General features: G+C 51.6%; 55 protein-coding genes and 4 pseudogenes (2 of these 59 running past the window's edge). 25 read left to right on the top strand and 34 right to left on the bottom strand.

The genetic code is table 11. From position 1 onward, the window contains the following. The 5 genes from OGV80_RS01520 to OGV80_RS01500 all read right to left on the bottom strand — a co-directional run. Positions 1-77 carry the start of a tlde1 domain-containing protein gene (locus OGV80_RS01520; RefSeq protein ID WP_087857426.1) on the bottom strand. It extends 286 nt beyond the left edge of the window, so 77 of the gene's 363 nt are visible here — the first part of the coding sequence; it begins with the start codon at positions 75-77; the stop codon falls past the left edge of the window. Positions 78-354: 277 nt separating this feature from the next. After that, positions 355-1,419, bottom strand: coding sequence for a DUF2955 domain-containing protein (locus OGV80_RS01515; protein WP_038636934.1), 1,065 nt, complete (start codon positions 1,417-1,419; stop codon positions 355-357). After that, entirely contained in the window at positions 1,409-2,476 is a 1,068-nt protein-coding gene (locus OGV80_RS01510) for an HlyD family secretion protein (protein WP_087052221.1), read from the bottom strand. The genes OGV80_RS01515 and OGV80_RS01510 overlap by 11 nt, the downstream gene beginning before the upstream one ends. A gap of 6 nt (positions 2,477-2,482) precedes the next feature. Next, positions 2,483-2,947 carry a MarR family winged helix-turn-helix transcriptional regulator gene (locus tag OGV80_RS01505; protein ID WP_043018307.1) on the bottom strand — a complete coding sequence of 155 codons (465 nt, stop codon included), beginning with the start codon at positions 2,945-2,947 and terminating at the stop codon, positions 2,483-2,485. Between the two features lie 145 nt (positions 2,948-3,092). Beyond that, positions 3,093-3,257 carry a DUF1127 domain-containing protein gene (locus OGV80_RS01500; RefSeq protein ID WP_008786105.1) on the bottom strand — a complete coding sequence of 55 codons (165 nt, stop codon included), beginning with the start codon at positions 3,255-3,257 and terminating at the stop codon, positions 3,093-3,095. 177 nt (positions 3,258-3,434) lie between these two features. Between OGV80_RS01500 and OGV80_RS01495 the strand changes: the two genes are divergently transcribed. After that, the gene (locus OGV80_RS01495) at positions 3,435-4,847 is read left to right on the top strand and encodes an aminotransferase-like domain-containing protein (RefSeq protein ID WP_080625766.1); all 1,413 of its coding nucleotides are present in this window, start codon (positions 3,435-3,437) and stop codon (positions 4,845-4,847) included. A gap of 51 nt (positions 4,848-4,898) precedes the next feature. Here the strand turns inward: OGV80_RS01495 and OGV80_RS01490 are convergent. Continuing rightward, positions 4,899-5,288 (bottom strand): annotated as a pseudogene (locus tag OGV80_RS01490) (Rpn/YhgA-type helix-turn-helix domain-containing protein); the annotation flags it as partial. Positions 5,289-5,473: 185 nt separating this feature from the next. Between OGV80_RS01490 and OGV80_RS01485 the strand changes: the two are divergent. The 3 genes from OGV80_RS01485 to mdtM all read left to right on the top strand — a co-directional run bounded on the left by OGV80_RS01485 (position 5,474) and on the right by mdtM (position 8,554). After that, a complete protein-coding gene (locus OGV80_RS01485) occupies positions 5,474-6,289 on the top strand; it encodes an AraC family transcriptional regulator (RefSeq protein ID WP_080625768.1) in 816 nt (271 codons plus the stop codon). A gap of 48 nt (positions 6,290-6,337) precedes the next feature. Further along, positions 6,338-6,988 carry a LysE family translocator gene (locus OGV80_RS01480; protein ID WP_080625769.1) on the top strand — a complete coding sequence of 217 codons (651 nt, stop codon included), beginning with the start codon at positions 6,338-6,340 and terminating at the stop codon, positions 6,986-6,988. 324 nt (positions 6,989-7,312) lie between these two features. Then, positions 7,313-8,554 (top strand): multidrug efflux MFS transporter MdtM, encoded by a 1,242-nt coding sequence (mdtM, locus tag OGV80_RS01475; RefSeq protein WP_100193921.1) that lies wholly within the window; start codon positions 7,313-7,315, stop codon positions 8,552-8,554. Between the two features lie 80 nt (positions 8,555-8,634). Here the strand turns inward: mdtM and metC are convergent, their stop codons facing one another. After that, a complete protein-coding gene (gene metC / locus OGV80_RS01470; RefSeq protein ID WP_043018301.1) occupies positions 8,635-9,825 on the bottom strand; it encodes a cystathionine beta-lyase in 1,191 nt (396 codons plus the stop codon). Between the two features lie 30 nt (positions 9,826-9,855). Beyond that, the gene (locus OGV80_RS01465) at positions 9,856-11,088 is read right to left on the bottom strand and encodes a dicarboxylate/amino acid:cation symporter (protein ID WP_043018300.1); all 1,233 of its coding nucleotides are present in this window, start codon (positions 11,086-11,088) and stop codon (positions 9,856-9,858) included. A gap of 219 nt (positions 11,089-11,307) precedes the next feature. Between OGV80_RS01465 and OGV80_RS01460 the strand changes: the two genes are divergently transcribed. From OGV80_RS01460 to OGV80_RS01425, 8 genes are all read left to right on the top strand, one after another. Further along, positions 11,308-12,234: a LysR family transcriptional regulator gene (locus OGV80_RS01460; protein ID WP_003830068.1), complete on the top strand. Its 927-nt coding sequence runs from the start codon at positions 11,308-11,310 to the stop codon at positions 12,232-12,234. Between the two features lie 75 nt (positions 12,235-12,309). After that, positions 12,310-13,590 (top strand): DUF445 domain-containing protein, encoded by a 1,281-nt coding sequence (locus tag OGV80_RS01455; RefSeq protein ID WP_043018299.1) that lies wholly within the window; start codon positions 12,310-12,312, stop codon positions 13,588-13,590. Between the two features lie 13 nt (positions 13,591-13,603). Beyond that, the gene (locus OGV80_RS01450) at positions 13,604-14,068 is read left to right on the top strand and encodes a GNAT family N-acetyltransferase (RefSeq protein ID WP_043018298.1); all 465 of its coding nucleotides are present in this window, start codon (positions 13,604-13,606) and stop codon (positions 14,066-14,068) included. 94 nt (positions 14,069-14,162) lie between these two features. Further along, complete coding sequence (locus OGV80_RS01445; RefSeq protein WP_080625773.1) at positions 14,163-15,314, top strand: double-cubane-cluster-containing anaerobic reductase; 1,152 nt, start codon at positions 14,163-14,165, stop codon at positions 15,312-15,314. 9 nt (positions 15,315-15,323) lie between these two features. After that, positions 15,324-16,091 carry a putative 2-hydroxyacyl-CoA dehydratase activator YjiL gene (yjiL, locus tag OGV80_RS01440; protein ID WP_043018296.1) on the top strand — a complete coding sequence of 256 codons (768 nt, stop codon included), beginning with the start codon at positions 15,324-15,326 and terminating at the stop codon, positions 16,089-16,091. Continuing rightward, positions 16,088-16,339 (top strand): putative Se/S carrier protein, encoded by a 252-nt coding sequence (locus OGV80_RS01435; RefSeq protein WP_047406431.1) that lies wholly within the window; start codon positions 16,088-16,090, stop codon positions 16,337-16,339. Before yjiL ends, OGV80_RS01435 begins: the two co-directional genes overlap by 4 nt. 94 nt (positions 16,340-16,433) lie before the next feature. Further along, positions 16,434-17,621 carry an MFS transporter gene (locus OGV80_RS01430; RefSeq protein WP_220771574.1) on the top strand — a complete coding sequence of 396 codons (1,188 nt, stop codon included), beginning with the start codon at positions 16,434-16,436 and terminating at the stop codon, positions 17,619-17,621. Positions 17,622-17,810: 189 nt separating this feature from the next. Beyond that, positions 17,811-18,212, top strand: a complete 402-nt coding sequence (locus tag OGV80_RS01425) for a hypothetical protein (RefSeq protein ID WP_043018293.1) — start codon at positions 17,811-17,813, stop codon at positions 18,210-18,212. Between the two features lie 63 nt (positions 18,213-18,275). Here OGV80_RS01425 and OGV80_RS01420 read toward each other — a convergent pair whose 3' ends face one another. From OGV80_RS01420 to uxuA, 5 genes are all read right to left on the bottom strand, one after another. Beyond that, positions 18,276-19,283 (bottom strand): porin, encoded by a 1,008-nt coding sequence (locus tag OGV80_RS01420; protein WP_043018292.1) that lies wholly within the window; start codon positions 19,281-19,283, stop codon positions 18,276-18,278. A gap of 178 nt (positions 19,284-19,461) precedes the next feature. Next, positions 19,462-19,671 carry a hypothetical protein gene (locus OGV80_RS01415; protein WP_043018291.1) on the bottom strand — a complete coding sequence of 70 codons (210 nt, stop codon included), beginning with the start codon at positions 19,669-19,671 and terminating at the stop codon, positions 19,462-19,464. Between the two features lie 648 nt (positions 19,672-20,319). After that, the gene (gene uxuR / locus OGV80_RS01410; protein ID WP_043018290.1) at positions 20,320-21,093 is read right to left on the bottom strand and encodes a Uxu operon transcriptional regulator; all 774 of its coding nucleotides are present in this window, start codon (positions 21,091-21,093) and stop codon (positions 20,320-20,322) included. 133 nt (positions 21,094-21,226) lie between these two features. Next, the gene (locus OGV80_RS01405; RefSeq protein WP_087050965.1) at positions 21,227-22,702 is read right to left on the bottom strand and encodes a fructuronate reductase; all 1,476 of its coding nucleotides are present in this window, start codon (positions 22,700-22,702) and stop codon (positions 21,227-21,229) included. Positions 22,703-22,781: 79 nt separating this feature from the next. Further along, positions 22,782-23,966 (bottom strand): mannonate dehydratase, encoded by a 1,185-nt coding sequence (uxuA, locus tag OGV80_RS01400; protein WP_043018288.1) that lies wholly within the window; start codon positions 23,964-23,966, stop codon positions 22,782-22,784. 261 nt (positions 23,967-24,227) lie between these two features. Here uxuA and gntP point away from each other — a divergent pair, with 261 nt between their 5' ends. Further along, entirely contained in the window at positions 24,228-25,571 is a 1,344-nt protein-coding gene (gntP, locus tag OGV80_RS01395) for a gluconate permease GntP (RefSeq protein WP_193145946.1), read from the top strand. A 49-nt stretch (positions 25,572-25,620) separates the two neighbouring features. Here the strand turns inward: gntP and OGV80_RS01390 are convergent, their stop codons facing one another. The 3 genes from OGV80_RS01390 to OGV80_RS01380 are packed head-to-tail and all read right to left on the bottom strand — an operon-like array spanning position 25,621 to position 28,466. Next, positions 25,621-26,316 carry a LutC/YkgG family protein gene (locus OGV80_RS01390; RefSeq protein ID WP_087050964.1) on the bottom strand — a complete coding sequence of 232 codons (696 nt, stop codon included), beginning with the start codon at positions 26,314-26,316 and terminating at the stop codon, positions 25,621-25,623. Continuing rightward, on the bottom strand, positions 26,309-27,736 hold the full coding sequence (locus OGV80_RS01385) for a LutB/LldF family L-lactate oxidation iron-sulfur protein (protein WP_043018286.1): 1,428 nt from the start codon (positions 27,734-27,736) through the stop codon (positions 26,309-26,311). The genes OGV80_RS01390 and OGV80_RS01385 overlap by 8 nt, the downstream gene beginning before the upstream one ends. 10 nt (positions 27,737-27,746) lie before the next feature. Beyond that, positions 27,747-28,466 (bottom strand): (Fe-S)-binding protein, encoded by a 720-nt coding sequence (locus OGV80_RS01380; protein WP_043018285.1) that lies wholly within the window; start codon positions 28,464-28,466, stop codon positions 27,747-27,749. Positions 28,467-29,046: 580 nt separating this feature from the next. Here OGV80_RS01380 and OGV80_RS01375 point away from each other — a divergent pair. After that, entirely contained in the window at positions 29,047-30,600 is a 1,554-nt protein-coding gene (locus OGV80_RS01375; RefSeq protein ID WP_043018284.1) for an L-lactate permease, read from the top strand. Positions 30,601-31,097: 497 nt separating this feature from the next. On the opposite strand, the gene pdxY is transcribed toward OGV80_RS01375, so the two are convergent. The 3 genes from pdxY to OGV80_RS01360 all read right to left on the bottom strand — a co-directional run bounded on the left by pdxY (position 31,098) and on the right by OGV80_RS01360 (position 34,792). Next, positions 31,098-31,955 (bottom strand): pyridoxal kinase PdxY, encoded by an 858-nt coding sequence (pdxY, locus tag OGV80_RS01370; RefSeq protein ID WP_286513356.1) that lies wholly within the window; start codon positions 31,953-31,955, stop codon positions 31,098-31,100. An 11-nt stretch (positions 31,956-31,966) separates the two neighbouring features. Then, on the bottom strand, positions 31,967-33,232 hold the full coding sequence (locus OGV80_RS01365; protein ID WP_043018282.1) for an aromatic amino acid transporter: 1,266 nt from the start codon (positions 33,230-33,232) through the stop codon (positions 31,967-31,969). Positions 33,233-33,421: 189 nt separating this feature from the next. Further along, positions 33,422-34,792 carry a tyrosine phenol-lyase gene (locus OGV80_RS01360; RefSeq protein WP_003837154.1) on the bottom strand — a complete coding sequence of 457 codons (1,371 nt, stop codon included), beginning with the start codon at positions 34,790-34,792 and terminating at the stop codon, positions 33,422-33,424. 777 nt (positions 34,793-35,569) lie between these two features. Here OGV80_RS01360 and symE point away from each other — a divergent pair. Then, complete coding sequence (gene symE / locus OGV80_RS01355) at positions 35,570-35,932, top strand: endoribonuclease SymE (RefSeq protein ID WP_286513350.1); 363 nt, start codon at positions 35,570-35,572, stop codon at positions 35,930-35,932. Between the two features lie 45 nt (positions 35,933-35,977). Here symE and OGV80_RS01350 read toward each other — a convergent pair. Beyond that, positions 35,978-36,613, bottom strand: a pseudogene (locus OGV80_RS01350) (HNH endonuclease). Between the two features lie 140 nt (positions 36,614-36,753). On the opposite strand from OGV80_RS01350, the gene OGV80_RS01345 reads away from it, so the two are divergent. After that, positions 36,754-37,626, top strand: coding sequence for a phosphorothioated DNA-binding restriction endonuclease (locus OGV80_RS01345; protein WP_286513349.1), 873 nt, complete (start codon positions 36,754-36,756; stop codon positions 37,624-37,626). Positions 37,627-37,806: 180 nt separating this feature from the next. On the opposite strand, the gene OGV80_RS01340 is transcribed toward OGV80_RS01345, so the two are convergent. The 11 genes and pseudogenes from OGV80_RS01340 to OGV80_RS01290 form a co-directional block, all read right to left on the bottom strand. Further along, positions 37,807-38,796 carry a restriction endonuclease gene (locus OGV80_RS01340; protein WP_502873986.1) on the bottom strand — a complete coding sequence of 330 codons (990 nt, stop codon included), beginning with the start codon at positions 38,794-38,796 and terminating at the stop codon, positions 37,807-37,809. Between the two features lie 272 nt (positions 38,797-39,068). Beyond that, positions 39,069-39,410 carry a TA system toxin CbtA family protein gene (locus OGV80_RS01335; RefSeq protein WP_286513338.1) on the bottom strand — a complete coding sequence of 114 codons (342 nt, stop codon included), beginning with the start codon at positions 39,408-39,410 and terminating at the stop codon, positions 39,069-39,071. Between the two features lie 20 nt (positions 39,411-39,430). Next, the gene (locus OGV80_RS01330; RefSeq protein WP_053274373.1) at positions 39,431-39,772 is read right to left on the bottom strand and encodes a type IV toxin-antitoxin system YeeU family antitoxin; all 342 of its coding nucleotides are present in this window, start codon (positions 39,770-39,772) and stop codon (positions 39,431-39,433) included. A 10-nt stretch (positions 39,773-39,782) separates the two neighbouring features. Continuing rightward, positions 39,783-40,321, bottom strand: a pseudogene (gene radC, locus OGV80_RS01325) (RadC family protein). Between the two features lie 12 nt (positions 40,322-40,333). Continuing rightward, positions 40,334-40,774: an antirestriction protein gene (locus tag OGV80_RS01320; RefSeq protein ID WP_001616563.1), complete on the bottom strand. Its 441-nt coding sequence runs from the start codon at positions 40,772-40,774 to the stop codon at positions 40,334-40,336. Between the two features lie 30 nt (positions 40,775-40,804). Next, a complete protein-coding gene (locus OGV80_RS01315) occupies positions 40,805-41,626 on the bottom strand; it encodes a DUF932 domain-containing protein (RefSeq protein WP_265824448.1) in 822 nt (273 codons plus the stop codon). A gap of 120 nt (positions 41,627-41,746) precedes the next feature. Continuing rightward, positions 41,747-42,220 carry a YfjT/YkfB family phage-associated protein gene (locus OGV80_RS01310; protein ID WP_176489195.1) on the bottom strand — a complete coding sequence of 158 codons (474 nt, stop codon included), beginning with the start codon at positions 42,218-42,220 and terminating at the stop codon, positions 41,747-41,749. 101 nt (positions 42,221-42,321) lie between these two features. Next, positions 42,322-42,786: a hypothetical protein gene (locus OGV80_RS01305; protein ID WP_286513326.1), complete on the bottom strand. Its 465-nt coding sequence runs from the start codon at positions 42,784-42,786 to the stop codon at positions 42,322-42,324. 309 nt (positions 42,787-43,095) lie between these two features. After that, entirely contained in the window at positions 43,096-43,971 is an 876-nt protein-coding gene (locus OGV80_RS01300; protein WP_286513323.1) for a GTPase family protein, read from the bottom strand. Positions 43,972-44,250: 279 nt separating this feature from the next. Beyond that, the gene (locus tag OGV80_RS01295; RefSeq protein WP_286513319.1) at positions 44,251-46,374 is read right to left on the bottom strand and encodes a hypothetical protein; all 2,124 of its coding nucleotides are present in this window, start codon (positions 46,372-46,374) and stop codon (positions 44,251-44,253) included. A 503-nt stretch (positions 46,375-46,877) separates the two neighbouring features. After that, complete coding sequence (locus OGV80_RS01290; protein WP_286513317.1) at positions 46,878-47,795, bottom strand: hypothetical protein; 918 nt, start codon at positions 47,793-47,795, stop codon at positions 46,878-46,880. Positions 47,796-48,209: 414 nt separating this feature from the next. On the opposite strand from OGV80_RS01290, the gene OGV80_RS01285 reads away from it, so the two are divergent. Further along, on the top strand, positions 48,210-48,788 hold the full coding sequence (locus OGV80_RS01285) for a YagK/YfjJ domain-containing protein (protein WP_353654544.1): 579 nt from the start codon (positions 48,210-48,212) through the stop codon (positions 48,786-48,788). A gap of 107 nt (positions 48,789-48,895) precedes the next feature. Next, a complete protein-coding gene (locus OGV80_RS01280) occupies positions 48,896-49,102 on the top strand; it encodes a helix-turn-helix transcriptional regulator (RefSeq protein ID WP_286513410.1) in 207 nt (68 codons plus the stop codon). Here OGV80_RS01280 and OGV80_RS01275 read toward each other — a convergent pair. After that, on the bottom strand, positions 49,073-49,600 hold the full coding sequence (locus OGV80_RS01275) for a YbaK/EbsC family protein (protein WP_252029444.1): 528 nt from the start codon (positions 49,598-49,600) through the stop codon (positions 49,073-49,075). The two genes, OGV80_RS01280 and OGV80_RS01275, sit on opposite strands and share 30 nt — an antisense overlap. Before the next feature lie 136 nt (positions 49,601-49,736). Further along, positions 49,737-50,345: a DUF1062 domain-containing protein gene (locus OGV80_RS01270; protein WP_286513312.1), complete on the bottom strand. Its 609-nt coding sequence runs from the start codon at positions 50,343-50,345 to the stop codon at positions 49,737-49,739. Positions 50,346-50,913: 568 nt separating this feature from the next. On the opposite strand from OGV80_RS01270, the gene OGV80_RS01265 reads away from it, so the two are divergent. The 6 genes and pseudogenes from OGV80_RS01265 (at position 50,914) to OGV80_RS01240 (ending at position 54,987) form a co-directional block, all read left to right on the top strand. Next, positions 50,914-51,306, top strand: coding sequence for a VOC family protein (locus tag OGV80_RS01265; protein WP_000493336.1), 393 nt, complete (start codon positions 50,914-50,916; stop codon positions 51,304-51,306). A 144-nt stretch (positions 51,307-51,450) separates the two neighbouring features. Then, positions 51,451-51,927 carry a GNAT family N-acetyltransferase gene (locus OGV80_RS01260; protein WP_286513310.1) on the top strand — a complete coding sequence of 159 codons (477 nt, stop codon included), beginning with the start codon at positions 51,451-51,453 and terminating at the stop codon, positions 51,925-51,927. Between the two features lie 339 nt (positions 51,928-52,266). Continuing rightward, entirely contained in the window at positions 52,267-52,524 is a 258-nt protein-coding gene (locus OGV80_RS01255) for a YjhX family toxin (RefSeq protein WP_004131894.1), read from the top strand. Positions 52,525-52,531: 7 nt separating this feature from the next. Next, the gene (locus OGV80_RS01250) at positions 52,532-54,172 is read left to right on the top strand and encodes a class I SAM-dependent methyltransferase (protein WP_286513307.1); all 1,641 of its coding nucleotides are present in this window, start codon (positions 52,532-52,534) and stop codon (positions 54,170-54,172) included. 127 nt (positions 54,173-54,299) lie between these two features. After that, positions 54,300-54,551, top strand: a complete 252-nt coding sequence (locus tag OGV80_RS01245; RefSeq protein WP_000077643.1) for a zinc ribbon domain-containing protein — start codon at positions 54,300-54,302, stop codon at positions 54,549-54,551. A 64-nt stretch (positions 54,552-54,615) separates the two neighbouring features. Beyond that, a pseudogene (locus OGV80_RS01240) lies at positions 54,616-54,987 on the top strand (VOC family protein). 279 nt (positions 54,988-55,266) lie between these two features. Here the strand turns inward: OGV80_RS01240 and OGV80_RS01235 are convergent. Next, complete coding sequence (locus OGV80_RS01235; RefSeq protein ID WP_096927839.1) at positions 55,267-56,274, bottom strand: DUF4917 family protein; 1,008 nt, start codon at positions 56,272-56,274, stop codon at positions 55,267-55,269. Between the two features lie 278 nt (positions 56,275-56,552). Between OGV80_RS01235 and OGV80_RS01230 the strand changes: the two genes are divergently transcribed. After that, a protein-coding gene (locus OGV80_RS01230) for a DNA cytosine methyltransferase (RefSeq protein WP_096927840.1) crosses the window boundary here: on the top strand, positions 56,553-57,671 show its 5' portion. The gene runs 99 nt beyond the window's last position; only the first 1,119 of its 1,218 coding nucleotides appear in the window; it begins with the start codon at positions 56,553-56,555; its stop codon lies beyond the right edge, outside the window.

Genomic DNA, 57,671 nt, shown 5'->3' with positions numbered 1-57,671 from the left:
GCACCACTGTAGCAATAAGCAATTAACTCACCGTTATGGCTCAGTATACCTGTCGATACTTTATATTCCCATGTCATTTGATTTTACACCCTTTAAAATATAATAATCACACTTATCATATTTAATCGTAAAATTAAGTTTATTCATAAGGTCACAATTATTAAAATTCAGAATATTTATAATTTATATTTTTTCATTCCTCGAACAAATAAACCATATTCTGAATAATTAGATAAAGGTGAAGCAGCAGGCAATCCGAAAAACGCCCGGTGGCGCTACCGCTTACCGGGCCTGGAAATTCTGCTTTCCGTAGGCCGGATAAGGCTTAGCCGCCATTCGGCACTGACTCCCCACTCACTCAGTAATCACAAACCGCGTCGCGGCAAAGCAGTTCAACACCCGGTGCACCAGAAACACCATGGTTAACGTTGCCACCAGCGCGACGGTGACGGAGGTGATGCGGTACAGATCGCTGAACACCAGGTCCTGATCCGGGTGCAGGTTCTGGCCAAACATAATGCCGATGGTGGTGATACTGGCAAACCCCACGCCCGCGCCGACTTTTTCCATTACGTGCAAGCGGGCGCTGAATGCCAGCCCAAGGCCAATCAGCGGCATCATCAGCACCATATGATTGCTGAAATCATAGATAAGCAACTGCACCAGCAGAATATACAGACAGGCCAGCACCACGCCGACCACACGCCAGATCGAGCTGATCACCGCGCCGCGATAGTGCATCGGAAACAGGATCAAAATGCCTGCCATCAGCGCCGACAGCGAATCACTCAAATCGCAGATCTGGAAGACCACAAAAATCATCGTCGCCACCGTGCCGGAAAGCAGCGATTCATGGCGCACCCGGGCGGCATCTTTCTCAATGCGCGGCGGTGGCTGGCGGGGTTCCACGTCCGGAATCAGATAATGCAGCAGCGCGCTCAGCGCCACCGCCATGACGCAGGCTTCCATATTGGAGAACATCAGCGTATGCCAGTTGGTGGTGGGATAGCTCATAAAGTTGAGCATCGTACTCTGGCATACCACGCCCATCGAACCGAGCAGAAACAGCGGGCCTTTGCTCATAAAACGAAAACGCATCACGTACAGGCCGAATACCACCAGCGTCATGATCAGCGGCCACTGTGAGAGATAACCAACGATTAGCACCATTTCGACACAGTTCACCGCTGCGCTGAACACGAACTGTGTTGCCACATGGCGGTTGAACACCGGCACCAGCGACAGCAGCATCAGCGGATAAACCACAAAAAATACGCCGTACTGCACGTTGTAGAATGTCGAGATACTCAGTGCGATTGTCCCGGCCACGGAGATACGCAGGGTCTGGCGAAAATCATTGGCGGTATAGACAATATTCCCGTGCGGCGTAAAGACGTGGGCCAGCGTGTTAATAGACATAATGCAGCCAACTGACGAGGTGGATCTGCGCCCCGGCAAAGGTGCGGGCGAACATCCCCTCGCTGTTATACAGCTGTACCGTGGCGCGCGCCCCGGTCGGTAACGGCGTGTCGAGCGGTTCGTTCAGCGCGACGTGAATGCGCATACGCTGGGCATCGCGCACCCAGCGGGTAGACTGTTCCGGTTGCGACAACTGGCCGTTCACCTGCTCCTGGCCCGCCAGAATACCGGCATCGCTGCTGGTAACGCGGGCAGAGAAAACCTTGCCCGGCATGGCGTCGAACACCACGGCGGCATCGGTATTTACCCGAGTGTGGCGCAGGCTTTTCTCGCGAAAGTCGGCCACGATATCGGTCTGGTGGCTGACCAGCGCCAGTAGCGGCGTGGCGGCGGTGGCGTAAAGTCCGGGGCTAAGCTGGAGATTGCTCACCGTACCGTCTGTCTGGGCATACACTTTGCTCCAGCCGAGGTTCAACTGCGCCTCTTCCAGCGCGTTACGGTATTTTTGCAGCGTCACGTTACGCTTGTCATCGCGCTCACCGCGCTGGATCAGCAGGTTCTGAATACTGGCATTGAGCGCCGCCACCGACTGCTCGCTGGTCTGCCAGGCGGTACGCACCTTGTCGAGATCGGATTGCGACACGTTCTGCATGGCACCCAGGCGCTGATAGCGATCAAGGGTGGTCTTATCGTTATGGGCGTTGAATTGCGCGGTGCGCAGGTTGGCGCGCGCGGAAGCTATCTGCGCATCCAGCTGTTGGTTGCTCAGCTTCGCCTGCTCAAGGGCGATTTGCGCAGCCTCGACCTTATTGATAAACGGCGTCGGATCCAGTTCGTACAGCAAATCGCCCTTCTTCACCTGGCTATTATTGTGTACATGCACCTGCGAGACGTAGCCGGAAACGCGTGAGGAAACAGGCGTTACCACGCGCATCACCGTGGAGTCCGGCGTCAGCGGGATCCAGATATCGGCAACGATAAACCAGGCGAATATTACCAGGAAAGCGGCAATACTCACCCTTACCCAACGGGCAAATTTTTGTTCTGGGGTCATCATAGTTTTTTAGTGTTGATTGTCTTCTTCGCGGATTGTCCGCAAATTGCAGGCGAGTTGATTTAAGGTCGCGCTGAAGGAGGCAAGCTCCGCTTCAGGAATGGTGCAGGTGACGCGATGTTGGTATGTCTCAATCACCCGGTTAAGTTCTTCAAGCCTTAAGCGGCCTTGCGCGGTTAGCGTTAGCAGGCGGATGCGTTTGTCATAAGGCGATGTGGAACGCAGCAGATACCCCTGCTTTTCCAGCTGTGAGAGGGTGCGCATCAGCGGCGGCAATTCAATGCCCTGCATTTGTGCCAGTTCGCTGACCGAGACGTTGTCTCCCAGTTGATACAGCTGCATCAGTACCGTCCAGCTGGACTGCGTCAGGCCAGTATCGGTGATGGCAGCATCAATAATGGCCCGCCACTGGCGCACCACCATTGCCATGCGCATTCCCATTGGTCGGCGGGCAAACAGTTCATCTTCAGTCATCTTACTTTCCCCTCATCGCTGAAAAGAAAATAATACTTATCAGGATAAGTATCAAGGAACAGGCTATCCAGAAGCATGAATTGATAAATACGGTGAATATAAAAAGGCCAGGAGATAACCCCCAGCCTCTGTCGATAAAAGAAAATCACTCCACCTGATCGCGTCGTAGCCCGACATCCCGCAGCCGCTCATCACTCATCTGTTGCAATACGCGCCGCGTTTGCGCCCGCAGCCGCCACGCCTTGTATGCCCGCCAGATCAATACAAACCCAATAAACGGCTGTTTTGCTTTATTCTCGTGAAATTCCATACCTTGCCTCCCCGCCTTGCCAGAGGCTTTATCTTCACGGATTTAGCCCAAAACAATACAGACTCACAAAGTACTTTTATTTAACATACAGATTGGTTAAAAAGAGTTCTGCATCGCTTTTTACACGCTAATCTGTACTGGTTTTTTAATCTGTATGGTACCCATGAGGGATACAGCATGACGCGTTACCAACATCTGGCCAATTTGCTGGCCGAACGCATTGAGCAGGGGCTGTATCGCCATGGCGAAAAACTGCCCTCGGTTCGCAGCCTGAGCCAGGAGCACGGGGTGAGCATCAGCACCGTCCAGCAGGCGTATCAGACGCTGGAACAGCGCCAGCTGATCACACCGCAGCCGCGTTCCGGTTATTTTGTCGCGCCACAAAAAGCGCAGCCGCCCGTGCCGCCGATGTCGCGCCCGGTGCAGCGTCCGGTCGAAATAACGCAATGGGATCAGGTGCTGGATATGCTAAAGGGCAACGCGGACAAATCGATAATCCCGTTTAGCAGCGGCGTGCCCGACATTGATCAACCCAGCCTGAAGCCGCTGTGGCGTGAACTCAGCCGCGTGGCGCAGCACAACCTGCGCGCGATACTTGGCTACGATGAAATCTCCGGATGCCGTGAACTACGTCAGCAGATTGCGCGACTGATGCTGGATGGCGGTTCGGTGGTCAATGCAGATGATATTGTGATCACCAGCGGCAGTCAGAGCGGAATGTCGCTGGCGCTGCTGACGGTCTGCCAGCCCGGAGACATTGTCGCCGTTGAATCGCCTGCCTATTACGGCACGATGCAGCTGCTGCGTGGCCTTGGGATCAAGGTGATTGAGATCCCAACCGATCCGGATACCGGGATCAGCATTGAAGCGCTGGAGCTGGCGCTGGATCAGTGGCCGATCAAAGGTGTGCTGCTGGTTCCCAACTGCAACAACCCTCTCGGATTCATTATGCCGGATGCGCGTAAGCGGGCAGTGCTCGCCCTCGCCCAGCGCCACGACATCGTTATTTTTGAAGACGATGTGTATGGCGAGCTGGCAACGGAGTACCCACGCCCGCGCACGATCCACTCCTGGGACAGCGACGGTCGGGTAATACTCTGCAGTTCGTTTACCAAATCCGTCGCCCCCGGACTGCGCGTGGGTTGGGTGGTGCCCGGTCGCTATTACAACAAGCTGCTGCACATGAAGTACGCCGTCATTGGCACTAACGTTCCTGCCACGCAACTGGCAGCGGCTTCCTTTGTGCGCGAAGGTCATTATCATCGGCATATCCGGCGTATGCGCCAGATTTATCAGCGCAATATGGAAATCTATACCTGCTGGGTACGGGAATACTTCCCCTGCGGGATCTGCGTCACCCGCCCGAAAGGCGGCTTTATGCTGTGGGTCGAACTGCCGCTCCAGGTCGATATGGTCTGCGTCGCTAAGCAGCTCTGTCGCCTGAAAATCCAGGTTGCGCCGGGTTCGCTGTTCTCCGCATCCGGAAAGTATCGCAACTGCGTGCGCATCAATTGTGCATTGCCGCCAAACGAGAAGCATCGGGAAGTGATGCAAAAGCTCGGCGAGGCGGTAAAAACGGCGATAGAGTAAACCGAAGCGCCCGGTGCTTCCGGGCAGGCGATTAGGCGGTTTAAGTCATCTCTAATGGCTTAAGCCCTGAATATCTTCAGCGGATAGCCGGGTAATTTTTTGTACCGTGCTGATATCAATGCCATCTGCCAGCATGGTGCGGGCAATACGCAGCGCCTCATCACGTCGTCCCTTTATCAGCCCTTCTTGTTTGCCTTCCTGTTTACCTTCCTGCTTGCCTTCAAGCCATCCTTTTTGAAATCCGGCCTCATGCAATCTGTCCGCAATCGTCATCAAATGCTCCTTATGTTGCGGTGAACGTTCGGCAACCCCACGAATAAACTCACTGAATCGAGGTGCATCGCCAGTTCGTAAAATATAATTAAACAGCGTCTTTATCTGGCTGTCATTAGTCAGTCCAGTAAGTAGCAGGGAAACAATTTGTTCAACCAATCCCATAAGAAAACCACATCCTCATCTGCAACTTTATCTCTTTGCGAGGCGATTTCCGGGATAAATACGTCCTTATGTAAAATCTGCATTTGTCTGGAACGCGTCCCGCAGAATCGCAACGCCAATGCACATTCCCACTTTTTCACCACTCGGCCTGTGCTATAACAAATCATCACTTTCATGGAGGACACGGTGTGATGCATACCCGGGATATTCCACAATCGTTCTGGCGTGATGAGCAGTTGCCGTGGCTGGAGCTGCGCAGCACCTGGCAAAGCCAGCAGGCCTATAAGCGTCATCACCACTCTCAGCTCTCGATTGGGGCAATTCTCGAGGGGGAAACGTGCTGTCTGTGCGATGGCGAAGAATACCATCTGCAGGTGGGCGATCTGATTGTGATCCCGCCGCTGGTGCCTCACAGCTGTAATCCCGTCAACGGGCAGTTTCGCAGCTACCACATGCTTTACCTTGATGCCCGGTGGTGTCTGGCTAATCTGGCTGTGCAGAACAACAATCAACTGCTTTGCACGCGTGCTCCCGTTATCCGCGATGCGCAAATATTCCAGCGTTATATGCACCTTGTGGCACTCGTGCCGCAACGGCAAACGACGCTAATAACAGATGCTGCACGAAAATTGCTGCACTCGCTGCCATTGCAGTCGGTAACACCAGAAAACCTAAGCGCCACCAGCCAGTATCTGCGCGAGCGCTTGCAGTCCAGCCTGCTCGCTCCGCCCTCACTCGATGAGCTGGCACATGAGTGTCACATACGTAAAGAGACGCTGATCCGTACTTTTAAGCAGGACACCGGGCTGACGCCGGGAAGTTATCTGAACATTCTGCGGATTGACTATGCCCGCCAGCGTCTGCGGGCTGGAGACGAGATTGCCGATGTCGGCTACCAGAGCGGGTTTGCCGACCAGAGCCATTTCCATCGAACTTTTGTTCGCTACACCGCAGCCACACCGCGCCAGTACGCGTTGGGACGATCAATATCAGACAATAATTAGCGCTGCGCCAGACGTACGGTGATCTCAGATTCATTCTCTGAGGTCGCTATGTCGTTGCTTACTGAACTTTTTCCTTCTGCTTTCCCCGCGCTGGCGCTGGCGCATTTTGTCGCATTGCTCAGCCCCGGACCGGACTTCTTTTTACTGGTCGGTTATGCCGTACGTTACCGGATGCGCGGCAGCGCCGGGCTGTGCGTGGGGATCGCTTTCGGCAACGGGCTGTATATCCTGCTGGCGATTATCGGTTGGGGGATCCTGCGCCAGCTTCCCCTGTTGTTTACGGTTATTGAACTGCTGGGTGCGCTCTATTTGTTGTGGATTGGCAGCCTGCTGATACGCAGCCGCCCGCAAACGCTGACCGGAGCGGACGCCCGGTCTACCTGTCCGGGATTTGGCAAACAGCTGCTGCTGGGATTGGGTTCATCATTGCTCAATCCCAAAAATGCACTGTTTTATCTGGCGCTGATGACCGCCCTGCTCGGCCCGTCGGTGACGCTGCTGCAACAAACCATGAGCGGGATCTGGATGACCAGCGTGGTCCTGTTTTGGGATCTGCTGATCGTGATGTTCATCGGTTTGCCGCAGATCCAGCGATGGTTAACCAGAGGGATATTGTGGGTAGAGCGTATCGCTGGGGGGGTATTGATTATCTTCGGTTGTGCCATCGCGCTGCGGTTTTTGCAGAGCATCGTAGTCTGATTTGCGCGGCGATTTTCTGCAAATAAACCGGATAAACTCGTTTAATTAATATCCAATCCGCATTACACTGCGGATGGTTATTACCCGTTCAACTTACTCTTCCTGAGGTGCGATGTGCTGATTGTTACCTGTAATCGTTACGTTTTCTGACCCCGCGTCAGTGAACGTATCTTCTGTTTGCGCTTCGCGCAGGCAGCGTTTTTGATTACATGAAATTCAGTACATTTGCAGTCTGCTTTATTCTGTCATCGGTCTGACGTCTCAAAGACGGTATTGAATTTCGCTATTCCCGTTGAGGGTTTTCTCCCGACAAGGAGCTGTTTTATGCAACGGATTCTCGCGTTTTTCTCCCAACGCGCCACAACGCTATTTTTTCCTGTCGCGTTGATTTTATATGACTTCGCCGCCTATCTGTCCACGGACCTGATCCAGCCCGGCATCATCAATGTGGTGCGTGATTTCAACGCCGACGTCAGCCTGGCGCCCGCTGCAGTGAGCCTTTATCTGGCGGGCGGCATGGCGCTGCAATGGCTGCTGGGGCCGCTTTCCGACCGGATTGGCCGTCGACCGGTGCTGATTGCGGGGGCGTTAATCTTTACGCTCGCCTGCGCTGCCACACTGTTCACCACCTCAATGACGCAATTTCTGGTCGCCCGATTTGTGCAGGGCACCAGCATCTGCTTTATCGCGACCGTTGGCTACGTCACGGTACAGGAGGCGTTTGGGCAGACGAAGGCCATTAAGTTGATGGCGATAATCACATCCATAGTGCTGGTGGCGCCGGTCATTGGCCCGCTCTCCGGGGCTGCGCTGATGCACTTTGTACACTGGAAGATCCTTTTTGCCATCATTGCCGCCATGGGGCTTTTCGCCTTGATTGGATTAGCGTTAGCCATGCCGGAAACCGTCCAGCGCGGCGCAGTGCCGTTCAGTGCACGCGGCGTACTGCGCGATTTCCGTGACGTTTTCCGTAATCGGGTGTTCCTGTCTGGCGCAGCCACGCTGTCGTTAAGCTATATCCCGATGATGAGCTGGGTAGCGGTCTCGCCGGTTATTCTGATCGACGCAGGCGGTATGAGCACAACGGAGTTTGCCTGGGCCCAGGCGCCGGTATTTGGCGCGGTGATCGTCGCCAATATGGTGGTTGTTCGTTTTGTGAAGGATCCGACCCGGCCGCACTTTATCTGGCGAGCGGTCCCCATTCAACTGAGCGGGCTGGCGGTGCTGATTGCCGGCAATTTACTGTGGCCGCACGTCTGGCTGTGGTCGGTGCTGGGAACCAGCCTGTATGCCTTTGGCATTGGAATGATTTTCCCCACGCTGTTCCGCTTTACGCTGTTTTCCAACAACTTACCGAAGGGTACGGTTTCGGCGTCGTTGAATATGGTGATCCTGACGGTAATGGCGGTTTCTGTCGAAATCGGACGCTGGCTGTGGTTTAACGGCGGCAGGATTTCATTTCATCTGCTGGCGGTTGTGGCGGGGATTGCTGTCGTGTTCACGCTGGCAGGTTTGCTCAAACGGGTACGCCAGCATGAGGTAACCACGTTAGCCACTGAAAACTAACCTGCCCGCTTATCCGGCCTGCAGAGTTGTAGTAGGCCGGATAAGGCGCTTGCGCCGCATCCGGCTACGAGCACGTCACCTTACGCAATGCGGGCAAATCCCGCGTCCAGATCGGCAATCAGGTCGTCGATATCCTCGAGGCCAATATGCACCCTGACCAGCGTACCGCTGAAATCCACCTCTCCTGCCGGGCGAATGCTGTTTAGCTCTTCCGGCTGATTAGCCAGAATGAGCGACTCAAATCCGCCCCACGAATAGGCCATATGGAACAGCGAGAAGTTATCGAGAAAATTCGCCATCTGTTCGTCGGTCAGTCTCTTTTTCAGCACAAACGAGAACAGGCCTGAGCTTCCGGTAAAGTCACGCTGAAAATACTCATGGCCCGGACATTCCGGTAATGCCGGATGATTCACCCGCGCCACTTCCGGCCTTGCCGACAGCCAGCGGGCAATATGGATGCTGCTCTCCTGATGCTGCTTAAGACGTACCGCCAGGGTGCGCAATCCGCGGCTGCCGTTGTAGGCCGTATCGGCGTCCAGCGTTTGCCCCATCAAATAGGAGTTTTCGCGCAGGCGATCCCAACACCGGGCGTTCGACACCGCCGTGCCCAGCATGCCGTCCGAATGACCGATGGTGTACTTCGTTCCCGCCTGAATGGAAATATCCACGCCATAATCCAGTGCTTTAAACAGCACGCCTGCCGCCCAGGTGTTATCGATCATAATGACAATCTCTGGATTCACCGCGCGGATAGCCTTCACCATCCCCGGCACATCCTGAACTTCCATAGTGACCGAACTCGGCGACTCGAGGAATACAACCTTCGTTTCCGGACGCAGAAGATCGACAATCCCAGCGCCAATCAGCGGATCGTAATACGTGGTTTCCACGTTGAATTTACTCAGGATCTTATTGCAAAAATCCTGAGTTGGCTCGTAGGCCGCGCCCGTCATCAGAATATGATCGCCACCCTGAACAAACGCCAGAATCGCGTTGGTCACCGCCGCAGCGCCGCACGGGTACAGCGCGCAGCCAACGCCGCCTTCCAGCTCGCTCATTGCCTTCTGAAAGGCAAAGTGGGTGTAGGTTCCGCGACGACCGTAAAACAGCTCGCCGTTCGCGCGATTGGCGGTGGCAAATTTCTTGTCCTTCACGGTATCAAATACCAGTGAAGAGGCGCGTTGGATAACCGGATTCACCGCTCCCTGGGTGTAGCGTTTGTCACGACCAGCAACAACCAGGTGCGTCTCAAGCTTCATTGCGTCTTTCATAACATCTCCTGTTCTTAATCCGTGTGAAACCTATACCACCGCAGCAGTAGAGTTTATTTCAGTGTTGGTCTGCTTTTTTCCAGCGAACCGTTCGACAATCTGCGCCGCATTCAAATCATGGATAACGTTGATCAGTGTGGCCGGCGCATCGGTAATCGTGCCCAGCACCACCAGCATCGGGATCGCTTCCATCGGCAGGCCGAGCGTGGTGACGATAAAGATTTCACCGAGGAATGCCCCGCCCGGTACGCCGCCGACAATAATGGCGGAGAGCACCGCGATCAGCATCGTCAGGAAGAAGGTCTCGGTGGTGAACTCCATGCCCAGCACGGAATAGATAAAGACAATTTTTAGCGCGGCAATCATCGCCACGCCGCCTTTATTCAGGTTCACCAGCAGCGGAATGGAGACATCAACGATTTCCGGGTTAATCCCCATCGCCTTACCGGCACGCAGCGTTACCGGCAGCGTCCCCAGCGAAGAGCAGGTCCCCAGCGCAGTGGCAGACGGCTCAATCGCATTACGCCAGAAGGCTCTGACCGCCGGAATACCGCCGCCAATATACGAATAGAGAATTGAGCCAAAAACAAAATAGACCAGCGTGGCGACCATAAACAGGCCGATAGCACGGGCAAAGGTTAACAGCAGCGCCGAGTCCTGACTGGCCATGGTGGCGGCGAAGTAGCAGCCCAGACCAATTGGCGCAACCTTCATAATGATCGACACGATCTTCATGATCACGGTATTGGCATCTTCCAGCAGCGACGCAATGCGTTTACCGGCCTGATCCGACTGGCCAATCGCCACACCGGCGATGATTGCCATCACGATCAGCGCCAGAATATTGGACTTAGAAAACAGTCCGATAAAGTCGCTGGTGGTGATCATACTGACAAAATCCATCTTGCCGCTGCCCGCCTGCACAGACTGCGAGAGATCGATAGTGACGCCCTGCGCCGGGTTATACCATAGCGCCAGCGCGACGATCCCGGCGGCCGGAATAAAGGCCATGGCGATCGAAACAATAAAGATTATCGCCATAATGCGCCCTAACCTTTTCAGGTCGGTCATACTGGCGATCGAAGACATGACGCTGATCCCCACCAGCGGCACAATAATCATAAATAACAGGTTTAAGAATATCTGACCTATTGGCTGGAGTTTACTTGCAAACGATGGGGCATAAATACCTAATAAGCCGCCAATCACCAGAGCAACTAATAAAATAATCGACGATCTGTAGGGTTCGAGTCGTGACCACATAATCGGTACCTTTAGAATAATAATTAATGAGATTAAATTCACAATGTGATGAGTTTCCGTTTCGCCTCCTTTTATTTTGTGACGTAACTCACCTAAGTTGTTATTTTTTCATTTTGCCAGCAAGTTGTTTCCTGTGATTCAATAGTTGCATGTTTAAAAGGCGAATGTAACGGCCTATTCGTACCGTTTTTGCAAATCACTTGTGAATTAAAGGAAACTATGAGTACGCCGATTTCACTCAAGCATCTGGAATTTTTTACTAAAATCGTCGACTGCGGAGGATTGTCAGAAGCCGCGGCGCAGCTCAATGTATCGCCGTCTGCGGTCAGCAAAAGCCTGGCCGCGATGGAAGACACGCTGGGCACGACATTAATTAAACGCACGACCCGCAGTATTACCCTGACCGACGCCGGGCAATATCTCTTCAACCGCGCTAATAAGCTTTTGAAAGAATTCGATGAAACGCTGAATACCACTTCCGGTTATTACCACAGCCCGCAGGGTGAATTACGCATAACCTGCTCAATTGCGTTTGGTTATTCCCGACTGGTGAACCTGGTGGATAAATATCGCTCCCAGTTTCCGGATGTGAATCTGTATATCGATCTCAACGATAACTTCGTGAATCTGAACGAAACGGATTTCGACATCGCCCTGCGCATCTCCACCGCACCGCCGCAGAACTATGCGATGCGCAAGCTGGTGCCAGTCCGTTGGGCGTACTGCGCTTCACCCGGCTACCTTGCCAAAAAAGGCATGCCCCAGCGCCGAAGCGACCTGGTCAACCATGATTGTCTGGTTTACCCAGGCCTCACGCCGGTGCTGAAGGTGGCGGATGAACAGGATCGCCTGCACCAGTTAAAACTGCATATGCCAATCCAGGCCAACAGCAGCCTGGTATTACTGAAGTCGGTGTTAGAAGATCAGGGAGTGGCGTATTTGCCTACCTATTTGATTGGCGATCATATTCAAAAAGAAGAGATAACGCCGCTGATGCTCGACGGCACCATCACCTGTGAAACTCACGCCCTGTATGCGCTGTACTTTCCCAGCAAGTACAGCAATCCGAAGGTGCGATCGTTTATCGATTTTCTGGTGGCGGAACTCGGCCCCTTGCCCGCCTGGGACAACTGGATCCCGGAGTAAGCTTTACCCATCTGAAAATGGGAGGCGCTCCACATTTTTTGCGCGATCCCCCCGTCTGGCTCTATCCTTAAGCCTATGAATAAAATTGCTGAACTCAAACGCGCCAAGCGGCTGGCGCTTTCATTGCTGCTGATTGCCGCCGCGACCTTCGTCATCACGCTGTTTCTGCCGCCTAACTTCTGGGTGCTGGGGATCAAAGCGATCGCCGAAGCGGCGATGGTCGGCGCGCTGGCGGACTGGTTTGCCGTGGTGGCGCTTTTTCGTCGGGTGCCGATCCCATTTATCTCGCAACATACGGCTATTATCCCGCGTAATAAGGACAGGATCGGCGAAAATCTCGGGCAATTTGTGCAGGAAAAATTTCTCGACACCCAGTCGCTGGTCGCGTTGATCCGCCGCCATGAACCGGCGCTGTTGATCGGCAACTGGTTCAGCCAGCCGGAAAACGCCCAGCGCATCGGCCAGCATCTGCTGCAAATTATGAGCGGTTTTCTCGAACTGACCGACGACTCGCGCATTCAGAGGCTGATCAAGCGGGCGGTACACAAGGCCATCGACAAGGTCGATCTCTCCGGTACCAGCGCGCTGATGCTGGAAAGCATGACTAAAAACAATCGCCATCAGGTGCTGCTCGACACGCTGATCGCCCAACTGATCGCCCTGCTCCAGCGCGACAGCTCGCGGGCATTTATCGCCAGACAGGTCGTGCATTGGCTGGAAACCGAACATCCGCTGAAAGCGAAGATCCTGCCGACCGAATGGCTGGGCGAGCACAGCGCCGAACTGGTGTCTGATGCCGTTAACTCCTTGCTGGATGACATCAGCCACGATCGTGCGCATCAGATCCGCCACGCCTTCGATCGCGCTACGTTTAAGCTCATCGATAAGCTCAAACACGATCCGGAGATGGCCGTGCGGGCCGAAAGCATGAAAAGCTATCTGAAGGAAGACGAAGCCTTCAACCGTTATCTTGGCGAACTGTGGGCAGACCTGCGCCAGTGGGTGAAAACCGACATAAACGCCGATGATTCGCGCGTGAAGCAGCGCATTGCCAGCGCCGGGCAGTGGTTCGGCGAAACGCTGGTTGCCGACAGCGCTCTGCGCGCCTCACTGAATGGGCATCTGGAGCAGGCCGCGCATAAAGTGGCGCCGGAGTTCGCCACTTTCCTGACGCGCCATATCAGCGACACGGTGAAAAGTTGGGATGCGCGCGATATGTCGCAGCAAATTGAGCTGAACATCGGTAAAGATTTGCAGTTTATCCGCGTCAACGGCACGCTGGTCGGCGGTTCTATTGGGCTGGTTTTATATCTGTTGTCGCAAATACCTTCCCTGCTGACGCTGGTGAATTTTTAAGGAGAAAAATTCAATGACAATCAACATCCGCATTTTTTCCCTGCGCGAGACGCCGGAAAAGCTGCACGAGGTCACCGCTTACTTTCAACAACAATGGGCCTCAGAAGACTCCATGAAGGTTTACGAGGATGCGTTGCACCGTTGTATTGGCGCAAAGAATCCGCTACCGCAGTGGTACTGGCTGCAGGACGGCGACAGCATTATTGGCTGCGCCGGATTGATCACCAATGATTTTATCAGTCGCGGCGAACTGTGGCCGTGGCTATGTGCGCTCTATATCGATCCTCACTACCGTGGACGCGGTCTGGCATTTCGCCTGATTGAACATATTGCCAGTCAGGCCAGACAACTGGGCTTTATGCAGCTCCATTTATGTACCGACCTGGAAGGGTTATACGAGAAAGCGGGATTTTACTTTGACGGGCCAGGCTATCACCCGTGGGGGGAAGTCTCGCGGGTCTACAGTCGTAACCTGTAAGCGTACAATTGTTGTACATCAATAAAGCCAGATAAATTACAGGGTTATAATGCGACGTCTTTTACTCTCTCCCGTGTTACGGGGAAGGAAAATCATGTCGCTAATCACCGATTTACCCGCCATTTTCAACCAGTTCTCCGACGCCCGTCAGAAAGGTTTTCTCACCGTAATGGATCTTAAAGAGCAGGGTATCCCGCTCGTTGGAACCTATTGCACCTTTATGCCGCAGGAGATAGCGATGGCGGCGGGCGCGGTAGTCGTTTCGCTATGCTCAACCTCTGATGAAACCATAGAAGAAGCCGAAAAAGATCTACCACGTAATCTGTGTCCGCTGATCAAAAGCAGCTACGGGTTTGGTAAAACTGATAAATGCCCGTACTTCTACTTCTCTGACCTCGTGGTGGGCGAAACGACCTGCGATGGTAAAAAGAAGATGTACGAGTACATGGCTGAATTTAAAGCGGTACATGTGATGCAACTGCCCAACAGCGCCAACGATGCGGCTTCGCGTGCGCTATGGAAAGCCGAGATCCTACGTCTGCAGCAGGCTGTCGAAGCCCGTTTTGGCACCCCGATTACCGAAGCTGCGCTACGTGAAGCCATCATTCTAAAAAATCAGGAGCGTCGCGCACTGGCGAATTTTTACCGCGTTGGCCAACTCAATCCACCCGCACTCAGCGGCAGTGACATTCTGAAAGTTGTTTACGGCGCAACCTTCCGCTTTGATAAAGAATCGTTGATCGACGAGCTTAATAGCATGGCCGAACGGGTACATCAGGAATGGCAGGCCGGGAAACGCCTGGCATCACGTCCACGCATACTGATAACCGGTTGCCCCATTGGCGGCGCGGCAGAAAAAGTGGTGCGTGCCATTGAAGAAAACGGCGGTTGGGTAGTGGGTTATGAAAACTGCACCGGCGCGAAAGCCACTGAGCAGTGCGTGGCGGAAACTGGCGACGTCTACGACGCACTGACCGATAAATACCTCGCCATCGGTTGCTCCTGTATTTCCCCTAACGATCAACGCCTGAAAATGCTTAGCCAAATGGTTGAAGAGTACCAGGCTGACGGCGTCGTCGATGTCATTTTACAGGCTTGCCACACTTACGCCGTTGAATCACTGGCCATTAAACGCCACGTCCGCCAGCAGCACAACATTCCCTACATCGCTATTGAAACCGATTACTCCAGCGCGGATATCGGCCAGCTTAGCACCCGTGTCGCCGCGTTCATTGAAATGTTGTGAGGAACAGGAATGAGATTCTCAATAGGGATCGATTCCGGCTCCACGGCGACGAAAGGTATTTTGCTGGAAAGGAACGTCATCAAACGTCGCTTCCTCTGCCCAACGCCTTTTCGCCCTGCCGAAGCGATCGCGCAGGCATGGGAAACGCTGCAGGCCGGGCTGGACGATAAACCATTTTTAACCCTCACAGGCTACGGACGGCAGCTCGTGGATTATGCCGACAAACAGGTCACTGAAATTTCCTGCCACGGGCTGGGGGCACGCTTGCTGGCTCCCGGTACCCGCACAGTGATTGATATCGGCGGTCAGGACAGTAAAGTCATCCAGTTAGATGATGATGGCAACCTCAGCGATTTTTTGATGAACGACAAATGTGCGGCAGGGACCGGGCGATTTCTGGAAGTCATCTCACGTACGCTCGGCGCCAGCGTAGATCAGTTGGATGCGATCACCGCTGGCGTCGAACCACATGCCATCACCAGCATGTGTACGGTTTTTGCCGAGTCTGAGGTCATCAGCCTGCGCTCTGCGGGTGTCGCGCCGGAGGCAATTTTAGCTGGCGTAATCAACGCGATGGCCAGACGCAGCGCAAACTTCATCGGGCGGCTTTCTGCACAGGCTCCACTGTTATTTACCGGCGGGGTAAGCCACAGTCGCGCCTTTGCTCGTATGCTCGAAGGCCACGTGGGTATTCCCGTGCACACGCATCCCGACGCGCAGTTTGCCGGGGCAATTGGGGCCGCGTTAATTGGTCAACGTCAGGGGAAACGTGAGTGAAGGAAGCCCTGTTCTTGTTTCACACTACTCTCGGCGTCATCAAAACGCGTAAAGCGCTACAGGCTGCAGGTATTTGCTTTCGGGTGGCCGATATTCCCCGCGAGCTACGCGGTGGCTGCGGGCTGTGTATTTACATCGACTGCGTTGCTGGCGAGGAGAATGAGTGGGTAATTGCGGGTCATACCGAATCTATCTACCGCCTTGAAAACGGAGACTGGCGCTGCATTGCCACTTTCCCTCCTTCCTGAACGCGCGAGGGCACTGCGTTTTATTTTACTTTTCATTATCATTTACGCATGTAATATAACAATTATCAGATAGCAGCGTGAAATGAGAGCCCGTATGTCCCAGGAAAGCCCAGATTCAAATCGTCATGCTATCAGCGTCGCGCTGTTTGGCATGCTGGTCTTAACGCTGGGTATGGGAATTGGGCGCTTTCTGTATACGCCAATGCTCCCGGTGCTGCTGTCGGAAGGTCAGTTCACATTTGACCAGCTTTCCTGGATTGCCAGCGCCAACTACTCTGGGTATCTGGCAGGAAGCCTGCTCTTCTCCTTCGGGCTCTTTCATCTTCCCTCACGCTTACGCCCGATGTTGCTAACGTCCGCGCTCGCTACTGCGGGGTTGATTCTGGCGATGGCAAGCTTTACGCAGCCCGCGCTGGTGATGTTGATCCGTTTTCTGGCGGGCGTCGCCAGTGCAGGTATGATGATCTTTGGCTCAATGATCGTTCTGCATCATACCCGGCATCCCTTCGTGATCGCGGCGTTGTTCTCCGGCGTTGGCGCAGGCATTTTGCTGGGCAATGAATATGTCATTAGCGGTCTGCATTTTGCGCTGTCATCGCACACCCTCTGGCTGGGCGCAGCGGCAGCGTCAGCTCTGTTCTTTGTCCTACTGGTTATACTCCTGCCATCTCGCGATCATGCCCTCCCCGCCGCGGCGCCGGTAAAAACGGAACATCAGCCGATGTCCTGGTGGCTGCTGGCGCTGCTGTACGGGTTGGCCGGATTTGGCTACATCATTGTCGCCACCTATCTACCGCTAATGGCGAAAAGCGCCGGTTCGCCGCTGCTGACTGCCCATCTCTGGTCGCTGGTCGGCATATCGATAATTCCAGGTTGTTTCGCCTGGCTGTGGGCCGCCCGACGCTGGGGAGTTTTGCAATGCCTGACGGCGAATTTGCTGATTCAAAGCGCCTGCGTGGTGATGACGCTCGCCAGCGACTCCTTGCTGCTGCTGGTGATAAGCAGCGTGGGGTTTGGCGCAACGTTTATGGGGACCACTTCACTGGTGATGCCGCTCGCCCGTCAACTTAGCGTCCCGCGTAATATTAATCTGCTGGGCCTGGTCACTCTGACTTACGGCATTGGACAAATACTCGGGCCGTTATTAACCAGCCTGCTGGGAAGCGGCGCACAGGCGATCGTTAACGCCACGCTGTGCGGCGCCGTCGCGTTGTTCATTGCGGCGCTTATCAGCCTGATGCAATTATATAAACAGCGTTTCGCTTCGCCCAAAAGGGTATAATCAATAGCCTCTAAACAAATATATTCGGATTAATCCGCAATTAAATGTCAACATTTAATAAACCGCAAATAATCGGTAATTACCCGCCAGACAATTTATAATTCCCGGCTGTTCATTTATAAACTCAATTTAAAATGCGTAAAAATGGACATATTAATTCAACATCAACACCATCGTCGGGAAAAGTACATGTCGTGGTTTAAAAAAATACTGCTGGGGTTAATTATTTTGGCTGGTTTAATTGGCACGCTAAAGGATTATAAAGACTTTGGCCTGTTTGGCGCACTAGGATTGTTTATTATCTTCCTGTTAACAACGACTTTCTTATGGCAATGGGCTTCTGGCAGGCTACCGGAGATAACCAGGTTACAGGCCGTATTTATTTTACTGGCCAGCGCGGTAGCCTCTATTTTTGTTATCAATATGGCCATTGCCGGAAATTTGCATGTGGATTTAATGGAAGTCATGCGCGTAACTATTACGCATAATCCGCTTTTTTATCTGATCCTCTGCGTGGTCGCATGGGTAAAAGTGGGCATCTGGCAATGGCTGTTTAGCGGTGTACAGCAGGAAGAGAGTCAGCCGGTTTAAACGCCGACAGAGGTAAAAAAGGCGTCTTAACTAAGACGCCTTTTTGCAGATCAGAACAAAAACTTAGAACTGATAGGTCAGACCCGCAACAACCTGGTTGTCGCCATCAGCGCCATCGAGCAGGTTAATTTTGTAACCCACATCAGCCACGATGTTTTTGTTGAAGTAGTAGTCTGTACCCAGCGCTACGTATTCGGTCAGGTCATTATTGTTGTTATCACGCGCGTGGACGTAAGCCACGTTCGGACGCAGACCAAAATCAAACACATACGCAGCCATCGCTTCAAAGTGCTCAGCTTTGTCCGCATCCTGAATCAGGTTGTGGGACTCGCCGTACATGGTCGCGACGTAGATAGCGTTAGCATCATATTTCAGACCCGCGCCCCAGAACTCTGCGTTTTCACCTTCCCAGCCGCTTCGTTTCTGCTGAGCCGTCACCGCGTTGGTGGTGTAAGCCGCAATGGCAGATACGCCGGAATCCGCGATGTTGTCATAGCCCAGCGAGAAGCCGTAGCCATTACCGTGCTGTTTTGCCGGGTTAGCGTTAGAGTCATCCTGACCCTGATATTGCGCGCCGACGCTCAGACCATCAACGGCACCAAACAGATTTTTGGTGCGGAGTGTTGCAACGCCAGAAGTGCGTGTAGTAAGGAAGCGGTCAGTATCTTCATAGGAGTCACCGCCGAACTCTGAAAGAGTGTCAGTGTAAGCTCCCACGTCGTAAGCGATACCGTAGTTACGACCGTAGTCAAAGCTAACGTCATGGCCATAATCCAGGCCAGCAAACGCCAGACGTGTATTGACGCCATTCTGAGAACCTTCTGCTTTAGAGGCATCAAACTGACTTTCAAATTGGCCATAACCGGTCAGTTGATCGTTGATTTGTGTCTCACCGCGAAAACCCAGACGCGCGTAGGTACCATCGGCATCGGTGCCGTCAGTCCAGGAATGGACCGCTTTTACTTTGCCGTACAGATCCAGTTTGTTGCCATCTTTATTATAAATTTCCGCTGCATGAACGGAGGTTACCCCTAATGCCATTACAGCTAATGCCACTACTGACTTTTTCATGTTATTACTCACTTTTAATTGTGAATTTTGCTATCAACTTTGTTATGAAGGCAGAATACCCGCATAAAAAAGCCCCCTATGGAAAAGGGGAAAGCCTCTAACACACCAATGAAGGCAATAATAAAGTGGCAAGACACATATCATTTAGGGTTTTAAATAAAACCCGAACAGAGAGTAATTACTTGGATTCTTCGTTTACGCTCTCATTAACAGAGCGATACAACATTAATGCTTCGGCAATAATATCTTGTTTACTTTTACGGGTTTCAAATGCCAGCGTTCGTACATATTCCCACAGAGAGGTATCGACACGGGCACTTAAAAGAACCATATCTTTTGATCGGGTTCCCCTGGCTTTTCTAATATCAGGGTAATCTCGAGAGGGCATTGTCATCTCCTGAACGCAAACACACTTATGGCGATGAAATATGCAGTCAGTGTAAAAACAAGTCAACGGCAAAATACAGTCACAATAGTAATGAAACTGTTAATAAAGCTCAGATAAATGGAACGTTATTTCAAGTGAAAGATAACTTGTTTATAGAATAATGTGTAATTATTACTTTACATATATTCGTTTTTATTCATTTGATTAAAAAGGCTTGAGCCATTGACAAAAACCATGACCACAAATCAAAACATCATTACAGCCAATAAGTTACATACCGTTATTAATGTCTACATTTGCGTGAAGCGTTTGTTTTTACGCACTGTAATGCCCAACTGTCTCGCCCTGAAAGCTTTGGAAATTAGTTTGATTCTCACTTAACACAGGCGCATTTTGTCTAAAAATAAGCACGTAAAGGTAAAAATAAGGTAAATAACGCATTTTTTCGCATGCAAAAATAAGTTATTTTTAATTGATATAAATCAATTTGTACCGTACAGAGGCGCAGGAAAAATCATCATCTGAGGCAATGGAAACAATTTTTTACGTGACGTTCATGACGTGAAAAGAATGTTTGTTACGCGCTACATTCTTGTGCGGAAAAGCGTCGCGCGGGCCGCTACAGCCCGCGTGGGAGAGGAAGGAAAATCAGGCGTTAACTTTATCCAGAGGCCAGGACTCGAACAGATAGCCATCAAAATCAATGTCATCAACATTGGAAAACTCCAGCAGGCGTTGTTTGACGTTTTCCAGATGCTGCCACATTGCCAGCTTGGCCGCACGGGCATCTTTTTTGATTAATGCCGCCAGGATCTGCTTGTGGTCGCCCATCCACTCTTTACGATAGTGAGTATCGTCGAGGTGACTATGAAGCTGGATCCACATCGGGTTGTTCTCGCGCCACTGCCATGACTGGCGAAACAGCTCCACCAGCATGCTGTTATGCGTAGCTTCAGCGATGGCGAGATGGAACTGCATGTCACCGCTTTCAGAGCCGTTAGGCTCGCTGGACGCCAGCTCACGCTCTTCCAGCTGTAACGCCTGGCGCATTTTGACGATATCTTCACGGGTAGCCTGCAGCGCGGCAAATTCGGCGATATTGCTTTCCAGCAACTGTCGCGCCTGCAGCAGCTCAAACGGGCCCGCATCATTGCAATGATTGACATCCGTACTGTCGATAGCCTGCGCATCCGCATTGTCGAGCACGTAGATCCCGGCGCCGCGGCGTACATCCACCAGCCCCTTAATTTCCAGCATGATTAACGCTTCGCGAACCACCGTGCGAGTGACGTTGAGCATCTCGGCAATCTCACGTTCCGGTGGCAAACGCTCACCGGGCTGGTACGGTGTCTGGACAATCAGATCGCGGATCATGGCACCCACTTCCTGGTAGGGTCTTTGTTGAGAAGTGTTCGATTTCATCGTGTTATGTCCGTCAGAAGCGTGTAATCAGATACGGTGAATAGGTATCGAACTATAGCATTTGCGGCAAGTCAAAAACAGAAAACGGGTCAACCAAATCAGTATTTTGATTGACCCGTCATAGTTCGGGGAATTAAGCGTCAGCGCTTAACGCGGCAACACACTCACGCGCGCCCAGCTCGCACAGTTGTTGATACATGGCGATAATCGTCTCAACAAAGTCGGCGTTTTCCGCCAGATCGTGACCAAAGATGCCGCTCAGCCCCAGTAGCGCCGTCACGCGTTCGGCCCCCTGATACTGTTGGTTTATACGCTGGAATTCAGCCAGCATGGGGTCAACAACATCAATAACCTGTCCCTGTTCATCCACGCCATGGGTGTAGCGCATCCAACCCGCCACGCCCAGCGCCAGGTGACGCCAGCCGCTGGCGTTTTGCAGGTGCAGACGCACAGGATCCAGCAGACGCTGCGGCAATTTCTGGCTGCCGTCCATCGCAATCTGCCATGTGCGGTGGCGCAGAGAGGGGTTGCTGAAACGTTCGATCAGCAGCGTCGCATAGGCATTGAGATCGGTGCCTTCCGGCATCGACAGCGTCGGCGCTTGCTCCTGCATCATCAGCGCGAACGCCGCTTTGCGGTACGCCGGGTTGGTCATGGTATCAGCGATAGTTTCATAGCCGCCGAGATAGCCCAGATACGCGAGGAATGAGTGGCTGCCGTTTAGCATGCGCAGTTTCATCATTTCAAACGGCACCACGTCGGCAACGAACTGTGCGCCAACTTTGTCCCAGTCAGGACGACCGTTAACAAAGTTGTCTTCAATCACCCACTGGCGGAACGGCTCGCAGGCGATAGCGCACGGGTCGTAAACGCCCAACTGGTCGGCAATCTCTTGCAACGTTTCTGGCGTCGCCGCCGGAACAATGCGGTCGACCATAGTGCACGGGAAAGTGGCATTTGCTTCAATCCACTGCGCCAGTTGCGGGTCGCGCGCCTGCGCCAGGCCCAGCACCGCGACTTTCGCCACATGACCATTTTCACGTACGTTATCGCAGGACATCACGGTAAAGGCCGCCAGCCCTTGCTCACGACGCAGATGCAGCGCCTGTACGATGTAACCAATCGCCGACTTCGGCGTGGTCGGATTTGCCAGATCGTGTTTAATCAGTGGGTTATTGAGATCTAACTGACCGCTGGCGGCATCGGTGCAGTAACCTTTTTCCGTGACCGTCAGCGAGACAATTGCCGTCTGCGGGCGTGCCATAGCCTGTAAAATACCGTCACAGCCGTCAAGATCCGGGTGCAGCGCTTCTTTCATCGAGCCGATCACTTTCAGCACGGTGTTGTCCGCGCCTTTTTCCGCCACGGTATACAGCAGTTGTTGCTTGCGCAGGTTTTCAATCAGTACGCAGTCATTACCCGGCATCAGGTTAACTTCACAGATACCCCAGTCGCTGTCGGTGGTTTCCAGCAGATGGTGGGTGTACAGCGCCTGATGCGCGCGGTGAAAAGCGCCGCATCCGAGGTGAACAATGCGGGATTGCAGGCGCGAGCTGTCCCATGCTGGGCGCGCAACCGGCAGGTTGCTATTGGCAATTGTCGTTGTCATCGTGAACTCCAGAACCCGTTGAAAGACCAACGGAAGAGAAAAGAAAAACGCCGGTCAGACAGGTGACCGGCAACTCGCTTTAGCGGCTAAAGAAAGCGCGCTGGATAGCCATCTCAACGCCGCGCACTTCCGCCAGCCCTTTCAGGCGACCAATCGCGGAGTAGCCTGGGTTGGTTTTCTTTTTCAGATCGTCAAGCATCTGGTGACCGTGGTCCGGACGCATAGGGATCAGGTCCTCTTTGCCCTCGGCTTTACGGCGCTGCTCTTCCTCAACGATCGCTTTCACCACTTCGTACATGTCGACGTCGCCGTTAAGATGCGCCGCTTCATGGAAAGTTTTCGGGTTATCTTCACGCAGCGTGGAGCGCAGATGGGTGAAGTAAATGCGTGGGCCAAACTGTTTGATCATGTCGACCAGGTCGTTGTCCGCCCGCACGCCATAGGAACCGGTACACATGGTGAAACCGTTCGCCATGCTGTTGACCGTATCGACCATCCACTGCATATCTTCCACGGTGGAAACAATGCGCGGCAGGCCGAGGATCGGGCGCGGCGGATCGTCCGGGTGTACCGCCATACGTACGCCTGCTTCTTCCGCCACCGGAATAATCGCCTTCAGGAAGACGGCAAAATTCTCGCGCAGCGCGGCTTTATCGATATCTTTATAACGAGCCAGATGCTGGCGGAACTGGTCAAGCGTGTAGCCCTCTTCCGCGCCAGGCAGCCCGGCGATGATATTACGGGTCAGACGCGTTTTGTCTTCATCGCTCATGGTGGCGAAACGTTCATTCGCCTGCGCGATCTCTTCGGCGGTGTAGTCCGCTTCCGCACCCGGGCGTTTGAGGATATGCAGCTCAAAGGCGGCAAATTCAATTTGATCGAAACGCAGCGCTTTGGAGCCGTCCGGCAAGACGTATTCCAGGTCGGTGCGGGTCCAGTCGAGAACCGGCATAAAGTTGTAGCACACGGTACGAATGCCGCACTGGGCCAGGTTACGCAGGCTTTGCTGGTAGTTGGCGATCCACTGCTGATAGTTGCCGGAACGGGTTTTAATGTCTTCGTGGATCGGCACGCTTTCAACGACCGACCAGACCAGGCCCGCCTGCTCAATAATCGCTTTGCGTTTGAGGATCTCATCAACCGTCCACACTTCCCCGTTCGGGATATGGTGCAAGGCGGTGACAACGCCAGTTGCACCCGCCTGACGTACATCCGCTAAGGTGACCGGATCGTTAGGACCATACCAGCGCCATGTCTGTTCCATGTTTTATTCCTCGTTTACGTTATGGACTCGACGATATGGCACATAAATTCCTCCTTTTGGTATTACATGTCAACCTGAAGCACAAAATTGGTTAACCAAATCACGATATCTGCTGATTAGATCGCCAGATTACGGTCAACCAGACCAGTTTCAATGTAAACATGTAACGCAATGTGACATTCATCGCATCAATGGTTAACCAATATATGTAACATCTCAACCAAAATCATAATAGTTCAACCAAATTAAGGTAGACGTTATATGCATGTTCTCAATATTCTGTGGGTCGTATTCGGCATCGGTCTGATGCTGGTGCTCAATCTAAGATTCAAAATAAACTCAATGGTCGCCCTGCTGCTGGCGGCGCTCTCGGTCGGCATGCTGGCGGGGATGGATTTAATGGAACTGCTGCACACCATGAAATCCGGCTTTGGCAGCACGCTGGGTGAACTGGCGATTATCGTAGTATTCGGGGCGGTCATCGGTAAGCTGATGGTTGATTCCGGCGCGGCGCATCAGATTGCTCATACGCTACTGGCGCGACTCGGCCTGCGCTATGTGCAGCTGTCAGTGATCATTATTGGTCTGATCTTTGGCCTGGCGATGTTCTATGAAGTGGCATTTATTATGCTGGCGCCGCTGGTGATCGTCATTGCCGCGGAAGCGAAGATCCCGTTCCTCAAGCTGGCCATTCCGGCCGTTGCCGCAGCGACCACCGCCCACTCGCTGTTCCCGCCACAGCCGGGTCCGGTCGCGCTGGTTAACGCCTACGGCGCTGACATGGGCATGGTCTACATCTATGGTATTCTGGTGACCATTCCGAGCGTGATCTGCGCCGGGCTTATCCTGCCGAAATTCCTCGGCAACCTCGATCGTCCAACGCCGTCATTCATGAAGGCCGACGTACCGGTTGACCAGAACAATCTGCCGTCATTCGGTGTGTCTATTCTGGTGCCGCTGATCCCAGCGATCATCATGATCTCCACCACCATCGCCAACATCTGGCTGGTGAAAGGGACGCAGGCGTGGGAAGTGGTCAACTTCTTAGGCTCTTCCCCAATCGCAATGTTCATTGCCATGGTTGTCGCCTTCGTGCTGTTTGGTACCGCGCGTGGTCACGACATGCAGTGGGTGATGAACGCCTTTGAAAACGCGGTGAAAAGCATCGCCATGGTGATCCTGATCATCGGCGCGGGCGGCGTTCTGAAGCAGACCATTATCGATACCGGTATTGGCGATACCATCGGCATGCTGATGTCGCACGGCAACATTTCTCCGTACATCATGGCGTGGTTGATAACCGTACTGATTCGTCTGGCAACCGGTCAGGGCGTGGTCTCAGCCATGACGGCGGCGGGGATTATTAGCGCAGCGATCCTCGACCCGGCAACCGGTCAACTGGTCGGCGTCGACCCGGCGTTGCTGGTACTGGCAACGGCGGCGGGCTCCAACACCCTGACCCATATTAACGATGCTTCGTTCTGGCTGTTCAAAGGCTACTTTGACCTGTCGGTGAAGGATACGCTGAAAACCTGGGGTCTGCTGGAGCTGGTGAACTCCGTGGTTGGGTTGATAATCGTGTTGATCATCAGCGTGATTGCATAACATCGATACCGCTCTGGCCTATAGCGCCAGAGCGGTTTTCCATCCTGCCTCAACAATCCTCAATAATCAGATACACCGCCTTCACCGGGCCATGCACCCCAACCACCTTGATAAGCTCAATATCCGCCGTCGAGCTGGGTCCACTGATGATGTTAATACACGATGGCATACGCTCACCGGCCTGCGCCTTCTGATGCAGTTTTTCTGCCAGCTGCGCCACGCGCGGCAGGATGGTGCTTTTACGCAGCACGAAAATCGAGGACTCCGGCAACAGGCTCAGGGAGCGCCCGCGCTCCGGTGCGGAAAACAGCACCACGCCGCCGGACTCGGTCAGGCCATATTCGGCAAACACTACGCCGACTTTCGCCTGCTCGGCCTGGGTAATATTTTCGCTACCACGCGCCGGATCCCAGACCACGGCGTTGCATTCCTGCTGCAAGCGTTGGGTGATGCCCAGCTCCACCAGCCGGCTGTCGCCGCTCAGCACCACCGGCTGCTGACCCAATTCTTCGCACAGGCGCAGCGCCGCGTCTGCGGCCTGGTCCTCGCGGGTCAGTTCGCAGCGGGCCAGCATCACTTCGCTGGCAAACTGGATAAACGCAGAGCAGCGCTGCTCGGGGCTAAGCTCGGTCAGGCGCTCGTTGGCAAAGTTGTTAACCGGTGCGGCATCCGCTTGCGGCTCGAAACGCAGCGGGCGACCCAGCGCCTGGGCGATGGTGTTTAAAAACGCGGTACGGTTATCCATTCTTTTTCTCCTGCGCCTGATGTTTCTTAAACCAGCTGCGGAAGCTCTCGCCGTCAGCATCAGGCAGATCGCGCGCCTCCATCCAGTCACCAATCGCGCCAACCTTGAGCGGCGTTTTGCCGCCATTGATAAACCAGCTCGCCGCATGCGCGCCCGCCATCATCCCGACTTTCCACAGCCCCGGATGGCTATTGGCATAGGCGAACATTTTGATCGCCCGCCGCTCGGCTTTCGGCGTAATGCCCTCCTCGGCCATCACCCGGCGATGACGCAGGATCAGTTTTGATAGCGGAATACGCACCGGGCAGACGCTGTCACAGGCCGTGCATAAAGAACAGGCGTACGGCAGGTCTTTAAAATCTTTATAGCCGCCGAGTAGCGGAGAAATTACCGCGCCGATAGGGCCGGGATAGATAGAGCCATAGCCGTGTCCGCCGATGTGGCGGTACGCCGGACAGGTGTTCATACAGGCTCCGCAGCGAATGCAGCGCAGCACATCGCGAAACTCTGAGTCCAGCACCTGCGAGCGACCGTTATCGACAATCACCAGATGGAACTCTTCCGGTCCGTCAACGTTATCCGCCTCACGCGGGCCGGTCAGCCAGGTGTTGTAGCCCGTCAAACGTGCGCCCACGGCGCTGCGCGCCAGCATGGTGATCAGCACATCCACCTCGGCAAAAGTCGGCGCGATACGCTCCATGCCCATCACCGCAATGTGCGTTTTCGGCAGCGTGGTGCACATGCGCGCGTTGCCTTCGTTGGTCACCAGGCACACCGAGCCGGTTTCCGCCACGGCAAAGTTACAGCCGGTAATGCCGATTTCGGCACTGAGGAAATCCTCACGGATTTTCTGGCGAATGAATAAGGTCATGGCTTCCGGCGTTTCCGGGCCGTCGTAGCCCAGACGTTCGTTCAGCACCCGGCGGATCTGGTAGCGATCTTTATGAATAGCCGGGACCACGACGTGCGAAGGCGGATCCTGATCCAGTTGCAGGATGTACTCGCCGAGATCGGTTTCGATCACCTGAATTCCGGCATCCTGCAGCACATGGTTGACGCCGATCTCTTCGGTCACCATCGACTTGGACTTCACCACCTTCTTCGCATTTTTACTCTGCGCAACCTGCAGAATATAGCGGGTGGCGTCTTCTTTGGTTTTGGCGAAATAGACGTGCCCGCCGTTTTCCGTCACTTTCTCGGAGAGTTGATACAGGTAAGCGTCGAGGTTGCTCAGAACGTGATCGCGGATCTGGCAGGCACGATCGCGCCAGTCATCCCAGTGGCCTAACTCATCGACCATTTTTTGTCGATTCGCGCCGATACGCTCCTGCGCATTGGCCACGGCTTTACGCATGATCGGATCTTCTATCTGCTGACGGATGCGCAGTTTAAATTCTACATCGCTGGTTTTTATCGACATCTCTTTCTCCTCAGCGGCTCATCAGCACTTCAGCAATATGCATCACTTTGACCGGCTGGCCTTCTCGTTGCAGTCGACCGCCAATATTCAGCAGGCAGCTAACGTCCGCGCCAATCAAATATTCCGGCTTCGCATCCATCAGATGTAAGACTTTCTCTTTCACCATCTCGCCGGATATCTCGGCCATCTTGACCGAGAACGTCCCGCCAAAGCCGCAACAGGTGTCCTGATCGGCAAATGTCAGCAGCTCCAGCCCGCGCACGTTTTTCAGCAGCGTGAGCGGCTCTTCCTTCACCCCCAGCTTGCGGGTCAGGCTACAGGAGGGATGATACACGGCGCGGCCCTGCAGGCTGGCGCCCACGTCCACCACGCCAAGTTTGTTGACGATAAAGGAGGTGAGATCCTGCATACGGGCGGCAACGTTCTCAGCACGCAGCGCCCATTCCGGTTCATCGGCAAGATACGTCGGGTAGCTTTTTACTGCGTAGGTACAGGAGCCCGCCGGAGAGATAATTGGGTAGTCGTTGTCTTCCAGCGCGGCGATCAGGTTTTTCATCCCGGGGATCGCCTCTTTGATGTAACCACTGTTGATAGCTGGCTGACCGCAACACCCTTGCTTCTCAGGGAAATTCACGCGACAACCCAGTTTTTCCAGCAGCAAAACGGAGTCTCGTGCCATCCGTGATTTCAGTGCGTCACCAATGCAGGTAACAAAGAAATTTACATTCACAATAACTACTCCATTGCTTCATTTCTGTTTGTTGCGCTTGATATCGCTATATCAAGCAAAGGTTCAGCCGTAATTCACGCCCAGTTTTCTGTTTTTTGGTTCTACCAACGCCTGGGTTCATGGTGATGCTCTGATCGTTTTCCTTTGATGACGACTCTCCTCTTCTTATATCAGGACAATCGCAAATGTCTGTATTTTCATTTGTATGACAAAACCAAATAATCCCCTAATCGACTCACGCATGCAATACCCTGGTTTATTTATTTCGGCCTCGCTCACATTTTTATATTGCAAACCACAGCGTTATTAACACCTTAGAAAACAGTTTCAGGTGATTACCACTGTTGTCACTACCATTATTAAAAAGGTTATGAAATAACTACTTATAGGTATTTAACCGGCATTTAAGTATATTTACCCGGCATTAAATTTTAATTAAAAGATTACAATAGTTACAAAACTACAAATCATAATTACTTTATTCACTGAAGCGATTCAGTTTACATACTTTATTACAACAGCAATGTAGCCTCCCCAGCATAAATATAAATCAGGTTTAATGAACCAATCGGGAATAGCAATGAACGAATATTTTATGTTTGCCCTGGCACTCTCTCCGTTACTACTGATGGTATTTTTAATATTGAAATTGAAAATGCCCATCCATTATTCCGTGCTGATCTCTTTAGTATTCACCGCCGCGCTGTCGGCCATATTCTGGGAGATGCCCGTACAGAATCTGAAAGTCGCGATAGGCTATGGCGCACTGAAGGGGTTATGGCCGATTGTGATTGTGATCCTCGGCGCTATCTTCAGTTATAACGTCATGCAGGCGACCAAAGCGCTGGATATTCTGCGCGATATTCTCGCCAGCATTAGCGAAGATAAGCGTATTCAGGTGCTGCTGATTTCATGGTGCTTTGGTGGATTTCTTGAAGCCGCGGCGGGTTATGGTACGGCGGTCGCCATTCCGATCGGCATTCTTATTGCGCTGGGATTCAACCCGCTGAAGGCGGCGATTGCCTCTCTGGTGGCAAATACCGTTCCCACTGCATTCGGCGCGGTCGGGATCCCGGTTTCTATTCTGGCGGAACAGGTTAACCTGCCGGTTTATACCTTAGGCGGAACTATTATTCTGCAGCTCGCGCTGTTTAATATTCTGCTGCCGTTTGTGATTGTCTGCATTATTGGCGGCGGCCTGAAAGCCATTCGCGGCGTATTTCTGATCACGCTGATTTGCGGTATCACCACGCTGGTTCCACAGTATTTTGTCGCTATCCATCTTGGCGCGGAATTACCTGCCTTTGCCGGGAGCCTGGTCAGCCTGCTTGCCGTGGCGATGGTCAGCCGCCTGCGCAAAGGGAAAACCGATCCCGAGTGGCGCATTGAGGTCAGCCATACCCGCGAAACCACGCCGCGCTCGGCAAAAGTGTTGTTCCGCGTTGGCTCTATCTATCTGTTTATTTTTGTGTTTATCCTGCTGTGTTCGCCACTGTTCCCGACAATAAAAGGCGCAGCGTCTCAACTGGCCTCGGTGCTGCATTTCACGTTGGCTGACGGCAAAACGATGGCGCTGAAAGTTGAATGGGTGACCACGCCGGGGATGCTGATAATCTTTGCGACCATTATCGGCGGTTTCATTCAGGGAGCGTCCGCGCGCGGAATGCTGGAAGTGTTTATCAAAACCATTTTCCAGCTTAAAAATTCCATTGTTGCGATTATGGCGATCGTCGCGCTGGCCACGGTGATGGATCTCAGCGGGATTATCTCCACGCTGGCCCAGTCGATTGTTGATTTGACCGGCAGCTCATACGTCTTCCTCGCCCCGGTGATTGGCGCGCTGGGCACGTTCGTTACCGGTAGCGATACCAACTCGAACATTCTGTTCGGCAAGCTGCAAACCATTGCCGCCAGTAAACTGCATATCGATCCCAACTGGCTGGCGGCGGCCAACACCTCTGGCGCAACGGGCGGAAAAATGATTTCGCCGCAGAGCATCGCTATTGCGGTTTCGGCCACAAAAATGGACGGCCAGGCCAACCAGATAATGTCTGGCACCATGAAATACTGCTGCGCCTACATTGTGATCCTCGGCCTGAAAGTCGGTCTGTTTTATTACTGGTTTATGGCGTAAACCCTTGTCAACCCCGTCAAATTCGCGGCAACCGTATTTGACGACGCGGTGACCAAAAAGGTTTACACCGCCCCGGGAACGGAACGGGGTGACAGACTTTACGATTTGTCGGCGCTGACTAAAATAGCGCCGATGTTTCAAATCGAGGATTGTTGTTATGTTGTTCTGGAAAAAGATGGTGAAGAAGTTCGACGCCTTTTCCGCGTTGATCCCACCACGCTACTTCCGCGTGTAATACCAGGCACTTATGCCTGATGGCGCTTCGCTTATCAGGCCTACGTTTCACACTCATTTGTAGGCCTGCGTTTCACGCTCATTTGTAGGCCGGATAAGGCGCGAGCCGCATCCGGCAGCGACAGCAGCAAATGCTCACCCCTTTTACTTTCGCAGTCCGCACGCTCTTAACACCCTGACCCAAATACGCAGCCACGCAAAACGGTAGACCAGCGGATGTTGAAGCCGCAGCAATGTCAGAAACATACAGCCTCCTTGCGGCGCTACAGTACCGTTGCCTGATAGCGAATCTGCGGCTCCATTATCTGGTGACGCGCGTCTATCAGCCGCAGTTCATACGAGTCGCGCTCTTTCGTTAGTCGCATCACCGCGTCAACAACACTGGTGGTCCGCTCCAGCGCCAGCTTGTCCTCATAACCATTGAGCAGTGAGGCCAGCATCACGCTGCAAATCAAATCCCCTACGCCCACCGGCATTTTGGCAAAGCTATACAGCGGCCTGGCGATGTGTAACGTCTTTTCCGCCGTCACCAGCAGCATTTCAAACGCCTGTTTGTCACGCGAGCAGTCGCCGAGATGCTTCACCAGCACCTTCTTTACGCCCCACGACACCAGTTGCCGCGCCGCTTCCACTACCTCGTCAAAACTACGCAGTTGTCTGCCCGTCAGCACGCCCAGCTCATAGAGATTCGGTCCCATTATGTCGGCCAGTTGAATGGCGTCATCGACAAAAAAGGACTCCACGCCCTGCGCGACAATACAGCCTTTTTGCGGGTCGCCCATTACCGGATCGCAAAAATAGAGCGCCTGCGGATTACGCTGACGAATGGTGGTGACCGCGTGTTTCACCTCTTCACAATGGCGTTTATCTCCAAGATACCCGGACAATACGGCATCGCATTGCGTCAGCTTTTGCAGGTCATCCAGCCCGCTGATGATGGCGCTCAACTCACCGTGCGGCATCGCCATGCCCTGCCACATCCCGTACTGGGTGTGGTTGGAAAACTGTACGGTGTAAAACGGCCAGACATCGATCCCCGAAAGCTGCATCGGCAACACGGCGGCTTTATTTCCGGCATAGCCATAAACGACTGACGACTGAACAGACAACACGTTTTTCATTTTAACTCCGTCTAACGAAACGTTGGCAGCAGACCAAATACGTCCAGAACAACCGTCAGATAAACAACCGCCCCACAGACAATCACCAGGTTGAGCACGGTGTTATTACACGGCGCGGTATAGCTGGCGGTCGGAAAACGTTTCCGTGCCGCTTTCACCAGGAACGGCGGCAGGATCACGCTCCAGATGGTAAAGGCCAGACCGGCGTAACCAATCGCGTGAACAAAACCGTTCGGGAAGAAGAAGCACACGGCGGCTGGCGGGAAGTAGGTCACCAGCGCGGTTTTCAGGCGGCCCATGCCGTCATCCGGGAAGTGAAACAGATCGGCGATATAATCGAACAGGCCAAGCGTCGCCGCCAGCAGTGAACTGGCTACCGCGAAGTTGCCGAAGAAGGTGAGGATCAGATCCATATAACGGCTGGTGAACAGCCCGCTAATAGCCTCGACAAACACGTCGATATTGCCGCCTTTGGCAATAATTGGCGGGAACGAGGAACGACTAATGTTGCCCATCGTCACGCCCAGCCAGAAGATATACAGCAGCAGGGCAAACAGTGTGCCGATGATAATCGAACGCGTAATATTCGGGACCCCGCTCGTGCCATACAGCTTAACCAGGCTCGGCACGTTACCGTGAAAACCAAACGAAATAATGCAGAACGGCAACGTCATCAGGATATACGGCAGGTACTGCGAATCGGGCAGCGCCACCGCCACGCTATCGACCAACTTTGCCACTTCAATATGGCCAACCAGCCCGGAGAAGGTGGCAAAGAACGCGATAAACTTACCGATAATCAACACGGTAGTAATACGTCCAACCAGCAGGGAGCTGTACCAGGCAATCGCCCCGACCAGCATACTGACAATCACCACCGAGATATTCGCCGGAAAGCGCACGCCGCTGTATTTGAACACGGTTTGCGCCATCACCGCCGACGAACCGGAGATATAGGCATAGGTCAGAATATACAGCACAAAGCCGAAAGCGATACCGACCACGATATTCCACTTACGGCCTAATAAATCTTGGGTAAAGGTATTAAAACTGGCACCAGCGCCATAATGCAGGTTTACTTCGACCAGCATCAGACCGGTTAATAACATCATGATGGCGATAAAGAGAAGAATAACTGACGCACCGGGAAACCATACGCCGGCCATCGCTATCGGCAGGGAAAACATCCCGCCACCCACTACGGTCGCGATAACCAACATGGTTCCGCTAATCAGTCCGGGGGTACTACTCTGTCGCTCAATGGCATTAATATCCATGATAAATGTTCCTGTAGACTATTCGTTATAATTACAGCTGTCATTTGTACATCATGCGGATAATAAAAATGTCGGAGTCAGGGTTTACTTTTTTTAGTTATGTCACGGTAACGGGCACCGCAAAGGCTTCCTGTTCATGGAAAAGAAAGACAAAAAAGCCCCATCATGAGATGGGGCCATAATTATTATTTAGATATAGTCAAAGCGTGCAGTAAAGAAACGCAACTGCTTCGGCTCATAAATAAACTTCAGCCCGCGAATATCTTCTTTGTGCTGGTAAAGTTTAATAATACCGTCAGCCACGACATCCATATGCGCGTAGGTATAAACGCGGCGCGGAATAGTCAGACGCACGGTTTCCAGTTTCGGTCTGTGGTGTTCACCGGTCACGTTATTACGGCCCGCAGAGATAATTCCGCGTTCCATACTACGTACGCCCGTTTCCACATAGATGCTGGCGGCCAGGCTTTGCGCCGGGAACTCGTCCTGCGTCAGATGCTCGCAGAAGCGACGCGCATCGAGGAATACCGCGTGACCACCCACCGGTTCAACAATCGGTACGCCAGCGGCTTTCAGCTTGTCACCCAGGTAGCGAACCTGCTTTACGCGGTGCTCAATGTACTCATACTGCATGGCTTCGCGCAGGCCAATCGCCATAGCTTCCATGTCGCGTCCGGCCAGGCCGCCGTAGGATGGCATCCCTTCGTAGACCACGACTAACTCTTTGGCAGAAGAGAACATTTCGTCATCATTCATGCACAGGAATCCGCCAATGTTCACCAGACAGTCTTTTTTACCACTCATGGTACAACCGTCGGCGTAGCTGAACATCTCATGCACGATCTCGGCGATGCTCTTGTTCTCAAAGCCCTGCTCTTGCTCTTTGATAAAGTAGGCGTTTTCTACGCAGCGGGTGGCGTCGTAGAACACTTTAATGCCGTGTGCTTCTGTCAGTTCACGTACCGCACGCATGTTTGCCATCGAGACCGGCTGTCCGCCCGCGAGGTTAACCGTCACCGCCAGGCAGATATAGGCAATATTCTCGGCACCTTTTTCGTCAATCAGCTTTTGTAATTTTTTAAGATCAATATCACCTTTAAACGCAATATTCAGACCGGCATCGTGCGCTTCGTCACGAACGATATCGACAAATACCGCACCATTTTTTTCCTGGTGATAACGGGTAGTGGTGAAATACATATTCCCGGCAACATATTGCCCCGGTTTAATTGCCAGCTGCGATAACAGGTTTTCTGCGCCGCGTCCCTGGTGAGTCGGAACAATATGTTTAAAGCCGAACAGTTCCTGCACGGTTCTTTCCAGATGATAGAAGTTTTCGCTGCCCGCGTACGCTTCATCACCCATCATCATTCCGGCCCACTGCTTATCGCTCATTGCGTTAGTGCCACTGTCGGTCAGCAGGTCAATATAAATATCTTTTGAATTTAACAGGAAAGTATTGTAACCCGCTTCCTGCATTTTCTTAAGGCGTTCGTCACGCGGGATCATAGATACAGTTTCAACGCTTTTAATACGGAAGGGTTCTGCCGGATAATTCATTTTGTTTCTCCAGTAACAGTGGTCATGTACGTATTAATGTGAAGTAAAGCATATCGAGTTCATCAATAAAGTCTGATGAAATATAACTATTCGCCTCCTGATCCAGGGGGAGAAATAATGTGGAGGCACTATGCAAGATTTAATTGATTATGGAAATAGCCCGGTCAACATTAATCACTGGCAATAATTTAAAAAGCTGTAAATGTGAGTGATGCAAATCACACGTCATTTTTTTACCCGTTCATATTCAACAAGTTTTTTTTGCGTGTAGATTTGTCGTTCACGGTTGTGCGCCCACAGAGGGGGGAAATACTGAAAACTTAACTTTCCAGGCTGTGCTCATAATGTATTGCTCAATGAGTACACCCCATTTTGTGAGAGTCAGATCACTTCGCGGGTTTATATTTGTGATTCACATCACTAAAAGTGTAAAGCAAAGTGTACAAATCAACGTTGTTTCAGAGTTTGCTATTTGCTTCAGTGAGTTAAATCACATTTTTGTCCAGATGCTGACAGGCACTGTTTTCTGGAACGAGGGGATATTCAGGCGTGCAAAAGGCAATGAATTTATACAGTGAATAATACCGGATTTATTGGGATGAGGGAGTTTTCTATTTATTCCGAAAGCGTGCTATTCGCGCTTATTTCATCTTATTTACATCTGGACTTAGCCCAAGATACTGGGGTAATTTACAGGGGTTTTATTAGCGCGATGCGAAGGTGCGCCAACACCTGCGCATCGCTAATCACAGTAACTATTATCGGAGAATAGTCACCATGACTGATACGCATTGTATTGCAGTTTCATTTGATCCAGAAGTGCACACCGTAGATAACCGTCGCCTGAAGGTGGGTTATGCGAGCCGCTATCCTGATTACAGCCGTCTGCCGGTGAAGTACGTCCAGTTTCCATCCATCGTGATGAAGGGCCAGTGGCTGAAAGCCGCCGGATTCGACACCGGCACCCGCGTTGATGTACGCGTAATGCATGGCTGCATCGTACTCACCGCCCGCGCCGCTGAACCCGAAGAGTCAGAACTGATGCAATCCCTGCGCGCCGTGGAAAAGCTCTCCGCGCGCAAGCAAAAGCAGGTGCTGGAGTTTATCGGGGTGATTGCGGGGAAAGGGTTGAATGGGTGAGAGTGTGATTGTCATTGAGGCGCCTGCGGGCGCCTTTTTGAGCGTTTAGCACAGCATATTTTTCAGTTCTTCTGGGGTATACGGCGGCATGCGCCGGTGCAGCATAGCATGACAATTTGGACACACAGGGATCAGGTCATTGATGGGATCAAGGCGGTAGTCTTCTTTTATTACTGATAAGGGTACCAGGTGATGTACATGGATAAACCCTTCAGCAATCTTACCGTAGACCTTTGACATATCCATGCCACACACTTTGCACTGATAGCCGTGGTGGTGAAGCGCTGCCTGTCGGGCATTGCGGTCGCGCTCATAGCGATTCACGGTCACCTGAGTCGCTGCCCCCTCGATATATTCAGTTTGCGCCTCGAGTTCTTCAGGGAAGATCGTGTCGCTCACCACCGCAGCACGATTTTTATCCTGAACAATATGAAAACCTTGCTCAGTCAATAATCTAACGCATTACGAACTGATACCGCCGGAGAAATCCTGAGGGGTAAACGCTTTGCCCGTCAAAAGCGTCGCCGCAATTCCGGCAATAGCTTTTGATGGATAGCGTCGCCCCTGAAATTCCAGCTCATAAAGTCGTGCCTCTTTGAAACGATGCGAGAAGCCCGAGTCATAGGCGTGAATGGCCTTGATTATGTACTCGCGCGGCAGCGTGTCAGGTAATTCATTCATGGGGCAGGTTCCTTTAACCAGAGGCTTTCTGAAATAACGGCAAGCGATAAAGTGACATCGATAGTGTATCGGCCTCACTCCTCTTGATCAGGTAATATTTTGCGAGCATCATCGCAATTATTTACCTGATAATGAAATCAATGAGTTCCAGTAAAACCCTGCAACAGGCAATTGACGACATCACCATCTGGCGTAAAGGCGAGCAGCGCGCGCCGCACAAGCCCCTACTGCTGCTTCATGTGCTGGCGGGTTATCAGCAGGGTCACGGTCGCCTGTTTGACTACGGTACGGAAGTTCGCGACCCGTTGCATAGCCTGCTGGAGCGATTTGGACCACAGCGCGCGCAGTACCGCCCGGATATGCCCTTCTGGCGCTTACAGGGAGATGGGTTCTGGGAGCTACAAAACGCCGAGCATTGTTCAACGTCCGGCAGCAGCAAACAGCCCCCTGCCGGAGAACTGGTGACGCATAACGTTGCCGGAGGCTTTGATGAACAGCATTTTGCCCTGCTGAAAAAGAGCAACACCCTCATTAACACCCTGGCACAGCAAATTCTCGAGGCTCACTTCACCGAAAGCATCCAGGAAGAGATCGCGAATGAACTGGGGTTTGATATCCTGCAAAACCGCAAACAGCGGGACCCATTGTTCCGCCAGCAGGTTCTGCGTGCCTATAACTATGAATGCGCCATTTGTGGCTTCAATATGCGCCACGACAGCACTTCGGTTGCGCTTGAAGCCGCCCATATCAAATGGAAACAGCACGGCGGCCCGTGCGAGATTTCAAACGGCCTTGCGCTGTGCGCAATCCACCATAAAGCCTTTGATAAAGGTTCGATTGGGCTGGATGAGAGTATGCGGGTTCAGGTGTCACCCGCAGTAAATGGCAGCGGCATAGTAGGCAGACTATTCTGGGATTTTTCCGGGAAGGAGATTGCTCTACCGATGATACGCGAGAATTATCCAAAAGAAGGGTTTGTGGAGTGGCGCAGGAAGGAGGTGTTTAGAGGGTGAGTGCGAAGGCCGGACTCGAATTACACACCTAATAGACTGATATCAATGTAGTTTATAGGCAGGGATAAATAGTTATACCCGCACTTGTACCCACAAGTTAAAATCCGTATAAAAAATAGACCTTACTAATGGGTATAAAGCCATATCAGTAGAACACCGATATGGCTATCAAAGCAAGGTTCAGGCAGGTAGGAAAGTTTTCTTCAGAGGCACCAAAAGTTTGGTCTCGATATCGACTTGCTCATAGTTCTCAATAAGAGCACGGACGAGATCATCAAGCGTCCATAGCGTCAGTGGTATCGTCGAACGATCGGCCTCATAGCGAGCATCTTTTGTAAAACCACCGGTACTGACATAAAGCCCGCGATCGTCTTTATGGCGACCGCCAATAAAGCTACGGATCTGTTGGCTTCCCATTTGCTCCCTGCGATGTTTTACCTCAACGATAATACGTGGATTTTCAAAGCCGAATCCATCAGGTGAAGCAATGATATCTTTACCCCGATCGGCTCCCGCTGGTGAAACCTGCGTTTTATAGCCCATACTGCGTAAAACTCCGGCAACCAGATTTTGCATCTCGTCCCAATCAAGAGAGTTGATGCGATCTTTGATACCCTCAAACGCCAGCATTTCCATATCGCGGAGCGGATCAGAAACGACCTCATCTTCATCTATTACAATTGGATTCTGAGTAATTACATCTGCAGTGGGTTTCTTATCCTGCAAAAGCTCTTCTAGAGCATATTCTGGAAGCTGGAAAACCGTCAGCGTGGAGCCCAATGTGTTTTTGGTAGCAACAGACAATCGATCGCGATCGATTTCTTCAGTATTCCATTTTACCTGTCGAGCGATTCCCATCCCCTCTTCCACCCATTCAGGGTGGTACTGGAAATCAGATGTAACTTTACCTAGCAGATAAGTACGGTTGGCTGGCGAATAGGTAATAACCCAATCACCCTTTTGGATTTCGTTCACAAAACGCCAGACCTGCGATGCACCAGAACGCGCAGTTCCCAGCTTTGTTAATGGATCTGCCTCCTGGTATAAGGCGAGTAACTGAGCTCGGGACAGGCCGTGTTTGACTAATGGAGCCAGCTGAGACCAGCCGATGCCTACAATTTGCTTATCGCGAAAATCGTCATAGAGCTTGCCGCCGTCACCACGGATCATCCACATTCTGTTGCCCATAGCCGTCCCTTCATGAGGAAAAGAAATTATGCTGGATCATAAGCTTGTTCGTAGTATGCGTCAAAACCATCAACAACGACGGCCCAGCATTCCCGGATTGTGCTTGCGATAATGTGCCCAGTTAAAATTACAGCTTCAATTTGCATGATGTTTCGTCCATATAAGTAAAAGCACCAACCAGCATCGGCAGGTGCTTTTTGGAGTGAGTAAATAAGTAAGACTGTAATGTGAATCAGGGAGGCTATTCCCAATGTTCACCGTGCCGCGCTAATACGATTTCTTTTTAATAAACCAGTTGCCTGTCGCGCCCGCAGAATATCGACCGCCCGCAGATATGGGGACTGTTCTTGCCAGTTGAATCCCCTGCGATCAATACGCACCAGCCCGTACTTTTCCACCAGAAAATTAACGGCATCGGCCAAAGATATACCGGCATCGATATGTTCCTGAATTACCGTTTCATCACTGAATGGCGTGTCGTTGAGTGTCAGGCCATAATGTTGTTCCAGCAGGCGTGCAAGCAGCATTTGCCACAATGCCACGGGCGACAGACATAGCTTCGCCGCCTGCGGAGTTGTTGCAGGTAGAGTTTTCATATTTGCTCTTGTGGAGTTAGTTAACGTTGAGTGGGGTAAACGGCGATGTATACGTAGCCGTAACTGCCAAGGGTATCGGCTTCGCAGGTGAAACCATTGTGGTACAGGGTGACACAGTGGGCATGGCGAGGATTCATTTCACCAGTAGTCAACATCGACTCCATCTGGCTGATAAAATGTGGGAATGCCACATCCAGCTTAAGACATTCTGCTTCGCTGAACTTACCGGTGATACTGGCCCGGTCAGCCAGATAGTGCAGCCGGTTTCCCTCCTGTACCAGACGAGCGCCAAAGCAAGGTGTTACATTACGATTCAGACCCCACTTGAGAAATGAATCGTTCTCTGAGTCAGTAGATTTCATTGAAGTGCCCTCATATCCAGCCTCGCTCTGCAAACGACACAATTCCATCTGAACCGATAACCAGATGATCGAGAGTGTTCACATCAACCAGTGCCAGCGCTTCTTTAAGCCTGCCCGTAATGTTGCGATCACATTGGCTGGGCTCCGGATCACCGGATGGATGGTTATGCGCCAGCACAACAGCAGCAGCATTGAAGCGAAGCGCTGACTTCACCACCTCACGGGGATGGGGACATGGTTAACCGAACCGGCAAATAGCGTTTCACTCTCCAGTAAACGGTGCTGGTTATCGAGATAGAGCACCATAAACACTTCTCGTTCTTGTCCTGCCAGCTGTAACCGAAGCCAGTCACGGGCAGCCGTGCTTGAGGTAAAGGACATGCCGGGCTGGCGCAGATATTTATCCAGCAGGTTGATAGCACGTCGAATGGTCCGTTGGGAATAAGGTGTCAATCCGGAGGTCGCGGGGAGCAGGCAACCATGCTGGGCCATAACCGCCAGCGGAAAGAGTTCAGGCTGCGATGACTCCAGGGATAATACAGTATTCATGTCAGGCATTCCTTAGTCGATAAGATGCATAATGGCGCTGCATTCCGGATGGTTTAGCGCGTAGTCGCGTAAGCGATAATAGTGTCCAGTCATAGCGTCACACTCGGTGCGGCAGACGTGGTGGCTGTAAGCCATCAGGCAGACTGCTATACCGGCAGCCTCTCCGCTCATCTCCGCATCGTTGCCATTCATCGGGTTGAACAACATCCATTTCTCACCGTCAGGCTCCGGAGCCATAAATGCACCGCTATTGCTGAGTGTGTAAAAGCTCCAGACGCCGCCGCTGTAATCAGCGCACAGGCGATCCATCCAGCCGAAGATTTGGGGCTCAAGGGTTATCCATTGTGGGATGGAGCCAAAGTGCTGCGGCCAAAAGCCGATGCGTAGCTCGTCAGGGACCACCGAGGCAGTAATTGCTGCCTGCTCAGCGAACTCAGGGTTGTGTGTATCCATTAAACTATCTCCTTATGCCGGAACGGTTGTTTAACGCTCGAAAAACGCGAGCATGTTTTCTGCCATTACCCACAGGGCGCGATTGAGCTTCACATCGCCATCAATACCGGTAACAGCACGGGTGCGGCTGCTTTTCCCCTGAGCTGTTCGCCCCGACAATCCACCTTTCATCAGGTTCTCCTGCACGCGCTGGTATACGGTCCACAGGTCATCGCTGTAGTCCTCCCGGCGACGTGGGGTCAGCAACTGCGATACCGTGACCGGCTGGTAGTCCTCACCAAATCGATACTTCAGTGCAGCATTCGCCAGTGCGTGACGAGCGGGTACAGGTAGCGCCAGTGACTGCATTGCATCGCGCTTCTCCTCTACCCGGTCAAACACCCCGAGCACTTCGTAAGCCCCCTCAATCACCTTCTCGACAACATTACCCTTATGCGGCACCCGCACTTCGCCAAATGACTGACCACAAACCAGTCCGTTGGTACAGACGCCGCGAAACAGCCCCGGCAGCATCTGGTAGCTTGATGAACCGTCATGGCTGTTGAGAAGAATGATTTCCGGTACCTGACGCCCGGTCAGTTGACCGGCACGACGCAGGCGAAGCATGTGTTTGGTGTGCTCCCGCTTGCTCTGGTCCCGAACCTTCGTCTGGCAGGCAAAGAACGGCTCAAAGCCTTCACGCTGCAGGCTTTCGAGAATGGTAATGGTAGGGATGTAGGTGTAACGGTCTGAACGAGATTCATGTTTGTCACTCCCGAACACGCTGGGGACATGACTCATCAGTTCTTCATGGGTCAGAGGCCGGTCACGGCGTATCTGGTTTATACGGCCAAAACGGCTGGCTAATCGCATGGCTAACTCCTTATCTGATAATGAAATAAAAACAAAAAAGGCCATGTTCCCGAAGGAGCATGGCCTGTTGCTATCTGGTGTTGGTGTGTAGCGGGGTGGAGAGGTCTGAAATGTAAGTAACTAATCGCTGTAGTGTGTGGTCCGGCACTCACTGAGGTCAGACAGCTCTTTTTGCGTATTCTTCAGACCCGGACTGAAAGTGCCGACTTTTTTATCGTTGACGTAAACATCAAAATTCGCTGCCTTCCCCAGTGCGTCAATAAATGACACCCAGGCATTATCACCGTTTCGCCAGCCCAGGGATGACGGTAACGGATACTGGCTGTTATCCATCACCACGGTGATGTCGGTTCCGTCATCGTGAGAATTCAGCAAGGTACCGTCGGGCAGGGTCAGGTATACGCTGTGCTGCAGCACATTCTGCTTATCGGGGCTGGTAGTGCAGTTAAGATTAAAGACCACTTTCTCCGGACTGGTGATGATGTATTCGGTCACCCCCTGAGCGAAGCCGCTGCTCCACATATTGGGGATGGCCTGTGCAACGGAGGCTGAGGCCAGCATAACGACCGCCAGGGCGGCATGAGATAAACGCATAAGTGATTTCCTTTCATTAATATCAGAGGGAGGGGCATCCGTCAGGGCGCGCTGAAGCGCTCCGGGAACCCGGGCGACCTTATTTCACTTCATCAACGCTCTTATCTGTCTGTCGTCTTGTCCTTCCATTTTGGCCGGTTGCTACCCGAAAAGGATTTAACCAGCGACCAGTATTCCACCGGGAATCGTTTTACCAGTTCCCCGTTGAGACGGACATCGATAGTCCGGTACTGCCCGTTGTTCATGGTCCCCTGACTGAAGTAAGCATTGCTGCTGCAGGTTCCCGTGTCGTACTGGTTCCAGGCTTTTTCGGGTTTGCCCACCACGTAAAAATCCCCCAGGGCGCAGCCGTTAGAAGATTTACGATTAACGATGGCCACCCTGTTCGTTGCCGCCAACACGATGGTGCAGGAGCTTTGTTTTCCACCACAGACATCCCATAACACCCGACCACCAGGGTCCTTAAACGACCAGATAGTGTTCGCCGGAATATCGGCCCGTTCCCGGGCCGCGGTACTGAGACTGACGCTGAAGACCAGCGCAAAAACTGCAAACCTCATTTTCATTTTTCATTCCTTAGCCATTTCAGAAAAGCCGGAGTCAGCGCCCACAATGGCGTACCTGGCGCGCTGCAGACTGAGCTGATGCATTCAGTTATTGATCGATAATAACGATCGATAAAATAGATATCGATCGTTACATTCTATTAATAAGGGCGAGGGTTGTCATCCCTTTTGGGGAAAATGTGTGACATAACAGGGACTCAGGTATCTGGTGCCACGAAGCGGGGGCAACGGGGCATTCTGATTAAAAGAAGTGGGTCTGGGAATGAGGCTCATGCCCACGGTTGACCGGGAGGAGTATAAAGTCTGGTTTCAGAAGAAAATCCAGTCCCAGACGGCACGGGCGACGGACACCACCACATCACGCACGGTACGAATCACCGTTTTCAGCGATGCAGGCAGGAACGACGATGACTCAGCCGTATCAAAAACCCGGCTCACAGCTTCACCGAAACTGTCACGGGCCTGCGACTTTACCGGCTCTGTGCAGAGTCTCCCTTGCAGTTGTGTCACCACCGGGCTGGTGGCGCAGTCAGGCAGACAACACATCATGTTTGCCACCATATCCTCAATACCCCATCCAGTGCTGGCGGACACCACACAGACCGGATGATGCGGTTTAAACATTGCCATAATTGCAGCCTGCTTCGCTTTAAGATTTACCTGTTGTTGTGGCGAGGGCGTGCCGATCGCGCTATCCCATTCATGACAGGGTTCGATTTTGTCGGCCTGGTTAACCACAAACAGTACCTTTTGCCTGTAAGGTCGCACCACGCCGTGCCAGAATTGCTCGTCCACGGTCAGTGCCCGATCGTCGGCCTTAATGACCCACAGCACCAGGTCCAGCTCCGGCAGCATACGACGGTACAAGGCTCGGTACTCATGATCCCACCGCCCATTTTCACCTACACCCGGTAAATCGACAATTACCAGACTGTGACTACCACTGCGTAGTCGGAAGCGCAGTACGTCGCGAGTACAGGCGTTCACGTCACTCACCGGGGACACCTCACCCCGGAATAATTTGTTGCAAAGAGAGGATTTACCAGCACCACTTTTGCCCATGATGCCAATCAACGGCTCGTAGTGGGTCAGGTTCTGGATACGTTCAAGAATAAGCTGGCGAAGCGTGTGCGGAAGCGACGCGAGCGGTTGTTCAAGGGCCTGAAGGCCATCAGGTTTATTCATACATTAGTCTCAGCGTGAAAAATTAAAAATCCCGGATCCAGTCAGAAAGGAGGGGATTCACTGAGATGATATCTATCTGAAATAATTTGGAATTTTAGATTAACACGTGAAGGAGCTTGTGAGGTCCAGAACTGAAAGATGTCCGCTTCGTGCCAAGAGCGGACGTTAATGAGAACAATCTGTGGCAATCAACGGGGTGTAGGTCAATTAAACTGGACTACCCCCGTTTCGGTAGACGATCCTGCCCTATAGTTGGAGCATAAATTTCTCCCCGAAGCATTAATTAGATTGGCGGCGAACCTCGATTTCAACAATGTGGCGAGGTGTTCGCCCAAGCTGAGGATTGCCGTTGGCGACGGCGATGATGTCCTCATGCTCGTCGCCAGCCCACAGGCCAACAAGCTCGTGCAGAAAAAAATCCGCGTAGGAGCAGCTGGCGTCGCGCACCTGCATCGCCAAAACCGTAGATTTGCTCGTGTGCAATTGGGTCAAATTTCTGACGAGCCGTGCTGGGGCAACCCAGAGAACCGGGCGAGGCGAGGCCGGAGTCGTGAATAGGTAGTAGGCGTGTTCTGACTGCTTGAGTATGTCCTCGCACTGCTTCAGGTTGATGCCTACCGTCGAACTGAAGGCCGGTCCCGAATTAGTGCCTTTGCGCTTTTTCACCTGCATAAGAGTCGCACGCTGGACCACTGTTTTCCCCTTGTCCACGATACGGCTCAGGAACAGCACGTCTGCCCCCAGCGGAGCCCCAGCGGGTGTGTTCGCCCCTTCCTCTCGCTTGCTGGGTTGACGCACCTTCACTGTCAGGCTCGGATACGTCGCCCGCGTCGTAACCGAGAGTTGGCGCAACTGGCTGCTCGCGTTGCCAATCGCCTCCTGTGTCAGAGCCAGGAGGCGCGCCGTATGGACCTCCTCGTCCTCTCCCCAGGTCTTCGGATATTGGCGACAAAATGCTTCCTCAATCTGGCTAAGCGCCCTATGGATGACACGCTCCACGGAAGGGTCGCTCAGCCAAGTTTGGGCTCCTATGCTAGGCAACGTGGTAGCACCCTCGCCCCTGCCAACTGGCCCCTCCAGATCCAGTGCTCCTTGCTTGGACCGTACTAGTCCCTTGCCCCTTAGTTGTAGTTGCCGTACATGAGTGCCAACAAGCCGATTCGCAAACGCTAGATGCTCCTCGTCATCCATTAATCGCAAAAGCACTGGCTCGACTTCGGCGAATGCCGTCTGCTCGAGCCAAAGGCAGGCAAAATTGAGGAGCCCCTGGGCTAACTCAGGTTCCTCATTCACCTGATCGAACAGATCCTGCCGCCAGGCCTCGCGGGCGGCCGGGCCCAGTTGGGTCCACAGCGTTTCTTGATCCCAAGCCGAGGCTGGCAATTCTCTGAGGCTGGCAACGACGCTTTGCTGACTAGACCGCGCTGGGTCTCCAAACCCGTGCCAAGCCGCCGCAAGTGCGAGGTCCGAGGGTATAGTGTCCACGAACAATGTAGTAAGTCTAGAGAAGGCCTTGGCAACGCAATCCTTGATATTGTCATTCTTCTCTTTCTTCAGACAGATGTTCCAGCGCAGGAACAGATTACGTACATCCTCCGGCAATATCGCCCGGCAATGTTGGATTAGCCTAGGAAAGACTGACGGGTCTGCTCGTTCAAAAACCTGTTCGCAAGCCCACCGGGATGTGTGCACAGTCGGCGAATGCGCAAATAGAGAGGAGACGAACTCAAGCATTTCGCGGTTTGAATAGTCCGACGTCATGTCGATATTTTTTTCCAAGTATTCGCGTACACGATGCCAATACTGCTGGACCAGTTGTTCGAAAGCCCAAGCATTCGCCCCCTGATGAGGGTCGACTAGTTGAAGAACATAGATGCAATCTTCCTCGGGCGTATTGACCACCAACGCATTCATGATCTGTTGATCGTCCAAATATTTATTCCGAGAATATGAACGGTTAGCGAGTAACCATTTAACCCAAATCGCACGTGGCTCGATTTCCGCCACAATGATTTCACGTAAGCTCGGGGGATCGCCATTAAGTATGCCATTCCAGAAGATATCCTGAGCGCGCTGGTAAGAATTTGGGTCCAAGATAGAGGACGACTTCTCGATCCCCGTGGATCCGTGTCCGAGAATTTTTAAGGTCAGCGCTATCTGCCCTTGCTGTGCCGCAGCCACGAATTCGGCCCTAAAGTGCTCACGCTCAGTTTGCGAATTATATGGCCAACTCGTATCCGTAAACCTGAGGTTCTCAGTTGATAGGTGGGAGTAGTCCAGACGAAGCATGTCTTTCTGGATGGTAAAATACCGTGCGAGGAATTCGACAAGCGGCCGAGCCCAACCTTCCAACGAAATACTGGCTGCTTCCAGTTTATCGTCGAAGTCAATATTTACGAACAAGATGATCTCCCTTTCCCGTAGCTGGCACCGACGACCTTCGCCATGGTGTTCTGCATAATATCAATACGTCTACCGTAGACAAATCGCAGGCGGTTAAAAGAACCGCCCTCAGACAACAACAGACATTATAGAATTCCGTTGAACTTTTTATTATATCTACCTAAATAAATTTGCATATTACCGATCCACTTTAGCCAGACCATGGTTGACCTGTTCACAGTTGATTGACACACGTCATTGTTAGCAAAATTCATGGTGACTCCACTACGGACTTCTGCTCTTCGCTCATTGCTGACCTTCAGATCCAGCAGGTTGTTTGCTTGGTACCAGAGATACACGCGCCAATAGCCAGGTAATCGTCCATACCTCGCCATGGTAATCTTTCACAAGTATGTGCTCTATACGTAACGGGACAAAGAGGGAGATAGATAGAAGACCCCAGGTCTACTCAGATTCATCACAACATTGAGAAATCAGACCAACAAACCACTGGGATCACAACGCTATTTAGCGGATCGCCGATAAGATTTTGATGACTGCCAGGCATGTTTCATCTTCTCAATAAACTCCAGCTTCTCTTCAGGTTGGACGTTCCACACATCTATAGCCGCAATAATCATGTCATAACGCATAGACGTGTTATATGGGCGAAGATAGCCTGCTATTCGTTCTTTTCCTTTGAGATAGTCCCAGAGATATACTAACTGAGTTTCATTTTCTCGTGATATCCAGTCAAAATCTGTCAGAAAAAAATCATATTGCTCAAGCCAGCGCTCATGCAGTTTTTTGAAATAAGAGATCTTATCTCCAAGTGAGCATGGAGCTTCATCAATGTATCTCATCACACCATTGATGAGTTCACGCTCAGTTACCGGGGTGGGGTTGTACAGATCGGTACTTGCTCCCGCGTTCAGATAAAATCGGGAGAAAACGCGTTTCGGTTTTTTCGAAGTAGTGGCCTGTGGATTTTTTATCAGGTCCCAATCGATATCGTCCAAGTCGATATTCAAATTAGGGAAATCAAGATTTGTGAAGATATTATTATCCATTAAAAGAGAATTAAAACTTCCTGAACAACCGACGTCATTCCCCAACCCACCAAGCGTCAGCCCTGCAGATAATACTGGGTATTCAAAAATATAATGGTGAGCAAACCACAATGCTCTTGGTGTACCTTTGAAACAATCAAAATAATCTTTATCAATGAGTAGCAGCTCAGCCCATTCTTTAAGAGTTTTCCGGCCAATTTTGATTCTGTCCTGATCGCCCAGGAAATGCCGTTCAAGGATCTGAGAGATTAAAAGTCGAAACTGATCTGGCGAATCATAAGTACTCAACTGTAAGGAGTGATCAGTGTTGGAAAGTGCTCCCAGCATTTTTAGATACATGATCTCGTAACGGATCATATCGTAATGCAACATCGTCTCTTCCCTCTAATTCTGGCTCCCGGACACAGATTAGCATGAACATCTTTTATGTGGAGAGAGACGTGTCACAGGCTGAGGAATGACTGATTTATTACTGATATCCTACTGATTTTATTGTGATATTACTTTGATGTTTTACTGCATTATTACTGTAGTTTTTACTCTACTATCCTCCTCTGTTCACCTCATTAGAATCCTTAAACAGCTGATACGAACATTTGGGTTTTTAGTATAATTAAGGGGAACTCCCTGTTTCTATACCACCCTGTTCACAGCTCCTTCCCACAATCATTAACCCTGTTGTATTCCCCGGGATACACGGCTCCCTGTATGTGCCGTATCCCCGCTTCTCTTAAAAATTACATCTCATCCCAATCCTTTGAACACTACCAGACAAAGGATAAATCAATGCACACTCCTTACCCTTTTAATTCCAGATACACGATGAACTGGTTTCTACTGTCTCTACTCAATGACCACCTGAATCAACTACTGAACCGATATTCCCGAATACAGGCACTCCGACTCGACCTGTTCTATCAGAAAGGTACAGGACGCTATAAACATTATTCATGGAACGAAACCGAACGAGAAGTACGTATGCTGGTTGAACGCACCCTGCAGCACACGAATCTGGCAGGGTATTTCTGGGTACTCGAGAACTCTGTAGACCACGGCTGCCATGCCCATATCGTGTTCTATCTCGACAGGCACCTTAACCAGGCTACCTACCCAATAGCTGAGAGAGTTGGAACAATATGGCGGGAAATAACGCAACGAGAAGGCTATTACAACCGCTGCGAATACAAACCTACTTATGACGTCAGTATTGATAAGCCGGTGAACTACGATGATACCGAAGCCATCGATAACCTGCGCTACATCCTCAGCTACCTTGCCAAAGAAGAACAAAAGCACGGTCACTATCACTACGGAGCCAGTGAGGTACCGCCGCCCAGCGGACTGGGGCGTCCTCGCACGGTGTAGCTCACGTTCTGCACTTTTTTACGTATCAACCCATTGATGTGGAAGGGCTGGTGGTAACGAGCAATCACCCACCAGCTCAGGATAAACCCACAATGGAAGACAGCATCATGACAGAACATATTTCTTTACTAGATGACCAACTGGTGGATATGCGGTTCATCACGAAGCTAACGGGGCTGACAGATAAATGGTTTTACAAGCTGATAAAAGATGGCCTGTTTCCGAGACCAATTAAGCTGGGCCGCAGTTCCCGCTGGAAGCAAAGCGAAGTCGAAGACTGGCTATTAGAACGCATCCGTTGTTCGCGCGAGTAGTAAGAGCACGCTATCGGTCTGAACATTTACAGGGGAATAACTGAAAAATGTCAGTAGCCGCAATAAGTCTTTTTTAGAAATACAAACCGAAGCGGTGTTGATCAGAGGATGAAAGCCCAGTGAACGACTCGCTGATACAGAAGAATCGATAACAATTCGAATATCCCTCTCCTTGTTATGTGCAATAGCGAAAGGCGTAACCCCGCCAGGTTCCACACCGAGTATTTCTATTAACTCGTCTGGTTTAGCGAAAGACAGACGCGATTCATTAAGCTGGAGCGCTAACTCGCGAAGATCTGCCTTTTTATTGCCATCCAGAATATACAGGTAGAAATGCTTACCAGAACTATTTTTCAGCAACAGGTTCTTCAGCAGCTGTGCCGGAAATTCCGCAGCAAAACTCGCATGGTCAGCGACCATCTTCACTTCCGGATGTGATATGTACTGAAAAGATATATCCAGCTCATTAAGCAATTTCAGAACCGCATGCTCATTCATATTTCCCCCTAAGTTGCTCACTGCCTTTAGCTTATGTCACAGGTAATGTAATTCACCTGAAGCTCATCTTGAATCTGTCCTTCTGTTAAGCCATTACCCTACTGGCACAACCGACCCCAAGATGAGCTTCTTACTTTTAACGATGCGTCAGAACGATCCTGCGCCGGGCGAACATCGTTTCCGCAGATATCTGGAAGTGATATTCCGCTGCCTTCAGCTTTCTCGATTTAAGCATTTTCAGCGTAACTCCACTTATATGCCCTACTGCAACCCTTCTCTGAATTTCACCAGCGCTCAGCATGAGCTGCTGCTTCAAAATCGACAACAGGCTGACCTGGAATGAACGGGAAATCCTGACACTAACGCGGACCCGCTGGTGGGCAGTGATGCTTACCGGCCAGCGTTCCTGAACGGTAAAATCAGGCCGACCCGATAGCTCTGCATTGTTCCGCTTCAGCATCGCGATATCACTTGCATAGTGATGTACCGTAGCGGCATCGTTTGTCATTAGCCGATGATAAAGCTGGCGGTCGATTTTGCTGACGAGCAGGCGCGAAAACAGTGAGATATTCCAGGTGTAATCACAGTGTGTGCATTTATAGATACTCCACACGTCCAGCACCTTCTTTTGCGAATTAACCCGAAATGCACCTGACGGAGTGAAGTCCCGTTTAATCTTGCAAGAAGGGCATCGTTTCGCGATGCGCTGATACCCCACAGGCGTGACGGTCCATGTAACTTTCATAACGTACCTTTTTTAACCCATACAAAACCGGATCCGTACTGAACGGACCATGAATTTTTTGTATGAAAAATATTTAAGATTTATTTTTCAGCTGGTTAAAAAAAGATTTCCAACGTTACAATCCTGTCAACGACCAAAGAGATATAGTAAGACTATCAAAGCGGCATTCATTGGACATATGAGTTGAGTCAATATTCATAATGTTATCAGCAGCATCTCTTGATCTGACCCGCTAAACGCCGCGCAGCAATTCTGTATATTTAGTAGACAATTAAACGACAGAAGGTGCGTGTTATGACATAGCACGAACAGTTTTATCAGGCCTATGAGATACCGATATCCGCCTGTATTCTTGCTTAGAGCGCATTTACTCTTTCCGGTGATGCAACTCGATGGATTTACTTTCTGCTGGCGGCAGGATGACCTTCCACTACGCGGCACTGCTAGCCGGTATAGCCGTCATCTATTGGTTTCCGGTCTGCTTAAACTGGGCAAGCAGCACCAGGGGCAGTCAGTATCACCGGTAGGCTGCCAGGAGCAATAATGCAAAAGAGATTAAGGAGGGTTTATGTTTTCTTACGTGATGCTGGGGACTAACGATCTACAGCGCGCCATAAGGTTCTACGATCCGCTGATGGAATTGCTTGGACATCCAAAGGCAGGCCGTAATGAAGAAGGCGCATCCTGGGGGACGTTCAGCAATAACCATACCATCGGATTGTGCGTCGGCAGGCCCTTTAACCAGCAACCAGCGAGCGTTGGTAATGGCACGATGGTCGCACTGAATACCCACTCGTTTGAACACATCCAGCAGTTGTACGAACTTGCTATCAGTCTGGGCGCCAGGGATGAAGGTACACCGGGGCACAGGCCACAATACGGACAGGGATTCCATAGTGCCTATGTACGCGATCCGGACGGGAATAAGCTGGCGTTTGTGTTCTATGCCGATGAGGGTTGAACATCAAACTGACAGTTTTCGTGTTGTGTATGAAAGCGGCGACGCACCGGACATAGTCAGAGAGTAGCCGTCGGGCATAGCGTCAGGCGGTAACTCTTGTAGTCGCAGAGACTGGGGCAGGAGAATCACTAAACAGGAAGCCTTATGCAAATAATATCGTCAAGATGCATCATTCGACCATTTCAGTCATACGAAATTGAAAGTTTTATGGTGTATCGTAATGATGCTGAGTGGATGAAATATCAGGGATTTAAGGGGCTAACAAAAGAGGACTATGAAGCAGAGTTGCTGGGATTTCTTACACCTGCTCGCGGTATTCAATTGGCCATTGTCAACAAGCTGACGCAGGTTTTGATTGGTGATATTTATTTACGTCAGCAATGCGATGTGTTTTGGCTCGGCTATACCATCAGTCCCGCTTATGCTCGCCAGGGATATGCAATTGAAGCAATTACCGCCACGATCGACTGGATAAAAGAGAACGGTTTTTCACTCATCAAAGCCGGTGTGAATCCGGAAAATACCCTTTCAATAAAATTACTTATCAGGATTGGCTTCAACTTTTCAGGCATCGAAGAGGGTGAGCATATTTATGTTCTGGATTTAACAAAAGGAGAATAACCTCCGGAGGGGAAAAACCAATGAGGCCATATAAGGGGTACTAAAACCTGCATTCGTCAGTGCACCTGCCTTTTTTCAGTAAATGAGCTGGCGTTCGATTTCCGAAGTACATCACACTTTTTCTACTGAAACATATCCCTGCTAAAACTACGTGTTATTATTCGCTCCGTAAATACCTTTCAACTCAACCCGAGGCTTTGATGCTGGAGAATGTAATCATCCGATAATCAGCTTACCGACCTTTTCAGGCCGGACTGATTATCAATGCGCCGAAATCGAATGCGGACACCGCGGTGTGTTTGCACGTTTTGCACATGATGATTAAACAGGTTTTCCAGTATGAATTTATCCCGTCAGGAACAACGTACTTTACACGTTCTCGCCAAAGGTGGCCGAATCGCGCACGTCCGCGATGCGTCTGGCCGCGTCACCGCCGTTGAATGCTACACCCGCGAAGGGTTGTTGCTCACTGACTGCACCCTCGCCACCTTCAAAAAACTCAAAACCAAAAAGCTGATCAAGTCCGTCAACGGTCAGCCGTACCGCATCAACACCACCGGGCTCAATAACGTTCGCGCACAGCTTGATAACCGCTAAGGAGAGCATGATGGATATCAGCACCCTTATTTCCGCTTCCCGGCACACCCAGCTATCAGCGGAGGAAAGTAAAATCCCCTGGGACGAGCCGGCCTTCAGCCAGCGCATGCTGGCGAACCATTTGTCGCAGGATCACGACTGGGCAAGCCGCAGGCAGGGCATCATTGAACAGCAGGTCGAGTGGATCGCCAGCCAGTTATCCCCTGGCGCACATATCCTCGATCTCGGCTGCGGCCCCGGCTTGTATACCCAGCGCCTAGCGGAGCGCGGATTTCACTGCACCGGCGTGGATTTCTCACCGGCATCCGTGAGCTGGGCCCGTCAGCAGGCGCAGAAAGCCGGCTTGAATATCGACTATGTACAGCAGGATATCCGCGCATACTGGCCGGATAAATCGTTCGATTTCATCATGATAACGTTCGGGGAACTGAATGTATTTAGCACGGCAGATGCGCGCTCGCTCGTCAGCCGATGCGCGCTGTGGCTGGAGCCGGGTGGAAGGCTGCTCACTGAAGTCCATACTTTCGACGAAGTTAAACGTCAGGGAATGGCTGAAGCAAGCTGGCAACGCTGTCCGGACGGGCTGTTTCTGGGCGTCCCTCATCTGCTGCTGACTGAACATGACTGGGATGAAGAAGCCCAGACCAGCTCAACAACGTTCTGGGCCATAGAGGCAAACGGCCAAACCACCCGTTTCGGCAGCCAGATGACGGCATGGCGCGATGACGAGTACGTCAGCCTGCTCGACAATGCCGGATTTAACCTGCTTCCTCCTCCTGAAAGCCACGACTGGCCAGTCAGCGAAACATTTGAAGGAAAGCTGTTTGCTCTGCTAGCCGAAAAAGCAAAAGCCTCAGAGGAACTTCCTCTTAATACTCAACGCAATAAAAGGAATTCCAAATTGGATATCCCACGTATTTTTACCATCAGTGAAAGCGAACACCGCATCCACAACCCGTTCACAGAAGAGAAGTATGCCACGCTGGGTCGCGTGCTGCGCATGAAGCCGGGCACCCGCATTCTTGATCTCGGCAGCGGCTCGGGCGAGATGCTCTGCACCTGGGCCCGGGATCATGGCATTACGGGGACTGGCATCGACATGAGTTCGCTCTTCACCGCGCAGGCCAGACACCGCGCGGAAGAACTCGGCGTCAGCGAACGCGTACATTTTATTCATAATGATGCGGCGGGTTACGTCGCCAATGAAAAATGTGACGTGGCAGCCTGCGTCGGCGCGACCTGGATTGCCGGAGGCTTTGCCGGGTCAGTCGAACTGCTGGCGCAGAGCCTTAAACCGGGCGGGATCATGCTCATCGGTGAACCTTACTGGCGTCAGCTTCCGGCAACGGACGAGATTGCCCAGGCCTGCGGCGTCAGCTCGACAAGCGATTTCCTGACGCTTCCAGGGCTTATCAGCGCGTTTGACGACCTCGGCTACGACGTGGTGGAAATGGTACTGGCGGACCAGGAAGGCTGGGACCGGTATGAGGCCGCGAAATGGCTGACCATGCGCCGCTGGCTGGAAGCCAATCCTGACGACGACTTCGCCGCCGAAGTCAGGGCCGAGCTAAACATCTCGCCAAAACGCCACGTAACGTACGCGCGGGAATACTTTGGCTGGGGCGTGTTCGCGCTCATCGCCAGGTAACAACAGGTTCCCGGTATTTCTGACTGGAGATACCGGGGGCTTCGCCTTGGCTTTGATCTGATGCATCACCTGCACAATACATACTCTGTATGTTTATTAATCAGCACGTCACCATAAGGAGCATCATATGTCACAACATGAACAGTTCTGTCAGGCTTGCGGGATGCCGATGTCGGCACCAGATGCACACAGTGCCAGTGATCAATATTGTGCGTACTGCAGCGACAGCAACGGCAATCTCAAACCCTGGGAAGAAGCGGTATCAGGTTTAGCCTGCTTCCTTGATTCCTGGCAAAAAGTCGGCCCGGAGGAAGCTCGGAAGCGAGCAAAGCGTTACCTGACGGCAATGCCCGCCTGGGCTCATAAAGCAGATGAATGAAAAACAAAGCCTGCATGATTTAGGCAGGCTATCTTCTCTCCCCTAGTTCCATAAAGGAGAGCAGATGTTTTCTTACATTATGCCAGGGACCAATGATCTGTCACGCGCCATCCGATTCTACGATCCGTTGATGGAATTGCTTGCACATCCAAAGGTAGGCCGGAATGAAGAAGGCGCATCTTGGGGACGTTCAGCAATAACCATACCATCGGATTGTGCGTCGGCAGGCCCTTTGACAGACAACTCGCCGGGGTTGGTAATGGCACGATGGTGGCGCTGAACGCCCGTTCTATTGGACATATCAGATATCAGACAGTTGCATGCGCTTGCCCTTAGTCTGGGAGGCGCGGATGAAGATGCGCCGGATCACAGGCCGCATTACGGGCAAGGATTCCATAGTGCTTATGCAATCCACGTCAGAGAGAGTTGTTGTTGAGAATAACCTGACAAGTAAGTCTCTTATTGAAGTATATGCGTTAGCAGCCCCTGTAGGACAAGAGTGGCTTGTCCGGTTAGGTGGGATACTTACAAAATCAGCTCCTATTCCATGTCGAGATGCTCATAACGAATGTTTGAAGTATCCAGTTGAAAAATAATAATTTTAATCTACTTAAATCTATATAAGGAACACAGTCTAGTAACGCGCCACTTTAGCCATGTCGCTACGTCGTTACTAGTTAGGGTTAGGGTTAGGGTTAGGGTTAGGGTCCCTGCATCAAATTTCGGGTGGCTTATTCCAGCAGCTCGGACTTTCACTGTCAAAAAACTCTATCAGAATATTTTGCCCAAGATTATCTTTGATTAATTGATTGGCTCTATTGCAATACGCCTGGTCTTTTCTGAAAACGGATACCGCGACTCGCTTTATGCCCGCTCCAGCCATTCGTTTTAGCAGATGTACATCATGTTCGCCTATGCCCCAGCCTAGAATCACAAGATTTTCACACTGTTCGACGAGAACTTCCCGGTAAACCGTTGAAAGATAGAAACTGCTCTGAATAGAGTTTACTTTTTGTTCATGCGTTCCTTCGCTCACAAACAGCGGAACGACCTCCTCGCTTTGCCAACGTTTCAGAATCGATTCAAGTAAGCCCGCATTCTGAATATGAATTTTACTCTCCTGTTCGATACGATTTCGACACAATATGAGGCTGCCATGTGGGTAAAAAACAAGCGTGTTAGATTGTTCATTTCCAAGCATTCCTCTTAACCGTTGCCAATCCTGCTCAAAACGACCTCTGGCAAGAAAGCAGTCCTTAAATCGATGATGATCGTTGATATCTAAACCATATGTCATTGTCCAGTAAACGATCAGATCATAGTTAAGAGAAATAACCTTATTGAATCTTTTCAGAAACTCGTAAATATATGGCAGTTGTTCATCAACTTCATCATGCTCAGGATGCACATCTCGTACAGCCTGAATAAGGCATTCACGTATCCGGACGTACGCCTCATGGGTACGGGCATCCTCAATGTCTAAAGATTTATTGACGTTAGACGCCTGCCAAACAATACGCAGAATAAGTTCGAAATCTTTAGTATTAAAAAAATCAAAAAGTTTGCGTACATCCGCCTCCAGACTCTCTCTTTGTGTGACGCATTCAAGCAGAGATCCATATGCAAAACGAGGACTGACGGCGATGCTTGCGCCGTTGCCCAGCAAAATAGTCCCATCGTATCGTGGTGCTAGCTCAGACCAAGGGAGAATGGTAAACGACATTTTAGCTATCCGCTCCAGTAGTGAATTTTTAAAATAAAAAACATTTTACAGCGCAGGTGCTAACTATTTGCATTTTTTGTCGTCGTATCAACAACCTCACTTGCTGAAAGCAAAAGATTATCTTTGTTTTCAGTCAGTTTCTATACTTTACCACGTAGACAGTACCTTTATCGATATAGATATTATCTTCATGATTTTATAGACTATCTAGTTAAGAATATCCCTTTCAGGAAATTGATCGATGCCCAGATTCAGCAATACTATTTTATGGTCAGGTCATGAGCACTAAAGCCGTCACGAGCCACAATCATTTAACGGAACCTAATGAGGCGGGATTCACTTTCTATGAGTTTTTCGCGGGGGGTGGTATGGCCAGGGCAGGGTTGGGAAAACAGTGGCAATGCCTGTTCGCCAACGATATGGACCCGATAAAAGCATCGACCTACATCGACAACTGGGGCGACGAACATTTCGACATACGCGATGTACGCGAAATTGCACCCGATGAACTGCCGCTTCACGCTGATTTAAGCTGGGCCTCATTTCCCTGTCAAGATTTATCACTGGCCGGCAACGGCTTGGGAATTGGCGAAAGAGATTCCAGCGCGGATGAAACCACCCGTTCAGGCGCGGTATGGCCGTTCCTCGATTTAATAAGCAGGCTCGGCGAGGAAAACCGTAAGCCGCCGATTCTTGTTCTTGAAAATGTTCTTGGGTTGCTGACGCTGGATCAAGGGAGCCATTTCGCCGCGATATGCCATCAATTAAGTAAAACGGGCTACCGATATGGTGCAATAATCATTGATGCAAAGTACTTTCTTCCACAGTCCAGGCCCCGCGTATTTCTTGTAGCGATTAGTCGTCATATTTCCATTCCCGAATATTTGGTTTCAGAAGAACCTTTGTCGCAATGGCATTCACCTTCACTCCTTCGCGCCTGCGATGCTCTATCGAAGCAAGATCGCAATGACTGGATCTGGTGGTCGCCTGGCAATATGCCAGACGCTAGAACGAAGGAGCTGGACGACTTAATCGATTTTGAAGACGAAAATGCGCTATGGCATTCTGTTGATGAAACACAACGGCTTATCAGTATGATGGCACCGGCAAACATGGCGCGCCTGGCGAACGCTCAGGCATCCGGCGCAACAATAATAGGCAGCCTTTATTTACGCATGCGCAAAGAAAAAGGTGTAAACAGGCAACGGACCGAAATTACGTTCTCGACCGTTCTTGGTTGCCTTAGAACGCCAAAAGGTGGAGCTTCTCGTCCTCGTATTATTGTTGTCAAGAATAATCAGGTGAAAACGCGTTTGTTGTCGGTTAAGGAAGCGGCAGCATTAATGGGTTTGCCAGATGATTTTATCCTCCCGGCGGCGTATCAGTCGGCGTTTAAA

The sequence above is a fragment of the Citrobacter sp. Ce119 genome, from assembly GCF_030334525.1.
GTDB classification, from domain to species: Bacteria; Pseudomonadota; Gammaproteobacteria; order Enterobacterales; family Enterobacteriaceae; genus Citrobacter; species Citrobacter europaeus.
This window is presented reverse-complemented; position numbering and strand designations above follow the sequence as displayed.

Excerpts from the sequence above, each read along its gene's own strand:
- OGV80_RS01515 (WP_038636934.1), bottom strand. The coding sequence starts at position 1,419 with ATGTCTATTAACACGCTGGCCCACGTCTTTACGCCGCACGGGAATATT.
- OGV80_RS01510 (WP_087052221.1), bottom strand. The coding sequence starts at position 2,476 with ATGATGACCCCAGAACAAAAATTTGCCCGTTGGGTAAGGGTGAGTATT.
- OGV80_RS01505 (WP_043018307.1), bottom strand. The coding sequence starts at position 2,947 with ATGACTGAAGATGAACTGTTTGCCCGCCGACCAATGGGAATGCGCATG.
- OGV80_RS01500 (WP_008786105.1), bottom strand. The coding sequence starts at position 3,257 with ATGGAATTTCACGAGAATAAAGCAAAACAGCCGTTTATTGGGTTTGTA.
- OGV80_RS01495 (WP_080625766.1), top strand. The coding sequence starts at position 3,435 with ATGACGCGTTACCAACATCTGGCCAATTTGCTGGCCGAACGCATTGAG.
- OGV80_RS01480 (WP_080625769.1), top strand. The coding sequence starts at position 6,338 with ATGTCGTTGCTTACTGAACTTTTTCCTTCTGCTTTCCCCGCGCTGGCG.
- mdtM (WP_100193921.1), top strand. The coding sequence starts at position 7,313 with ATGCAACGGATTCTCGCGTTTTTCTCCCAACGCGCCACAACGCTATTT.
- metC (WP_043018301.1), bottom strand. The coding sequence starts at position 9,825 with ATGAAAGACGCAATGAAGCTTGAGACGCACCTGGTTGTTGCTGGTCGT.
- OGV80_RS01465 (WP_043018300.1), bottom strand. The coding sequence starts at position 11,088 with ATGTGGTCACGACTCGAACCCTACAGATCGTCGATTATTTTATTAGTT.
- OGV80_RS01460 (WP_003830068.1), top strand. The coding sequence starts at position 11,308 with ATGAGTACGCCGATTTCACTCAAGCATCTGGAATTTTTTACTAAAATC.
- OGV80_RS01455 (WP_043018299.1), top strand. The coding sequence starts at position 12,310 with ATGAATAAAATTGCTGAACTCAAACGCGCCAAGCGGCTGGCGCTTTCA.
- OGV80_RS01450 (WP_043018298.1), top strand. The coding sequence starts at position 13,604 with ATGACAATCAACATCCGCATTTTTTCCCTGCGCGAGACGCCGGAAAAG.
- OGV80_RS01445 (WP_080625773.1), top strand. The coding sequence starts at position 14,163 with ATGTCGCTAATCACCGATTTACCCGCCATTTTCAACCAGTTCTCCGAC.
- yjiL (WP_043018296.1), top strand. The coding sequence starts at position 15,324 with ATGAGATTCTCAATAGGGATCGATTCCGGCTCCACGGCGACGAAAGGT.
- OGV80_RS01430 (WP_220771574.1), top strand. The coding sequence starts at position 16,434 with ATGTCCCAGGAAAGCCCAGATTCAAATCGTCATGCTATCAGCGTCGCG.
- OGV80_RS01425 (WP_043018293.1), top strand. The coding sequence starts at position 17,811 with ATGTCGTGGTTTAAAAAAATACTGCTGGGGTTAATTATTTTGGCTGGT.
- OGV80_RS01420 (WP_043018292.1), bottom strand. The coding sequence starts at position 19,283 with ATGAAAAAGTCAGTAGTGGCATTAGCTGTAATGGCATTAGGGGTAACC.
- OGV80_RS01415 (WP_043018291.1), bottom strand. The coding sequence starts at position 19,671 with ATGCCCTCTCGAGATTACCCTGATATTAGAAAAGCCAGGGGAACCCGA.
- uxuR (WP_043018290.1), bottom strand. The coding sequence starts at position 21,093 with ATGAAATCGAACACTTCTCAACAAAGACCCTACCAGGAAGTGGGTGCC.
- OGV80_RS01405 (WP_087050965.1), bottom strand. The coding sequence starts at position 22,702 with ATGACAACGACAATTGCCAATAGCAACCTGCCGGTTGCGCGCCCAGCA.
- uxuA (WP_043018288.1), bottom strand. The coding sequence starts at position 23,966 with ATGGAACAGACATGGCGCTGGTATGGTCCTAACGATCCGGTCACCTTA.
- gntP (WP_193145946.1), top strand. The coding sequence starts at position 24,228 with ATGCATGTTCTCAATATTCTGTGGGTCGTATTCGGCATCGGTCTGATG.
- OGV80_RS01390 (WP_087050964.1), bottom strand. The coding sequence starts at position 26,316 with ATGGATAACCGTACCGCGTTTTTAAACACCATCGCCCAGGCGCTGGGT.
- OGV80_RS01385 (WP_043018286.1), bottom strand. The coding sequence starts at position 27,736 with ATGTCGATAAAAACCAGCGATGTAGAATTTAAACTGCGCATCCGTCAG.
- OGV80_RS01375 (WP_043018284.1), top strand. The coding sequence starts at position 29,047 with ATGAACGAATATTTTATGTTTGCCCTGGCACTCTCTCCGTTACTACTG.
- pdxY (WP_286513356.1), bottom strand. The coding sequence starts at position 31,955 with ATGAAAAACGTGTTGTCTGTTCAGTCGTCAGTCGTTTATGGCTATGCC.
- OGV80_RS01365 (WP_043018282.1), bottom strand. The coding sequence starts at position 33,232 with ATGGATATTAATGCCATTGAGCGACAGAGTAGTACCCCCGGACTGATT.
- OGV80_RS01360 (WP_003837154.1), bottom strand. The coding sequence starts at position 34,792 with ATGAATTATCCGGCAGAACCCTTCCGTATTAAAAGCGTTGAAACTGTA.
- symE (WP_286513350.1), top strand. The coding sequence starts at position 35,570 with ATGACTGATACGCATTGTATTGCAGTTTCATTTGATCCAGAAGTGCAC.
- OGV80_RS01345 (WP_286513349.1), top strand. The coding sequence starts at position 36,754 with ATGAGTTCCAGTAAAACCCTGCAACAGGCAATTGACGACATCACCATC.
- OGV80_RS01340 (WP_502873986.1), bottom strand. The coding sequence starts at position 38,796 with ATGATCCGTGGTGACGGCGGCAAGCTCTATGACGATTTTCGCGATAAG.
- OGV80_RS01335 (WP_286513338.1), bottom strand. The coding sequence starts at position 39,410 with ATGAAAACTCTACCTGCAACAACTCCGCAGGCGGCGAAGCTATGTCTG.
- OGV80_RS01330 (WP_053274373.1), bottom strand. The coding sequence starts at position 39,772 with ATGAAATCTACTGACTCAGAGAACGATTCATTTCTCAAGTGGGGTCTG.
- OGV80_RS01320 (WP_001616563.1), bottom strand. The coding sequence starts at position 40,774 with ATGGATACACACAACCCTGAGTTCGCTGAGCAGGCAGCAATTACTGCC.
- OGV80_RS01315 (WP_265824448.1), bottom strand. The coding sequence starts at position 41,626 with ATGCGATTAGCCAGCCGTTTTGGCCGTATAAACCAGATACGCCGTGAC.
- OGV80_RS01310 (WP_176489195.1), bottom strand. The coding sequence starts at position 42,220 with ATGCGTTTATCTCATGCCGCCCTGGCGGTCGTTATGCTGGCCTCAGCC.
- OGV80_RS01305 (WP_286513326.1), bottom strand. The coding sequence starts at position 42,786 with ATGAAAATGAGGTTTGCAGTTTTTGCGCTGGTCTTCAGCGTCAGTCTC.
- OGV80_RS01300 (WP_286513323.1), bottom strand. The coding sequence starts at position 43,971 with ATGAATAAACCTGATGGCCTTCAGGCCCTTGAACAACCGCTCGCGTCG.
- OGV80_RS01290 (WP_286513317.1), bottom strand. The coding sequence starts at position 47,795 with ATGTTGCATTACGATATGATCCGTTACGAGATCATGTATCTAAAAATG.
- OGV80_RS01285 (WP_353654544.1), top strand. The coding sequence starts at position 48,210 with ATGCACACTCCTTACCCTTTTAATTCCAGATACACGATGAACTGGTTT.
- OGV80_RS01280 (WP_286513410.1), top strand. The coding sequence starts at position 48,896 with ATGACAGAACATATTTCTTTACTAGATGACCAACTGGTGGATATGCGG.
- OGV80_RS01275 (WP_252029444.1), bottom strand. The coding sequence starts at position 49,600 with ATGAATGAGCATGCGGTTCTGAAATTGCTTAATGAGCTGGATATATCT.
- OGV80_RS01270 (WP_286513312.1), bottom strand. The coding sequence starts at position 50,345 with ATGAAAGTTACATGGACCGTCACGCCTGTGGGGTATCAGCGCATCGCG.
- OGV80_RS01265 (WP_000493336.1), top strand. The coding sequence starts at position 50,914 with ATGTTTTCTTACGTGATGCTGGGGACTAACGATCTACAGCGCGCCATA.
- OGV80_RS01260 (WP_286513310.1), top strand. The coding sequence starts at position 51,451 with ATGCAAATAATATCGTCAAGATGCATCATTCGACCATTTCAGTCATAC.
- OGV80_RS01255 (WP_004131894.1), top strand. The coding sequence starts at position 52,267 with ATGAATTTATCCCGTCAGGAACAACGTACTTTACACGTTCTCGCCAAA.
- OGV80_RS01250 (WP_286513307.1), top strand. The coding sequence starts at position 52,532 with ATGATGGATATCAGCACCCTTATTTCCGCTTCCCGGCACACCCAGCTA.
- OGV80_RS01245 (WP_000077643.1), top strand. The coding sequence starts at position 54,300 with ATGTCACAACATGAACAGTTCTGTCAGGCTTGCGGGATGCCGATGTCG.
- OGV80_RS01235 (WP_096927839.1), bottom strand. The coding sequence starts at position 56,274 with ATGTCGTTTACCATTCTCCCTTGGTCTGAGCTAGCACCACGATACGAT.